Source organism: Pedobacter westerhofensis, assembly GCF_900182595.1.
GTDB classification, from domain to species: Bacteria; Bacteroidota; Bacteroidia; order Sphingobacteriales; family Sphingobacteriaceae; genus Pedobacter; species Pedobacter westerhofensis.
In genome coordinates this window covers 1-57,671 of sequence record NZ_FXTN01000015.1, presented here as the reverse complement: position 1 = coordinate 57,671, position 57,671 = coordinate 1, and the positions used below count along the sequence as shown (strand labels likewise).

The window sequence follows — 57,671 nt, the reverse complement described above, 5'->3', positions numbered from 1 at the left end:
CGATGAAACGCTCACATGGGTTTCCCAGCAGCATGCAAAAGACTTAAGCAAAAACAACAAAGCCGGCCATAACTCTAGCGATGGCAGAACGGTAAAGGACAGGATTTCTAAGTTTTATCCCCGCAGAGCAATGGGAGAATGTCTGGCATTTGGCTTCTCAAAAGGGCTGGCAAATGTATGTATGCTGCTGCTCGATAAAAATGTACCTGATTTGGGGCACAGAAAAACCATCCTGGGCACCAATTACCAACTGAGCCTCGTGGGTGTCAATATCAGGACACATCCGGGATACAGGTACTGTGCGGTGATCGACTTTATTTCGGCACCACCGGCGCGTTAATCATTTCTTAATTTCGGGAAATGATATTCTATCCCTAAATTGCGCCGCTTATTGAGTACCTTATTTAAATATGCGTAAAGCCCTCCTGCGATTTATTGATTTCTTTTACCCGCCGTTTTCACGCTGGCTGTCCCTGCATAATTTCAGGTACATTGTATCCGGGGGAACCAATACAGCAAGCGGGATCATTTTATATTTCCTGATCTATAACTATGTGCTGCACCAGCAGGATTTGGTTCTGCCTTTTCGTCCGGGGATGATTACGGCCCCTGTGGCCACACTGATCATTGAGGCACCGCTTACTTTTGCCATTGGTTTTACCCTCAACAAATACCTGGTATTTACAAAGTCTGAACTGAAGGGAAGGATCCAGATGTTCAGGTATGCCATTGTTGTTTGTACCAATCTGATGCTCAATTTTGCGATGATCAAAATCATGGTCGAAAGTTTTAACTTCTATCCTTCTGTCGCTAAATTCATTACTACCATTATATTGGCCGTAGCCAGCTATTTTATCCAAACGCACTTCTCTTTCAGAGTAAAAAAATAAATCACCATAAAGTAAAAGGGCACCTGTTTCCTTGATAAATCATTCACGCAGGCTTACCTTAGGGGTATCAAATATACATTGGTTATGAGCGATTTTAATGACTTTAACAACCCGCAGGTAGCAAAATTACCGCTGCATCTGAGGCAGTTTATTGTGGATCAGAACTATGATAAATATACCCCGGTAGACCAGGCAGTGTGGCGTTACGTAATGCGCCAGAATTACAGTTACCTGAAGGATGTGGCCTACTATCCTTATATCAAGGGCTTGCAGCGTGCCGGACTAAGCATTGAATATATTCCGGATTTGCAGACCATGAACGATAACCTGGGCAAACTGGGCTGGGGAGCAGTTACCGTTGACGGATTTATCCCGCCGGCTGCCTTTATGGAATATCAGGCGTACCGTGTATTGGTGATTGCTGCAGACATCCGCCAGATTAACCATATAGAATATACTCCGGCACCAGATATCATCCATGAGTCGGCCGGGCATGCACCCATCATTGCTGATGCCGATTATAACAGCTACCTGAGCTACATCGGATCAATCGGAGAAAAGGCGATGTTCTCTGCCAAAGATTTTGAGTTGTACGAAGCCATTCGCGCATTATCTATACTGAAAGAGGCAGTAGATGCCCCTGAATATGAAATTGCCAGGGCAGAGCAGCACCTGAAGGAGATTGCCGACAATATGGGCGAGCCTTCTGAAATGGCCCTGCTCAGCAGGCTGCACTGGTGGACGGTAGAATATGGGCTGATCGGCAGTCTGGATGATCCAAAAATATACGGTGCAGGATTGCTTTCTTCTATTGGGGAGAGCGCATCATGTATGCAGGAAACAGTCAAGAAGATTCCTTACACGATAGATACAATCAATTATCCTTACGATATCACCAAAACACAGCCACAGCTGTTTGTCACCGCAACTTTTCAAAACCTGATCGATGTGCTGGAACAGTTTGCGGATACCATGGCCTTTAGAAAAGGTGGCTCAGAAAGCATGATCAAAGCGATGGAGTCCCGGAACCCTAGCACAGCAATGTACAGTTCAGGCTTACAGGTTACCGGAGTGTTTATAGATATGGGCCTCAGTGTGGATGACCAGGTAACCTTTATTAAAACTACCGGCCCCTCGGCACTCTCTGTTGGGGATAAACAATTGGAGGGACATGGAAAAATATATCATAAAGATGGTTTTTCATCACCGGTGGGCAAACTGAAAAACACGGTAGCACCGCTGGAACATTTTAACCCGGAAGAGCTGAAAGCCATTGGTATTGAGGAGGGAAAAGCGGTCGACCTCCATTTCGAAAGCGGTATCAGGGTCTCCGGCAGGGTAAAGTCAGTTCTCCGCATTGCCGGTAAAACGGTCATCATCTCTTTTGAGGACTGCACGGTTAAAGAGGGCAATGGCAATGTGCTGTTTCAGCCCGAATGGGGAGTATATGACATGGCCGTGGGTGAAGAGATCATCTCAGTATTTAACGGTGCAGCGGATAAGGGAGCGTATGAAGAGATTACCCATATCAGCGATCAGCAAACTGTAAAAGTGAGCTATGATGCAGTAACAACCCAGCTGCATGAGATTTATAAAACCGTAAGGCTGATCAGGGAAGAGCGTTTAAATCATGACCTGCTGCCTGCCTTATTCGGACAGTTGAAAACCAGCCATCGCCAGGACTGGCTATGTGCAGTTGAAATCCTTGAAATATTACATTACACCGGTTCATATCCTGAGCTGGAAAAAGAACTGAGGATTTATCTGGAAATGAAAGCTTCCAATGAACCCGACCATAAAAAACTAATAAACGACGGCTTGCATGTGATTGCAAACCCGGTTACCCAACTGATTACAGAAGAAGACTAAACATGAATATTGTATTAACAGGAGCGAGCAGCGGAATAGGTTTTGAAACCGCATTGGAATTTACGTTAAAAACCAGCAACAAAGTGGTCTGCATTGCGAGATCTGCAGACAAATTAAGGAAGCTGCTGGAAATTGCAAGGGGTATCAATCCTGACTGCACACTGCTGCCTGTTGAGTTCGACATCGTTCATGATGATTACGCAGCCCTGGTGCCCTTTCTGCAGCAGCGCCTGGGAACGGTAGACATCCTGATCAACAATGCCGGTCAGCTGGTGAACAAATCCTTTGCTGAAACCACAGCTGAAGACATGAACAACATGTTCCAAAGCAATGTGATTGGTCATTTCAATATGATTAAAAATGTGCTGCCACTGATGGAAAGCGGCGGGCATATCGTCAATGTAAGCAGCATGGGCGGTTTTCAGGGCAGTGTTAAATTCCCCGGGCTTGCGGCCTACTCAACCAGCAAGGGCGCCCTGGCCACATTAACGGAATGCCTGGCCTATGAATATGCAGAAACAGGAATAAAGATCAACTGCCTGGCACTGGGATCAGCACAAACGGAAATGCTGGAACAGGCATTCCCGGGATATCAGTCGCCCGTTATGGCCTTTGAAATGGGCAAGTATATTGCAGATTTTGCTGCTACAGGCCATAAATTTTTCAATGGAAAGATCCTACCGGTGGCCGTAACCACCCCATAATTTTTTGGGCCGTTTGTCCTTTTGATATATTTTTTAATATCTTTAGGGCAGAGCATATGAAAAAAGTCCTCATGTTATTCTGTTTTATCTTGCTGTTTGCCACAGTTGGCAAAGCACAGACAGTTCCCGGCAGGTACAGGGAATTACTTGATAAGCTCAATCAACAATTTACAACAGAAACACCGGCCAGCAAGCTGATCAGCTTTGCCAAAACAATGATTGGCGTTCCCTACCGCTATGCCTGCAGCAATCCTTCAGTGGGCTTTGACTGCTCTGGTTTTGTCAGTTATGTATTCCACAATTTCGGCTTTGATGTTCCGCGTTCTTCTACGGAGTTCAATGTGGCAGGAAAGCCCATCAAGCTGGAAAATGCAAAGGTGGGAGACGTACTCGTATTTACGGGCACCAACCCAAGGAGACGGGTAGTTGGGCATGTTGGCATCATCGCAGATATAGAGGGTGATACGATACACTTTATCCATTCCACCTCGGGCAAGGCCCATGGCGTAACCATCACCACCCTCGACGCCTACTACCGCAGCAGGCTGATGAGAGCAGTGAGTATTCTCTAACTTTCCAGCAGAACAACTTTGAGTGCGGTAAGCACTTCGCCGTTTTGGAGCATCGCTTTTGCCAGTTCATGCAGTTCACGCTGACGGTTTACGCCATCCCCTATCGTAGCGTCGAGCACTTCTTTTACTTCATCAATATTCCTCACCAGATCGATCTCCTCTTCAGAAGGGATTTTTTCGATATTGCCGAGCATCCCAAGATCATTCCCGGTAAGCACATATGAATTTCGTACCTGTCTGGGCAGTGCATCTACCCCAATTCCAAGCGTGGTCAGCGGTTTTGCAACCTTAAACAGGCTTTCGGGCGTTACCCTGCAATACCAGTCGCCGCCCAAACGTGCTACCAAGTCTATTTTTTCCTGATCGATCCTTCCCTCCTTATCCAGGATATCTTCCCGGATGTGGATCAGCTTTACTTCTGCCAGGATCAGGTTTCCTGCACCGGGGTTCTCGCCCAGATGGATCACTTCCTTCACAATACATTCCATTTGTACAGGAGCTTCGGCTACCCTCGGCGGTTTAACAAGCTGCGAAGCCTGCATCGTAAAGCCGGCCTTCTCAAATTCATTGACCCCCTTCGCATAATCTGTACTTGACAGGCTCATCTGCTGCACCATCGGGTAGTTCACAATATTGATCACACATTCCTTTACCTCCAGGATATTTTCCAGCGTATGCTTTGTGGTATTATCTTTTACCCTTCTTGCGGGAGAAAAAATGCACAAAGGCGGGTTGGTACTGAACATATTGAAAAAGCTGAAGGGGCTCAGGTTTACGTTTCCGGCCTGATCAATGGTGGTAGCAAAACATATGGGCCGCGGTGCGACGGCGTAGTGCATATAGTTCTGCAGCTGCGCGGGACTTAAATCAGATACATCAAGCGTCAGCATTATTTTTTGAGGGCTAAGATTGAAAAATCTGTATCGGCCCTGCGGATGGTATTGCTTAAGCGGCCAAGACCGGTAATCTCCATTTCTACCACATCGCCATGCTGCAGCCATTGTGGCTGATAGTTTGGATCATTCAGTAAGCCGGTTCCATTGAGTTCCAGGAAACAGCCCGTGCCTACAGTGCCCGAACCGATCACATCTCCCGGCAAAATATCCGTACCGTATGCGCAGCGTTCAATTATCTCGGCGAAAGTCCAGTCCATATCTGCCATATTTCCTGCCGATACCTGTACACCATTTACTGTACAGGTCATGCTTAAATTATAGGTATTCCCTGTGTGGCCGTCTTTGGCATCAGTTCGGTATTCCTCAAGCTCATCAGGAGTAACCAGCCAGGGGCCAATTACCGTTGAAAAATCCTTTCCCTTTGCCGGCCCCAGGTTCAGCAGCATTTCTTCCATCTGCAGTGTTCTTGCGCTCATATCATTCATAATCATAAAACCTGCGATATAACTATCTGCTTCGGCAGCGGTAATATTTCTTCCTTGTTTACCGATCACAATGGCAACTTCAAGCTCAAAATCAAGCTTCTCAAAATGATCAGGCATACATTCTATCTCGCCCGGGCCGCTGATGGCATTATGGTTTGTAAAATAAAATATAGGGTACTGATCAAATTCTGCAATCATATCTACTTTGCGGTTTCTGCGTGCAGCAGCAACATGCTGGCGGAAAGCGTACCCGTCACGGCAGGAAGTTGGATGCGGGACAGGCGCAATTACTTCATAAAAAGCTTCTTCCTTAGGTTCTATTTCTCCTGATTTTATTTTTGCATTAATGGTCAGCGCACGTTCCATCAGCACTTCAGAATCCTTTAGAAAAGAACTCATATCGTTCGGAATTTGCTTATCACATGAATGCAGGTTGTAGATATGCCCGTTGACGAAAACCCCCAGGTGTTCCCTGTCTTCTGTTTTGTACGATACTAACTTCATCTTGTTTATGTTTGGTTAAGTATTTCTTGGTATAAACCAAAGCTAGAGATTTTCGATGGAATATGATTTAAATCTACAACAATTAGAATCTAAGGATAATTTTGATTACTGCTAATTTAATTCTTAAATTAGCCAGCGCATTATATGACAAATAGCAATCTAAAATATCAGGATCGTATCGCAAGCCAGGTTTTGGCTTCATTCAGATATGCTATGCTCTCCAAGCTCATATTTGCCCAGTATTCCATTTAAGCTTTTCCCGGCATTTTAATTTATTAAGCGTTTTCACGCTTTCTATACATCCCATATTTTAACCAATATATATTCCTATAGTTATGCCTATTTATCATACCTTAGGTACCATTCCGCCTAAAAGGCACACCGTTTTCCGTAAACCAAACGGCGAGCTTTATGCAGAGGAACTGGTATCCACAGAAGGTTTTTCAAGCCTGTATTCGCTTGTTTACCACTGCCATCCCCCAACCATCGTTAAATCACTTGGTGAGCCCTACTCCGTAGAGCCCAAAATCGCCCGGGAGAAACATCTGAAGCACACTTCGCTGATCGGCTTTAACATCGCCCCCGAAGATGATTACCTGCAAAGCAGAAAGCCTGTGCTGGTAAACAGCGACCTGCATATCTCGCTTGCCGCACCGCGGAAATCCATGACGGATTATTATTACAAGAACAGCCAGGCAGATGAAGTCATCTTTATCCACCAGGGTTCCGGCACGTTAAAAACCGGTTTCGGAAAGATCAGGTTTGGCTATGGCGATTATCTTGTGGTGCCAAGGGGCACGATCTACCAGCTTGAATTTGATGATGAGCAGAACCGCTTGTTTATTGTTGAAAGCTTTAGCCCCATCCGCACGCCTAAGCGCTACAGAAATGAATATGGCCAGCTGATGGAGCACTCCCCGTATTGCGAACGGGATATCAGAAAGCCGGCAGACCTGGAGACTTTTGATGAACTGGGCGATTTTAAAGTGCTGATCAAAAAACAGGGATTAATCTATCCCTATACCTATGGTACACACCCTTTCGATTTTGTTGGCTGGGATGGTTTTCACTATCCCTGGGCATTCTCTATCCACGACTTTGAACCGATCACCGGCCGGCTGCACCAGCCGCCTCCTGTGCACCAGACCTTTGAAGGCCATAATTTCGTGATCTGCTCTTTTGTGCCGCGCAAGTATGACTATCACCCTTTGTCTATCCCGGCGCCTTACAACCACAGTAATGTTGACAGCGATGAGGTCTTATATTATGTAGATGGCGACTTTATGAGCAGAAAGAGTGTAGTGAAGGGACAGATCACACTGCATCCCGGAGGTATCCCCCACGGGCCTCATCCCGGAACAGTGGAAAAATCCATCGGCAAAGAAAAAACTGAAGAACTGGCCGTGATGATTGATCCCTTCCGCCCGTTGATGCTGACAGAAGACGCCCTGAAAATTGAAGATGAGAGCTACCACAAAAGCTGGCAGATTAATGTGGAATAACGATAAACACTAACTAACCAAAAATATTAAATAAAAAACTATGCAAACTCAATTTGTAGAAAAAGAAACATTAACCCAGGATTTCCTCCCGCTCAACGGAACAGACCATGTGGAAATGTATGTAGGGAATGCCAAACAATCGGCACACTTTTATAAAACAGCCTTTGGATTTAACACTGTTGCCTATGCGGGCCCGGAAACAGGACTGAGAGACCGCGCATCCTATGTATTACAGCAGGGCAAGATCAGGCTGGTGCTAACCACCCCCCTTAAATCCGAAGGCCCGGTGATGGAACATATCAAAAAACATGGCGATGGTGTTAAAATCCTGGCACTATGGGTGGATGATGCCTATAAATCTTATGATGAAACCATCAAACGCGGTGCAAGGTCTTATCAGACACCTCAGACTTTAACAGACGAATTTGGGGAGATCCGCACGGCAGGGATCTATACTTACGGAGAAACGGTGCACCTTTTTGTAGAGCGCAAAAACTATAAGGGCGCTTTTATGCCTGGATATGTAGCTACAGAAGGCGGGTATCAGCCTGCAGGTACGGGACTGTTATATATTGACCACTGCGTAGGCAATGTAGGTTGGAACAGAATGAACGAGGCCGTGAAGTGGTATGAGGACGTAATGGGTTTCAGGAACATCCTTTCCTTTGATGATAAACAGATCAACACTGAGTATTCCGCTTTGATGAGCAAGGTGATGAGCAACAAAAATGGCTATGTGAAGTTTCCGATCAATGAGCCTGCAGAGGGAAAAAAGAAATCCCAGATTGAAGAGTACCTGGAATTCTATGAAGGAGAAGGTGTACAGCATATTGCAGTAGCTACACACGATATCATCTCCACAGTAAGAGAAATGAAGGTCAGAGGCGTGGAGTTTCTGAGTCCGCCGCCCCGGGCGTATTACGAAACACTGCTGGAAAGAGTAGGCAGCATTGACGAAGACATTGCGCCGCTGCAGGAACTGGGTATTCTTGTGGATCATGATGAAGAAGGTTACCTGCTGCAGATTTTCACAAAACCTGTGCAGGACAGGCCAACTTTATTCTTTGAGATCATCCAGCGTAAAGGTGCACAGTCATTTGGTGCAGGAAACTTTAAAGCATTGTTTGAATCACTTGAGCGTGAGCAGGAGCTGAGGGGAAATCTCTAGAAATCACAATGAAGAAAGCAGGGCCTCCCCTGCTTTCTTCATTCAATGGCAGCTGATTAAAAAAAATTGATTAATTTCGAAGCTTAGCTGTAATCAAAGACGAATGCCACATCATATTATCCAGAGAACCCAGTTATTTTGTGAGCACCTGAGATCAGCATTTAAACTGTTCCAGAAAAACGATCCGCTCAGGCTTGCTGGTGCAACGGCATTTTTCACCAACTTTGCATTACCGCCGATATTATTGATATTGATCAGGCTTTTTGGTTTTTTTGTAGACCGGAAGATATTGGTCACGCGGATCTTTGAACGGCTGTCGAGCATTCTGGATGAGAGCAGTACCAAACAGATACGGCAGACCCTCCGGAATATCCGGGGCATAGACCATAAATGGTACGCTACACTGGTGAGTTTTGTATTTTTCCTTTTTGTGGCTACTACCCTCTTCAGTGTGATCAAAAACTCAATGGACCAGATCTGGTCTATCGGAATAAAAGATCATTCCACCTTTCTTTTCAAGTTAAAGATCAGGGCAAGGGCATTCATCATCATTCTGGTTGCCGGGCTCTTGTTTTTTGTAGGTATACTTACTGATAGTATCCAGGCATTTATCGGTCCATATATCAACACCGCAGCGCCAACAGCGGGGAGGGTATTTTTGATGATACTAAATCAGATACTGTTTATTGTCATTGTAACTACCTGGTTCACTGTTTTATTCAGGTTCCTCACCAGCGGCAGGCCCACATGGAAATCTTCTGTCAGGGGAGGACTGCTAACCGGGATCTTATTCACCCTTGGTAAATACATACTCCGCTTTGCCTTGCCGCTCAGCAATATCGGCAATATATACGGAGCGTCGGGATCCATTGTACTGATCATGCTTTTTGTATTTTATTCTTCCTTTATATTTTACTTTGGGGCATGTTTTGTAAAAGTGCTCAGCGATGCCAAAGAAACTCCCATACGCCCCATTAAAGGAGCGTTTAATTATGAGATCAAAGAGGTGTTGAAAACAAATTAATTCATTTCCTGTGCGGCAGATTTCTCATAGCCCTGCATTTCAAACACTGCCAGTTTACTAAACAGGTTGTAATGTAACGTACCAAAGAAATTAATGATGCCTTCTTCATTTTTGCCCTCTATACAGATGCTCTCTTTGGACAACTGCGGGTGTTTGAAAAAGTTATCGGTTAACAGCTCCTCGTCTTTAATTTTGATATCTGCGATATCAATGGCATACTGTTTCATCAGTAATAAAAAGCTACTTCCGTTTAATAATAAATCTTTGATATTCATAGCGTTCAGGGATTTGGTTGGGGATAATAAACCAACAAATTTAGCGCCAAAAAAAGGGTAACCCAGTGTGGGAAACCCTTTTAATTTTGCTAATACGATATATCAGACTAAAAAAGACGCAATGCCAATCCGAGTGTAAACAGGTTTAGTTTTGTGTCATCATATCCCGATTTCCCAATTTTGGACAATCCTGCCTCATATCGCAGATCAAGTCCCAGTTTGCCGAAATCAAATCCCGCTCCAAACTGCCAGGCAACTGCCTGATTTTTGAAATTCCCTTTGAAAACACTGCCTGCAGCATTGCCAAAAGATTGCTTGTCGTCAAGGATAAAAGACACCACCGGTCCTGTATTCAAACGAAGGCCAACACCCGCAGCACCAATCTTGGTACCAATCAGCAATGGTACATCCAGGCTTGTAAATCTTACCTTGTTTTCAAATCCCGCATCATTTGTTAATGTAGTGTTTTTGCCTGCAAGGTACAGCTCCGGCTGAAAGTGGATACCGGCTGCGCCGATCCTGGCCCAAACCCCTGCATAATAGCCTGAACGGTTGTCACTTCCCAGCGTATTATCTGTTGTCAGTTTAGAAAGGTTGGTACCTCCCTTAATACCAAACTGGAAGCTTGGCAGTACCTGGCCGAATGCAATGACACTAAAGCAAATAAATAATGCCGATAGTAGTAATTTTTTCATGGTATGCTTGTTTTATTTTAATTTATATCGGGTAAATTTATAAATATATTTATTGTAAACTATATTACTCTCTACCTTATTAATCAACTCATTATTCATAGATTTGTTTTAGCTGCTCATATTTACAGCCAAAAAAAATTAATGGCTTTTGATTTTAACGTCTACGCACTCACTTTAGTTTTCCTGGGTAGCATTACCTTGCTATTGTCTCTCTATATCCTGAGTAATGAGACAGGCGCAGTACGCTGGGTGGGATTATTGATGTTATCAAACTCCATATGGTCTATCACCTATGGCCTTGAACTGGCAAGCAGTGTGCTGCTGCAGATGAAACTGCTGATCAACATTGAATATCTCGGTGTTGTGTCCCTGCCCTTTAACTGGTTCCTGTTCTGCCTGGTGCTGGCCGGCAAGGAGAAGTGGCTAAAAAAAAACAGCAATAAGGTACTGATCACCATCGTGCCGCTGTTTACCCTGTTGTTATTATGGACAAACAGCTTTCACCATCTGTACTATAAAAACCTGAGCATTGATAGCAGCGGCAGCTTTCCTATGTTAAAGATTGAACCCGGAATCGCCTATTACCTGTTTACCTTTTACTTTTATACTTTACTCGCTATAGGAAATTATCTGCTGATCAAAAAGTTCAGCAAGTCTGATGCAGTGTATCGCAAACAGAACAGGGCTGTACTTGCCGGAGCCCTTATTCCATGGATAGCGAACTTCGCCTATATGCTTGGCCTGCGCCCGATGAATAACCTGGATATGACTCCCTACGCATTCATGATCGCCAATACCATGATATTTATTGCCATATACAGGTTTGAGTTATTTGACACGCTCCCCGTAGCACGTGAAAAAGTGCTTGAACTGATGCGTGACGCATTTGTGGTGCTTGATCACCAAAACAGGATTATTGATTACAACTCTGCATTTAAAAAATACACCTGTGCAAGCCAGTCGGGCGAGCTGATTGGCAAAGCCTTCACCGAAATACTCCCTGACCAGCATAATCTGGTACTTTTTCTTGAAAAACATGAATCAGGGAAAACAGAATTAATGGTACAGACCTCAGAGGGGTTGTTTGACCTGGAAGTAGATATTACATTTTTGAACGAGAACAAACTCAACAGAAATGCAACAATTATCAAGTTCCAGGATCTGACCAACCTGCGCCAGCAGGCATTAAAGTCTCAGCAGCAGGCCGAAGAACTGCAAAAGCTAAACCAGCTGAAGGACCGCGTATTTTCAATTATGGCGCATGACCTGCGAGGGCCTCTCTTAAACGTAACCGAAGTGCTGAAGATGATGTCTGATGATATGATCAGCCCTGAAGAATTTAAGTTTCTCTCTCCAAAATTGACGAAAGACATTTCCTATACTGCAGACCTGCTGGAAAATATCCTGCACTGGTCCAGAAGCCAGCTGAAAGGATACAGTATTAACAGGGACTATTGCGACATGAAGGCTCTTGTATCGTCTGAGATCAGTTATCATATGAAATCTGCAACTGATAAGGACATCACCATTACCCATTCCCTGCAGGATGATCTTACTGCTTTTGCAGATCTGCTCATGATGCAGATGGTAGTAAGAAACTTACTGAGCAACGCGATCAAATTTTGTCATTCACACTGTTTCATTGATGTTTCAGCCGCCTGTCTTGATCATAATTTTATCTCCATATGTATTCAGGATACTGGTGTCGGCATTGCCGAAGAAAACATCAAACGGATATTCAGCGGCGAGAATGTGTCCAGCAGGGGAACAAAAAATGAAAAAGGCACAGGTATCGGCCTGATGGTTTGCTGGGATTTTATGGAAAGAAACGGAGGCAACATCACGATGGAAAGTGAAGTAGGTAAAGGCACCAGATTTGACCTGAAGATCCCCAGGGCTGCGCTGTAGACATCCTGCAAAACACAGAAACCCCTCAATGAGGGGTTTCTGACATATTTTAATGCTTTAAGGGTTAGTTTCCAAGGGCTTCGTCAATCACCTGTTGTTCTTTTAGGGCATCCACGTTATTTTTGTTACCAAAGTTTTGTGTTTTGTCTGCAAAGTACTCCAGGATTCCAACAATTGTGTCAAGGTTATCTGCTACCCTCTGGTGCATATCCGGCAGGTCTTTTTCAAGTCTTCCGTCGCTAAGTTCTATATTGTCTACTTCAATTTTACCTATCTTCTGAATAATTGCTTGTTGTGAGTGTTGTAAGTCTTCTAATTCCCTTACAATTTTCTCCATCAGTTCAAATTTCTTTAAAGTATCCATATTAATAATTTTTTAAGTTCGTATTTATGATAACTGCTAAATACTAACCAATTACCTTGCCAGTAATTGACTGAACCCGCCATTTATACAGATTAAGAGGTTTGAAGCAGTCTGGCAACATATTTGCCAATGATATCAAATTCCAGGTTGACCGTATCTCCGGTGTTCACTTCCTGAAGGTTGGTATGTTCAAATGTATAGGGAATAATAAATACAGAAAATTCGTCGGCCACCGAATTTACAACCGTGAGGCTAATCCCATTTACACATACCGATCCTTTTTCTACCGTTACATTGCCTTTGGAACCGTCATATTTAAAACGGTATTCCCAGCTGCCATCCAGTTCTTTTCTCAGTACACATACTGCGGTCTGGTCTACATGTCCCTGAACAATATGGCCGTCCAGCCGTCCGTTCATCTGCATACAGCGCTCAAGATTAACTTTCTTTCCTGCTGTCAGGTACTGCAGGTTTGTTTTTTCCAGGGTTTCCTGGATAGCCGTTACTGTATGGGTGGTGTCTGTAAGCGCCACTACCGTTAAACATACGCCATTGTGGGCAACACTCTGGTCGATTTTCAATTCGTTACTTAAGCCGGATTCAATGGTGTAATGGAGGTTTGTGCCTTCCTGTACTACCTTGCTCACTGTACCGGATGTTTCAATAATACCTGTAAACATAGATTTTCAATATTTAAGCCGGTTTTTAAGCCAGTTACTTTCTGTTCCGGTCGCAGGGGCCGCGGTACCGGACATTTTTTTATTTCTTAGTTCCCCCAGGGCTACGATGGCGGCAATCAGCGCTTCATCTTCATTTCCGCTGTTCAGACTGATCTGCGCCGGATCAAAGTATTTGGCAACAAAATGTGTGTCAAAATTACCGGAAGTAAATGCCTCGTGTTCCATCACAAATTTACCAAAGTTCAAAGTGGTTTGAATGCCAGTAATGTCATATTCTGAAATCGCCCTGATCATTCTGGAGATCGCCTCGCTGCGGTTTGCACCAAAAGTAATCAGTTTGGCGATCATCGGATCATAATACACGGGGATTTCCATTCCTTCTTCGAAGCCGTCATCCACTCTTACGCCATTGCCTTTTGGCGTCCGGTAGGTTTTTAACCTGCCTATATCCGGCATAAAATTCTCCATAGGATCTTCTGCATACACCCTGAGCTCAATGGCATGCCCATTGATCTTCAGGTCTTCCTGGCTAAAGGACAATGCCTCGCCCCTGGCAATTTTAATCTGTTCTTTCACCAGGTCGAGCCCCGTGATCAGCTCTGTCACCGGGTGCTCCACCTGCAAACGTGTGTTCATTTCGAGGAAAAAGAAATCGAGGTTCTCATCCAGGATAAATTCTACAGTGCCTGCACCGGTATAGTTTACGGACCTGGCCACATCAACGGCACATTTGCCCATTTGTGCCCTGATCTGTGGACTAAGCACACTCGAGGGCGCTTCTTCAATCACTTTCTGGTGCCTCCGCTGAATGGAACATTCCCTTTCAAAGAGGTGCACAATGTTTCCGTGTGTATCTCCAAGCACCTGGATTTCAATATGCCTCGGCGATGAAACATAGCGTTCAATAAAAACAGCGCCGTCTCCAAATGCAGACTGGGCTTCACTCACAGCCAACTGCATCTGTTCTTCAAAAACGGACAGCTCCTCTACGATCCGCATTCCTTTGCCGCCGCCGCCCGCAGCTGCTTTGATCAGGATTGGAAAGCCAACTTCTGCAGCTCTCTTCTTCGCTTCTCCGATATCTGTAATGGCTTCTTCGGTTCCGGGAACCATCGGGATATGATATTTTAAAGCAGCGGCCTTTGCAGAAAGTTTGTTGCCCATGATCGCCATTGCCTCGGGTGTTGGGCCGATGAGGATGAGCCCCGCCTCAGCTACCATTGTTGCAAAAGCCGGATTTTCGGATAAAAACCCATAACCAGGATGTATCGCTTCTGCTCCCGTCAGGCGACAGGCCTCAATGATCTTCTCCCCTACCAGGTACGACTGGTTTGCGGGAGCAGGGCCGATACAAACTGCTTCATCTGCATAGCGTACATGCAGCGCTTCCCTGTCGGCCTCTGAAAATACGGCGACAGTCAGTATGCCCATCTCCCTTGCCGATCGCATGATACGCAGGGCGATTTCACCTCTGTTTGCAATTAAGATTTTGTTCATACCCTTAAATTAGCTATTTCTAAACGGTTTCAAATTATTTATTGTCCGGACCGCATGTGCCACCATATCTTCGGTAATATTTAAGTGCGTGACAAACCTGATCGTATACGGACCAGTAGTACCGCATAATATACCATGATCATCTAAACTACTGATCACAGCCGCTGTGGAATATTCCTTTGCTACTTTAAATATAACAATGTTGCTTTCAACGGGCATTACATCTTCGACATAATCTGCCGCCTGCAGTGCATCTGCAAGCAAAACTGCATGCTGATGATCTTGCGCCAGCCGCTGCACATGGTGGTCCAGCGCATAAATCCCCGCAGCAGCAAGGAAGCCGGCCTGGCGCATGCCGCCGCCAAAAGCTTTACGAATCTTTCTTGCTTTCTGAATCGTTTCTTTTGAGCCCAATAAAACAGATCCTACCGGTGCTCCCAGCCCTTTTGACAGGCATACAGAAATTCCATCAAAATACTGACCGTAATTATGGGCCATATCTCCTGTTGCGGTCAGCGCATTAAAGATCCTTGCCCCATCAAGATGTAATTTTAAGCCATGGCGTTTGCACAATTCCCGGATTGGTGCAATCTGATCCAGGGTATAGCAGGCGCCACCGCCTTTATTTACGGTATTTTCTAAAACTACCAGGGTTGAACTGGGATAGTGGATATCATCTGCGTTAATTTCAGGTGCGATTAGTTCCGGGGTAAGAATACCTCTGGGGCCATGAAGCAGCCTTACTGAAGCCATTGAATGGTAAGCGATCCCGCCGCCTTCATACCGGTAAACGTGGGCTGTCTGGTCACAGATCACTTCATCCATCGGCTGGGTAAAACATTTGATGGCAATCTGATTGGTCATCGTTCCCGAAGGACAGAATAATCCCGCCTCCATATTGAAAGTCCTGGAAAGTTTAGCCTCCAGTTCTGCAACGGTTTCGTCCTCGCCATATACATCATCGCCTACCTTTGCGCTCATCATTGCAGCCAGCATACCCGGTGTAGGTACGGTAACTGTATCACTTCTAAAATCCGTTTTCATCTGTAAAATATCCTTTGGTGTAGAGTACAAATATTACAATTTTAAGTTCTCTTTCATGATTAGGGGCGAAATTATTACAAAACACAATATTAAATTCTTTAATACCTAAATATGAGGCATTTGAAAGCTAAGCAGTTGCTATTATTAAAGAATATAATGACATTTAGAAACTTTGTAAAAATATTAAAATTTGGATTTTAAAATAACTAATGTAATTTTAGCTTAGTGTTATTTTGACAATATGTATCAGGAAATGCTTTAAAATTCTGAATACCTGATACTTAATTCAAAAACAAGATTTAACATTTAACATATTTATCCCGGATCATCAGGAAATTACCTGAAAAAGAGCGGGCAGAAATAAAACTAACCAAATAAAAACGCAGGATCGGATAAAAACGTTAATGATCATGTGTAACTAATAATGATAAAAAGAAAATCAAATGGAAAAAAACAAATTTGAGTTGTCAGGATTATTTACTTTTACACCCCAAAAAACAAATTAAGATGATAGTTATTGCAGATGGTGGTTCAACCAAGACCAATTGGTGTTTACTTAATGAAGCTGGTAGGAAAATTCATTTTAATACCGAAGGTTACAATCCGTATTTCTCAGATACTGATTACATTATCGGATCTTTAAAGAAATCCCTTCCGGATCATTTGGAAGCCGATAAATTAACAGCAGTCTATTATTATGGAGCCGGATGCTCAACTGATGCTAAGAAAAAAATTGTGGCAGATGCAATGGCACAGGTATTTGTAAATGCGGAGATCAATATTGGTCACGATTTGCTGGCATCCTGCAGAGCCTTGCTGGGCGATGAGCCTGGGTTTGCAGCGATATTAGGCACAGGTACAAATTCATGCCTGTATGATGGTACTGATATTTCGCTGAACATTGATTCACTGGGTTATTTCCTGGGCGATGAAGGCAGCGGATGTTTTATCGGCAAACGCATTCTGAGTGACTATATGAAAGGTTATATGCCTAAAGGCCTGAGAGAAAGCTTTTATGACAATTTTGCACTGACCAACGAAGATATTTTTGACCAGATCTACAACAAACCACTTCCAAACCGTTTCTGTGCTGGTTTTAGTAAGTTCCTGTACGACTTCAAAGACAACTATGAAGATTATACCTTCTCTACTGTAGAATATGCTTTTACCGCATTCTTTGAAAACCTGGTTATTCACTATCCAAATTACAAAGAGTACAAACTAAACTGCGTAGGTTCAGTAGGATACAGTTTCAGGGATATCCTGAGCATTGTGGCAGACCGCTATGAAATGGGTGTAGGAAAGATCATTCGTTCTCCTATAGACGACCTGGTTGATTACCACATGCAGGCGGCAAAGAAGCTTGCCAAATAGAATAAAAAACAAGCCCCTTTATACCAATGCTGCCTGCTGCTGAATCGCATCAGAGGGCTTTGAATTAAAGGGGCTTATTTTTTTTAGAAAGAGATCTCTTTTCCAAATAACTTTCCGTATTTCCGTTTGTCAAAGCGGTAAAGGGTAGCAGCCCTGAAGGATACACCTTTCTGCTTTTCATTCAGATCCTTCAATACGTTAAAGCTGAGCATTTTCTTTCTGAAATTTCTTTTATCCAGCTTTTTGCCCAGGATCACTTCATAAACATTTTGTAATTGCGTAAGTGTGAACTTTTCCGGGAGCAGCTCAAAAGCGATAGGCTGGTGCTTGATCCTCCTTTTGATCTTCTCCAGTCCCTGGTCAAAGATTTTCTGGTGGTCAAATGCCAGTTTGGGCAGTTCCTTTACATTGATCCAGTGGGCCTGTTTGGCATAGTTGCTGATTGGCTTCAGGGCTTTATCGCCGCCCAGCCTGAGCATCGCATAATAGGCCACTGAGATGATCCTTCCCTGCGGGTGACGGCCAACGTCGCCGAAGGTATAAAACTGCTCCATGTAAACGTTTTCTATTCCTGTAAGTTCATGCAGGATTCTGGATGCCGATTGATCAAGGCTTTCGTTCTCACTTACCAGGTTTCCCGGTAAAGCCCACCAGTCTTTAAAAGGTTCTTCATTCCTTTCAATCAGCAGAACTTTCAATTCTCCTTCATCAAATCCGAACAAAATACAGTCAATTGAAAAGGTGGAATTAAATTGTGGTAAGACTTCTATCAAAACAATAAGTGTTAGTTTTACAATATCTGGTTAATTTATGCAGCTTCAATAAGGGCTTAAACCTGTTTAAAAAGCGGTTTTTAGCATTATTTATCACTACAAAAAATACTTTTTTCTCTGTTCAGAAACAGATCCCAAAGTATGAATTGTCGTAAATGTATTAAACTTTTTTTATAAATTTCACTATGTAACTAACATGTATTTCAGGATAATTCATGTAACATTCCGGTCACATGAATTCCTACATTAATTTCAAATGGAATAAGAGATATACCCGGCCCTGCTAAGGATATTGTAGTATATTTGAAGCTTCGCCCGCGGGACTTAAAAAGTAGTATGGGGGAGCGCAATCCTTCGCCAATAAAAATATTTAAACTTTTAAAAACTAAAGCAAATTAATATACTTGCCTGCGATTTATCTTGAAAAATCAAAATAAATTACTTAGTGTAGTATATACACGGTATATTCGTAACCTATAAGATGAGACCTAATATCAAAAATATAGCTGTTTTGACCTCAGGAGGTGATGCTCCCGGAATGAACGCATGCATTAGAGCAGTTGTACGCACCGGCATATACAATGGTATAAACATGTTTGGCGTATTACAGGGCTACCAGGGATTAATAACCAATAATATTATTCCGATGGATGCCCGTTCTGTGAGCAATATCATCCATATGGGTGGAACCATATTAAAAACAGCACGCTGTTTGGAATTTAAAACGGACGAAGGTCAGGACCTTGCGTTTGAGAACCTGAAGGCACACAATATAGATGCCCTGGTTGTAATTGGCGGAGACGGGACCTTTACCGGCGCGCGACGTTTTGCACAGCGGCATCAGATCAATGTAATCGGGGTACCCGGTACAATTGACAATGACCTTTACGGTTCTGACTTTACGCTGGGCTACGATACGGCGATGAACACTGTTGTTGAAGCGATCGATAAGATCAGGGATACGGCAGATGCACATGACAGGCTGTTCTTTGTTGAAGTGATGGGCCGGGATTCCGGGTGTATTGCTTTGAGAAGCGCAATCGCATGTGGCGCAGAAGCAGTGTTGCTGCCGGAGAAAGAAACCAGTATCGATGAACTGGTGAAACAGCTTGGAGCCGGTGCCGTCACCAAAAAGACTTCCAGTATCGTGATTGTATCAGAAGGCCACAAACAAGGTGGTGCCTATGACATTGCCAAACATGTAAAGGAAAGGTTTGACCATTATGATACCAAGGTAACCATCCTGGGCCACCTGCAGCGTGGCGGCAGCCCGAGCAGCTTTGACAGGATCCTGGCCAGCCGGCTGGGTTATGCCGCAGTAAACGAACTGCTCAAAGGCAGTACGCAGATGATGGTGGGGCTGAGGGGAAATGAAATTGCATTGACCAGCCTTGATGAAGCGCTGACAGAACATAATTTTAAACTGGAGAGCGATCTCCTGGAAATGACTCACGTTTTATCCATCTAATATGATAGCGGTAGTATACAGTGGTACAAAAACTGCAATCTGGAAAATAGCTAAAGACGGTAAGACGATAGCTGAATGCAGTATGCCGGGCATCAATCCCTTTTTTGTTGACCAGAAAGCACTGCTGCAGCAGCTCAACAAAAAAACGATCCTGATTAATCATGCAGAGCAGATTAAAAAGATTTACGTTTTTGCAGCCGGTGCAACCTGCACCGACAGAAGAAACGAACTGGCAGAATCCCTGTCGCTCTTTTTCAAATTCGCAAAGATCAGCGTTCATGATGATCTCCATGGCGCAGCAATAGCCGCATGTTTTAACAAAACGGGTATTGTAGGTATCCTGGGCAGTGGTGCCAACTGCGCATATTTCAATGGACAAAATCCGGAACCAAACAACTTTGGACTGGGCTTTATCCTGGGTGACGAAGGGTCAGCAAATTACCTCGGAAAGATCATTCTTAAACACTTTCTGCAGGAAAAACTGCCAGCTGAGCTCATCAGGAAATTCGGCACGAAATATGATATTAACAGATCAGAGATATTGGAAAGAGTTTACAAAAAGTCATTAGCTCAGCAATTTCTAAGTTCTTTCCTTGATTTTTATATAGAAAACAGAGAACATCCGTATATTCAGCAATTAATTGATGATGCCTTTCAACGTTATATAAATACATACCTGCTCCCTACCCTCAAAGAGCATCCCGAGAAGGAAGTTCATTTCGTAGGCATCGTGGCAGGAACTTTTCAGGACCGGCTGCGCCTGGTTGCAGAGAGAAATAACTTTGAAATTACTACGATTACAAAAGAACCAATATATAACTTACTTAATTACTATTCAAATTAATAATAATGACAAAGATTGGAATAAACGGTTTCGGCCGTATTGGCAGATTAGTTTTTAGAGCTGCTTTAAAAAGAGGTTTAGACATCGTTGCTATAAATGATCTGGTTGAGCCGGATTATATGGCTTATATGTTAAAATATGACTCTACTCACGGTCGTTTCGATGGAACGATTGAAGTAGTTGGCGGAAACTTGGTAGTAAACGGAAAAACTATCCGTATTACTGCAGAAAGAGATCCTGCAAACTTAAAATGGAATGAAGTAGGTGTTGAAACTGTAATTGAATCAACTGGTTTATTCTTAACCCAGGCTGATGCAGAAAAACACATTGCTGCAGGTGCAAAAAGAGTTGTTCTTTCAGCACCGGCTAAAGATGATTCTATCCCTACGTATGTAATGGGTGTAAATCATGATCAGTTAACGGCAGATCAAACTGTTGTTTCCAATGCTTCATGTACTACAAACTGCCTTGCACCAATTGCAAAGGTATTAAATGATAACTGGGGTATCGCTGAAGGCTTAATGAGTACTGTACACGCGGTTACTGCTACGCAGAAAACTGTTGATGGTCCTTCTCATAAAGACTGGAGAGGTGGCCGTGGTGGTTTTTCTAACATCATCCCTTCTGCTACAGGTGCTGCCAAAGCAGTAACTAAAGTAATCCCTGCATTGAAAGGTAAATTAACAGGTATGGCTTTCCGCGTACCGGTTGCTGACGTTTCAGTAGTAGATTTAACAGTACGTTTAGAAAAACCAGCAACTTACCAACAGATTAAAGATGCAATGAAAGCTGCTTCTGAAGGTGAATTGAAAGGTGTTCTTGGTTATACTGAAGATGAAGTTGTTTCTTCTGACTTTATCGGTGATGACCACGCGTCTATTTTTGATGCCAATGCAGGTATTGCATTGAATGATAACTTCGTAAAAGTAGTTTCATGGTATGATAACGAATGGGGCTATTCATCAGCTTTAGCAAAATTCGTTGAGTACTACGGAAACTTAAAGTAAAACCCGTTCATACAGGTTTATATTTGGTTAGAATAGGGATGATTCCGGATGGATCATCCCTTTCTTTTTAACCATTATTTTTTATTGTTTCAGGATCATCGCACCCAGCGGTGCGATATTGATCTCTACAGAATATTCCCTGCCATTTGCGCTTACATGCTCGGGTTTCAGGAACCCTGCATTGCGTTTACCGCTTCCAAAGAATGCTGCATCATCGCTATTAAAAATCTCTTTCCATTTGGCTTTAAATGGCAGCCCCATTCTATAGTTCTCCCGGTATACCGGTGTCATATTCAAAATTACGATCAGTGTATCCTCTGCCTTATGCCCTTTACGGATATAAGCAAAGATGGAATGATCAGCATCATCTGCACTCAGCCATTCAAAACCTTCAGGAGAGAAATTAAAGTTGTAGAGCGCAGGTTCAGAGCGGTACAGTTTATTAAGCGCCTTTACAAAGGTTTGCATTCCACGATGTGAAGGATACTGCAGCAGGTCCCAGTCCAGCGACCTGGTAAAGTTCCACTCTCCGTTCTGGGCAAATTCATTGCCCATAAAAAGCAGCTTGGTTCCGGGCTGTGTAAACATATAGGCATACAACAGGCGCAGATTGGCGTGCTTCCGCCATTCATCGCCCGGCATCTTATAGATCATCGAAGATTTACCGTGCACCACTTCATCATGTGAAAATGGCAGCATAAAATTCTCCGTAAAAGCATAGGTAATACTAAAGGTCAGCTGATGGTGGTGATGCTTTCTGGCCAGCGGATCAGTTTTAAAATACTTCAGCGTATCGTTCATCCAGCCCATCATCCATTTCATCCCAAATCCAAGTCCGCCATCGGCCACGGCTTTGGTCACGCCCGGATAGGTACTGCTTTCTTCGGCAATCGTTTGTACGCCCTTAAAGTTCGTGTAGATAGAATCGTTGAGGTCTTTCAGGAACTGTATAGCACCGAGGTTTTCTGAGCCCCCGTATTCATTCGTTGCCGCATCTCCCGCTTTTCTGGAGAAATCAAAATAAAGCATCGAGGCTACTGCGTCTACCCGCAGCCCGTCTGCATGAAACTGGTCCAGCCAGTACATCGCATTGCTGATCAGGAAAGATCTTACCTCATTCCTGTCGTAGTTAAAAATATAGGATTTCCAGTCGGGATGAAAGCCCTTGCGCATATCGGCATGTTCATAAAGGTGCGTACCATCAAACTGGAATAAGCCATGGGCATCACCCGGAAAATGCGAGGGCACCCAATCCAGGATTACTGCGATATCATTTGCATGCAGCTGCTCAATCAGGTACATCAGCTCCTGGGGTGTCCCATGTCTGGAACTCGCCGCAAAATAACCGGTGATCTGGTATCCCCATGAAGGGAAATATGGGTATTCCATAATCGGCATCAGTTCTACATGCGTAAAACCCATTTCAAGAACATATGGAATTAAGCTGTTCGCAATTTCTTTGTAAGTCAGTATCCTTTCCGGCTCCGAAGGATCACGCTGCCATGATCCCAGATGTACTTCATAAACAGACATCGGCTGGTCCAGTGCATTTAATTGCGGCCGTTTTTTTATCCAGCTTTTATCCTTCCATTTATAATCAGTATCCCATACAATCGAGGCCGTTTGCGGAGGATGTTCCCATCGCGTTGCAAAGGGGTCGCCCTTTTCAATTGCAGAACCATCAAAACCCCTGATAAAATATTTATAGATTGTTCCTTTGCCGGTGTGTGGGATAAAGCCTTCCCAGATACCAGATTCATCAAGCCTTTTATATAACCGGTGTGAAGTTTTGTTCCACTGGTTAAAGTCGCCCATTACATATACATCCTGCGCATTGGGCGCCCATACAGAAAAATAGGTGCCCTTTACCTGATCAGACTCAACCAGATGTGCGCCCATTTTCTCATACAGGCGAAAGTGCTTGCCCGAAATAAACAGGGCTACATCAAAATCTGTTAGCAGGCTAAAAATCCATACCGTTGCATCATCACGTTTAGCCACTATTTCATCTGCAGCTTTGCGCTGCTTAGCTTTAGCCATCATTTATGGGGTTATATTCGATTCTTAAATTCTTCCAGCCAGATACAGGGTGTTAATTAAACACCCTGTATCTGTATTTCAGAAAAGTTTTTGTTGGATTTAAAGCGTAGAGAATTACGGTCGTCAATAAAATAATCCTTAATTTCCATTCCATCCACGCTCACCTTCTTCACTCCAAAAGGAATGCCAATTAAATTATAATTATAGAATTCATAGTTGGGTGTGTACAGCCCTTCCAGTTTTTGCTCAATGATCAGGCTGCGCTCTGTGCCCTTTACAATGAATTTTTTCTCCGAATAGATATCCTGTTCATAAGCAAACGTATCCCCGTGGTCTTCAAAGAAAAATGAATTCACCTCATAGTTAGCATAATAGATATTCAGCAGTACTTCCTCTATATTTTTCTCGCCTGTATACTGCATTACCGGGTACTCAGGTATCACTGCCCCTGCCCTGATAAAGATCGGCATATCTTCCAGCGGGGCTTCAATATGGTGTTCGTTCTCACCGGCAAGCAGCTCATGTGTCCAGAAATTATACCACTGTCCTTTCGGTAAATAGACGGTCCTGGATACCGCATCCTTTTCCAGGATCGGGCATACCAGGATCTTATCACCATAGGCAAATTCATCCTGCCTGAAATGGTTGGCTACATTTTCCTGCTCCAGCATTACAAGAGGGCGCAGGATCGGGAAACCATAACGGTGATGTTCCCAGAATACCGAATAAAAATATGGCATTAGCCTGTACCTCAATTCAATAAACTTCCTGTTGATACTGGTGTAAGGCTCTCCGAAGCTCCATGGTTCCCGTTCCGCGGTATCCCCGGCAGAGTGTGCACGCATGAAGGGGGAGAATGTTCCCAGCTGTATCCAGCGGGTGAATAGTTCCCCATCGGGCTCGCCGCTGAACCCGCCGATATCGGTACCACAAAACGGAACGCCGGAGACCGACATCCGCTGGCACTGTATATTTCCAATTTTAAGATGCTCCCAGCTGGCCACGTTATCGCCCGTCCACACACAGCCATAGCGCTGCATGCCAGAATATCCCGCACGCGTAATCGTAAAGGGGCGTTTGTTGCGCATCAGTTTTTTCAGGCCGTCATATGTAGAGCGTACCATCTGCATCCCGTAAACATTGTGTGCCTTACGGTGCGAACCTCTGAATCCGTCGTAATTGTGACGTACGTCGTTTGGAAAAGTACCGGCCCCGAAAACTGCCGGCTCATTCATATCGTTCCATACACCGGCAACGCCCATATCCACCAGCTCCTTATAGAGCCCGCCCCACCACTCCCTTACCGTAGGGTTGGTGAAATCGGGAAACTGACATCTTCCCGGCCAAACATGGCCTTCCATAAAATAGTCGTCGCTCCTTCTGCAGAAATAGTTATTGTCTTTTCCTTCCTTAAATACCCAGTAGTTATCGTCTACTTTGATTCCCGGATCAATCATCACAACGGTTTTAAAACCATCATTGGCCAGTTCCTTGATCATCCTGCGGGGATCAGGAAAATGCTTTTTATTCCAGGTAAAACAACGGTAGCCGTCCATATAATCAATGTCAAAATAGATGGCATCGCAGGGGATCCTGTTAGAACGGAAGCCATTGGCTACCTCTTTCACCTTGGTTTCCGGATAATAGCTCCATCGGCACTGGTGATAACCCAAAGCCCATTTCGGCGGCATAGGGTGTGTGCCCGTCAGCGTCTGATAGCGCTTCAGCACGTCCATCATATGCGGGCCATGGATATAATAATACTGCAGCTCACCCCCATCGGCCCAGAAACTGGTCTTGTTGTTATCTTCCTTTCCAAAATCAAAATAAGAGCGGAAGGTATTGTCAAAAAAGATCCCGTAGGCCGACTGCTGATGCACACCCGTATAAAATGGGATGGTGCGGTACAGCGGGTCCTGGTCCCAGCCGAAAGAATACGCATCTGTATTCCAGTTCTGGAAATGGCGGCCACGCAGGTTCATGTTGCCCGACTTATCTCCCAGGCCAAAGAAATTCTCTTCGGGAAAGCATTTTTTAGTCGCAAAAACATAGTAACCGCCAAATTCTGCATTTTCTTCCCAGTGCATCGGCGAAGCATCCTCACTCATAATCAGCTGGGTCAGGTTTTCAGTAAATGACACGTGAAAATCGTTTTTCCTGATTTTGCAGGTAATTGTATTTGTAGCAATATGATAGGCCTCTTCCATTTCTACCATACTGAAAGTACTCACTTTCTGATCTACCACCGGAACAGCATAAGAGAAGTCATCGAGAAAAACTCCATGAGGAGCCAGCCTTACCCTGATAATCTCATCGCTCACAATCCTTACCTCAACAGTGGCCTCTCCATCTGAAAAGAAAAATCTGTTGCCCTGCTGGCGGACAGTGTGAACTTGAGTAAGATATTTCTTGACAATCGGCTTGAGATCAAGTACCGGATTGTTCAAATGCTGTATAGTTTCTTCTACTATTTCTTTAATGTTCTCGCTGTTCTTTATTTCGTTTCCTTGTTCTTCAAATTCTTCCATAAAAATGGTTTCTGTATTTTGCTCGTATAGTAATAAGGCCTGATTGGCATAGCTAAAGTGTTAATTATTATATCAAAAGACAAGGTTTGCAGAGATTATCTTCAATTTTCTGTAAATTGCCCTAATGGTATAAATTCACTTTTGTACCTCTGAAAAGGGGTTTTATCACAACTATGAAGAACAAGCTCAAAGCATTAATCTGCGTCACTATACCTGTATTACTGGCATTAGCCTTAAATACAAAATTTGGCAGCCTGCCGCCTTTGCTGAAATTCCTTAACCCCTTTACAGGATTCTGGCAGAATGCAGATAAGCTGCAAACGCCATTGCAGACCAATACTGCACTTTCAGGCACCAGAGAAGCGATAGAAATCGTTTACGATGACAGGATGATCCCCCATATCTTTGCGAAGAACGACCATGATGTATATTTTGCACAGGGTTATGTGACAGCAATGAACCGCCTGTTTCAGATGGATTTTCAAACAAGATATGCTGCCGGCAGGATATCGGAAGTTGTAGGCATCAAAGCGATAGAACTGGATAAATACCAGCGCAGAATGGGAATGGTATACGGCGCCGAAAATTCGCTGAAAGGTATGATGGCTGATGCAAAATCGCGCGACATGGTAAATGCCTACACCGAAGGCATCAATGCGTATATCCATTCGCTTTCCAATGCTCAGCTGCCCCTGGAATATAAACTGCTCGACTTTAAACCGGAAGACTGGACGCCATTAAAATGTGCGCTGCTGCTGAAACAGATGTCGGCCACCCTCGCTATGGGCTCTACCGAATTCTACATGACCAATATCCTGAAGAAATATGGCCCGGAGGTAACAGCGGATCTTTTTCCCGATTACCCACATAAAGAAGATCCGATCATTCCGGCAGGCACAGCCTGGAATTTTAAGCCACTGCAAATCCCTAAAGCCCCCGCTTCATTTACAGAAGCGACAACAGGAAAAGTAAAGCCAAACACCCTTGAAGATGGAATTGGCAGCAATAACTGGGCACTGGCAGGTGCAAAAACTGCATCAGGCTATCCTATCCTTGCAAATGACCCGCACTTAAACCTTACCCTTCCGTCCATCTGGTACCAGATCCAGCTCAATGCACCGGGACTCAATGCCTATGGCGTGTCTTTGCCCGGCGCTCCGGGAATTATCATTGGTTTTAACGAACATACGGCATGGGGCGTTACCAACGTAGATGCTGATATCCTCGATTATTACCAGATCAAATTTAAAGACAGTTCGCATCAGCAATATTGGTACAATAACCAGTGGAAGAACACTACCAAAAGAATGGAAGTGATTAAAATACGGGGCAGCAGGAACGAAACCGACACCGTATTTTATACCCACCACGGCCCTGTGGTATACTTTCAGAAACCAGCAAAGCTGAAGCTGGCAGACAATGTACCCACAGGAAATGCGCTCCGCTGGATTGCGCATGAGCGCTCTAACGAAATGATGGCTTTCTACTATCTCGACAGGGCTAAAAACTATACGGATTACCGGAAGGCGTTAACCTTTTATACTGCACCGGCACAAAACTTTATCTTCGTTTCATCGGATAATGATATCTCTATTACGGTAAACGGGAAATTCCCGCTCAAGTATAAAGACCAGGGCAAATTTATCCTTGACGGAACCGATCCAAAAGACAACTGGCAGGGCTGGATCCCCGCGGCAGAAAACCCAACAGTAAAAAATCCGGAGAGAAACTTTGTGAGCTCCGCGAACCAATCATCCACAGACCAGACCTACCCTTACTATATCAACTGGAAATTCAACAACTATGAAAGGGGAAAAAGGATCAACGACAGGCTGAAAGCAATGACAAAGGCTACGGCAGACAGCATTAGGATCATGCAGAGTGACAGTTACAGCATCCTGGCACAGGATGTGCTGCCGGCAATGCTTGCCGGAGTGGCAGCCGGTAAACTCAATGCCACACAGCAAGAAGCTTTTGACATCATCAGTAAATGGGACAAGTTTTACAGTCCAAACGCGATTGGGGCCAGCATATTTGAACTATGGACAACACGCCTGTTCAGCGATATCTGGGCTGACGAATTTACCGATGCCAGCAGTCCGATGCAGTTTCCGTCCAAAGACCGTACCGTACAGCTGATCCTGAAAGAGCCTGGCTCCAAATGGTTTGACAACGTAAATACACCTGCAAAAGAAACACTTAACGACCTCCTGAATGAATCCCTGAAATATACCTGCGACAGCCTTGAAAAAAGATTTGGCCCCATCGGCAGATCCTGGGAATGGGCAAACCTGAAACAAACACATGTGCCCCATTTGCTGAACCTCACAGGATTTGGTTCCAAAACACTGATGACCGGCGGGGCAAAGGGTACCATCAACGCACAGAATGAGAGCAACGGCCCCTCCTGGAGGATGGTAGTAGAGCTGGGGAAAAAACCTGCAGGACATGGCGTTTACCCCGGCGGGCAATCCGGAAACCCCGGAAGCCCTTTTTATGATAATATGATCGATACCTGGGCCGGCGGAAAGTTATATGATCTTTACCTGATGTCTTCTCCGGCCGATCACCGCGACAAGATGATCTCTCACCTGACAATCACAAAAAAATAACACATGGTTTTTCTCGTCATACTCATTGCCTCCTTTTTATTACAACTGGTTTTGCCCTGGTGGATCATTGTCATCATTTCTTTTGCTACCTGCGGGATTATTGGCAAAACGGGAAAGGTAGCATTATGGCATCCTTTTTTTGCCATTCTGATTTTATGGACCGCTATGGCCCTATTCAAAACTATTCCTAACCACAATTTGCTGGTTACCCGTATAGCTCAGCTGTTTGGCTTGCAGGCATGGTGGTGGATTCTCGTAGTTACAGCCATACTTGGCGCTTTTGTTGCCGGTGTAAGCGGTTTTTGTGGTTATCATTTTCGCAAAGCAGTGATTGCCACTCAATCGAATACTAAACTTTAATTGTATTTTTGCAGCGTGAAAATTTCAATTCCTTCAGTATTTTCTATTAGCAGCGAAAAAGAGTTTTGTGATGCGGCACTGGCCATATTCAGGCACCAGGCGGAGCATTGTGCTCCCTACCGTGAATTTATAGGACACCTCCACGTTGATCCGCTGCAGGTGAAAGACCTCGCCGCCATCCCCTATCTGCCTATTAGTTTCTTCAAAAGCCACAGGGTAGTCAGCGGAGATGGAAAAGAAGAAATTATCTTCAGCAGTTCGGGCACTACAGGACAAACGCAGAGCCGCCATTTTGTAACCGACCTGCAATTGTACGATGAAAGCTTTAACCGTGCTTTTGCACAGTTTTATGGCGGGGCCGAAGATACCTGTCTGCTTGCACTTCTGCCATCTTACCTGGAACGGGACGGATCTTCGCTGATCTACATGGTTGATGCGCTGCTCAAACAAAGCGTTCATCCGGAAAGCGGATATTTTCTGCACAACCATGGAGACCTTTACCAGAAGCTGGTCACACTAAAAGAAAAGGGACAGAAAACCATTCTTATTGGTGTTACCTATGCCCTGCTGGATTTTCTGGAAACCTACCAGCTGGATTTTCCTGAACTGATTGTTATGGAAACAGGCGGCATGAAGGGCAAAAGGAAAGAGATGGTAAGGGAAGAACTGCACGATATCCTGAAAAGCGGATTTGGCGTTAGCGCGATTCACAGTGAATACGGAATGACAGAACTTTTATCACAGGCCTACTCTAAAGGTGAGGGAGTATTCGAATGCCCTAACTGGATGAAAATTGTATTGAGGGATACAAATGATCCTCTGACACTTCTGAATTCCAGTCAGACCGGAGGAATCAACGTAATCGATCTTGCAAATATCAATTCCTGTTCGTTTATTGCCACGCAGGATTTGGGCAGGTTATCCTCTGATGGATCGTTTGAAGTATTGGGGCGTTTTGACAATGCCGATATCAGGGGCTGCAACCTACTTGTACAATAAGCGGGCTGCACAAAAGGACAGCCCGTTAAAAAAACCTATTCTGCGATCAGCAGGAAATAATTCTTCTTGCCTTTCTGAACAATAATATATTTATCACTGATCAGGTTGCCGGTAGTGTAAACTGCACTTGCCTCTGCTACCTTTTCCTTGTTGATGCTCAATCCACCGCCCTGCACGGTTTTCTTTACTTCTCCTTTTGATGGAAAAACTGTTGTTTTTTCTGCCAGCAGTGTAGCGGTATCAATTCCCGCAGCCAGTTCATCCCTGTTCACAGTAAACTGGGGCACGCCTTCAAAAATTTCCAGCACATGTGCCTGGCTCAACGTTTCAAGGAAAGAGAGGGCCCCATTGCCAAACAAAAATTCAGAAGTTTTTAAAGCCGTTTCCAACGCTGCTTCGGAGTGTGTCCTGATCGTGATATCAGTGGCCAGGGCTTTTTGTAAAATTCTTAAATGAGGTGCTGCATCATGTTCAACTTCCAGCTGCTCCAGTTCTTCCTGGCTTTTTAAAGTAAAGATGCGGATCCACATTTTTGCATCAGCATCTGTAGCATTCAGCCAGAACTGGTAAAATTTGTAGGGAGAAGTTTTCTCCGGGTTTAACCAGATCGCGCCGCTTTCTGTTTTACCAAACTTGGTGCCGTCAGATTTCTTGATCAGCTGCGTGGTCATCCCGTAAGCGGTACCACTTTCCTTTCTCCTGATCAGCTCTGTGCCGGTAACGATGTTTCCCCACTGGTCAGACCCGCCCATTTGTATGCTGCAGTTGTGATTTTTCCACAGGTAATAAAAATCGTATCCCTGTACAAGCTGGTAACTGAATTCTGTAAAAGACATTCCGGTATCACCTTCCAAACGCTTTTTCACGCTGTCCTTTGCCATCATGTAGTTTACCGTGATATGTTTGCCCACATCCCTGATAAAATCTAAAAAGCTGAAGTTTTTGAACCAGTCGGCATTGTTTACCATCACCGCACCATTGCCTTCATCACTAAAGGTCAGGAATTGCTTCAGTTGTTTTTTTATCCCTTCCAGGTTTACCGCAAGCGTCTCCTCATTCAAAAGGTTCCGTTCGTCTGATTTGCCTGAAGGATCTCCTACCATTCCGGTAGCTCCGCCCACCAGAGCATAGGGCTTATGGCCGGCGCGCTGGAAATGAATAAGCGTCATGATCTGTGTAAGGTGACCAACATGTAAGGAATCAGCTGTAGGATCAAAGCCGATATATCCCGAGCACATGCCCTCATTTAATTTATCTTCTGCATTGGGCATGATATCATGCAGCATGCCTCTCCATCTTAATTCGTCAACAAAATTGGTCATTATTCTATACTTTTTGGCAAAGATAAGAAAAGCCTTGTTAAAAAATTTCTACTTTTAAAGCGATGAACTTCCTTTCCCATTTTTACTTTGAGCGAAAAAACACGAACGATTATATCGTAATGGGCGTAGTGTTGCCCGATCTGATTAAGAATGCAGATAAAAACTGGAACCTTAACCCGCAGAAAGACGAATATTTGTTCAGGGACGTACCAGAATACGATGCCCTGCTTAAAGGATGGAAAAGACATCTTGAAGTGGACAGGATATTTCATTCCTCAAACTTCTTTAAAGAACAGACCGCCATACTCAAACAGATGATCCTTCCGGCTGTGGAAACCGGGCCGGTTAAAGCCTTTTTTCTGGCGCACATTGGCCTGGAGCTGATCCTGGACCATTTGCTGCTCACACAGGACATAGTGGATACGGATATCTTTTACAGTCAGCTGCAGGCTTCGCGCAGCGAAGGCCTGACTGGTTTTTTACGCCTTGCCGGGCTGCCGGACCAGCGTCGTTTTGACAAATTCCTGGATGAGTTCATCAAAAGCAGGTACCTTTTCAGTTATGCTAAAATTGAAAACATCACCTATTCCCTTAACCGGATCTGTATGCGCCTGTGGACAGAGCCCTTCCAGCAGGAACAACTGGATATTCTTACCAGCCAGCTGGAGGAATTTAAGCAGCAGCTGCAGAATAATTTCCTGACGATCTTCCACGAAGTAGGAAAAGAGCTGAACAAAAATAAATAACTTCGCGTCATGTCACAATCTTCTATTCAGGACACTATGGATGCCATGGTTAAGGAACTTAACCAGCACAGCTACAATTATTATGTTTTGGCGATGCCTACCATCGCCGACTATGAGTTTGATAAAAAACTGGAAGAACTCAGCAGGCTCGAAAAAGAACACCCTGAGTTTGCAGATCCGGATTCGCCTACACTTAAAGTGGGCGGTGATATCACTAAGAACTTTGTGACCGTCAAGCACAAATGGCCAATGCTGTCCCTGGGCAACACATATAATGAGCAGGACCTGCGCGACTTTGATGAGCGTATTAAAAAATCTATAGGTGAAAATTTCGAATACGTTTGTGAGCTCAAGTTTGACGGCTTATCCATCAGCCTCACCTATGAGAATAACAACCTTTCAAGGGCAGTTACACGCGGAGACGGAACCAAAGGTGATGATGTGACCTCCAATGTAAAAACAATCAGCAATATCCCGCATCACCTTAAAAAAGCAGATGCCCCTCCCCTGTTTGAAATACGCGGCGAGATCCTGATGCACAGGGCCGCATTTGAAAGACTGAACAAAGAGCGGGAAGAACTGGGCGAGCTTTCATATGCCAATCCCCGTAATTTTGCCTCGGGGACAATAAAAATGCAGGACCCGAAAGAGGTGGCAAAACGGCCGCTGGATGCTTTCTTCTATTCCTGGAATACAGAAAAAGAGTATTTTAAAACGCATTGGGAAAGCCTTGAAGCACTGAAAAAATGGGGCTTCCATGTATCGCAGGATACTAAATTGAGCAGCAACATTGAGGAAGTCCTGGAGTTTATCCACTACTGGGAACAGCAGCGCTTTAAGCTGACTTACGACATTGACGGAATTGTGATCAAGGTAAACAGTTTCTCGCAGCAGCAGGAACTTGGGTTTACGGCTAAATCACCCAGATGGGCAATTTCTTACAAATATAAAGCCGCAGAAGTAGAAACAGTACTGGAACGCGTGAGCTACCAGGTGGGCAGAACAGGTGCGGTTACGCCTGTAGCCAATTTAAAACCGGTACTGCTGGCAGGAACAACGGTAAAGCGGGCAACTCTGCACAATGCAAACGAGATAGAAAGGCTTGACCTGCATGTTGGTGATACCGTAATGGTGGAGAAAGGCGGAGAGATCATCCCCAAGATCATGAATGTGAACCTGGATAAACGTGCACCGGGCGCCAAAAGGGTAATCTATCCGACGGAATGCCCCGAGTGCGGCACTGCCCTCATCCGTAACGAAGGCGAAGTAGCATTTTACTGCCCTAACGATGAAGCCTGCCCTCCCCAGATTGTTGGAAAGATCCAGCATTTTATTTCGCGCAAAGCGATGAACATCGACGGACTGGGAGATGAAACAATAGAATCTTTTTATCAGCGGGGACTTGTAAAACATATCAGCGACCTGTATATCCTTAAGGATAAAGCCGAGGAGCTTAAAAATATCGAGAGGTTTGGTGAGCGCTCGATAGAGAATATGCTGAAAGGCATAGAACTCTCCAAAGAAATGCCTTTTGAAAAGGTGCTTTTTGGCCTGGGTATACGCTATGTTGGCGAAACTGTGGCCAGGAAACTTGCCATCGGGACAAAAAATATAGATAACCTGATTGCCGCTTCAGCGGAAGAGCTTACTGCGATTGACGAGATCGGACAGCGGATTGCAGAAAGCATCATCGAATACTTTAGTAATCCCGCCCACACTGATCAAATTAACCTGCTGAAATCCTATGGATTACAATTTGAAGCAATAAACACAGTGATTACTCTGCAAAGTGACAAATTAACTGGAAAAACATTCGTAATTTCGGGGGTTTTTGAAAATCACAGCAGAGAAGAGCTGAAGGAGATCATAGAAAGCAACGGCGGGAAGATATTGAGCAGCATCTCTGCGAAACTGAACTATCTGGTTGCCGGTGATAATATGGGGCCTTCTAAATTGGAGAAAGCCCAGAAACTGAATATTCCCCTGATTTCGGAGGAAGATTTATTAGAGCTATTGAAGTAAAAAGTTAAATAAAAATGAACAGATTCCATGGAACGGGTGTAGCACTGGTTACACCATTTAATGCAGATGGGTCGGTAGATTACGACGGTTTAGAGAAACTGATCAACTACCAGATCGACGGAAAGGTAGAATACCTGGTATCATTGGGTACCACAGGAGAGTCGGCAACACTCAGCAAGGAAGAGAAGAAGAAGATCTGGGCATATACAGCAGAAATAAATAACGGACGGGTACCTCTTGTAGCAGGTATCGGCGGAAATTATACAGCAGAAGTAATAGAATCGATCAAAGATTTTGACCGTAATGGTTATGACGCCATACTTTCTGCCAGCCCGTATTACAATAAACCAACACAGGAAGGAATTTATCAGCATTACAAAGCCATCAGTGAATCTACTGATATGGATGTGCTGTTATACAATGTACCCGGCCGCACGGCCAGTAATGTAAGTCCGGAGACAACATGCAGGCTGGCGCATGACTTTAAAAATATTATAGGCACGAAAGAAGCATCGGGAAGTTTTGACCAGTTTAACCAGATTATGAGAGATAAACCTGCAGATTTTCTGCTGATCTCTGGTGATGATCCTGTAGCACTGCCAATGATCGCCTTAGGCGGGGCAGGTCTGATTTCCGTAGTAGGGAATGCGCTGCCGTTTGAGCTGTCAGAAATGATCAGGCTTTCTCTTAAAGGCGATTTTAAAGCCGCTCAGCCATTGCATTTGCAATTGGTAGAGTTTACACGCCTGATGTTCGCAGAAGGCAATCCGGCAGGCGTTAAAGCTGCTTTAAAACAACTTGGTATCTGCGGTGACTACGTACGTTTACCACTTGTACCCGCTTCTGCTGGTTTAAACCAGGAGATTGCTGCCCAAATCGAAAAGATAAGGCCATAAGATGCTGCCCTTCCTGGGCGCAAACGAAAAACGCCCCGTTCATACCGGGGCGTTATCAAATCAAAAGAAATTGGTTAAGCTTCTTTATTTTTTGTTTCCTGGATCTCTAAACGTATAGCCTGAGCTATATTTTTAAGATCCTGCATTCCTTTACGGACACGCGTTCCGGCAGCACTGTTGGCCTTGTTGTAAAACTTGTCTGCATCGGTTTCCAATGAATCCACAAGTTTTTTTAAGTCATCAAATTTTTTCATTCTAATTACCTTTTGGTTTATATTTTAGGTTTGATTAATACTTAATTACTAATGTAAGCGGATTATTCTAATAAACGAAAAATTAGTTTAAGAAATAAAACGCCTTAAACCTCCTTTTTTTCCACAAAAACGCGGGTTATCCACAAAATTCGTATAAAATCGGAGTTATTGGGCTGGTAATTAAGCAAATGAAAAACAAGGACAATAAAAAACGCCCCTTAATCATGATTAAAGGGCGTTTTTATGCAGCGTACCTAAACTATTTCGAGATAAACTGATTATCATTATAGTGGCCACTATTTAACTTCTCCGCAATTGCACTGAATGCTTCAAGAGTACGGTTTACGTCCTCAATGGTGTGCATCGCTGTTGGGATCAAACGCAGCTCAATCAAACCTTTCGGGATTACAGGGTAGATTACTATAGAGCAGAAAATTCCATAATTTTCACGAAGATCCAGGGTAAGTGCTGTAGCCTGCTGCAGCTCGCCTTTCAAAAATACGGGCGTAACCATTGTATCGGTAATGCCCAGGTCAAATCCGCGGTCGCGCAATCCTTTTTGCAAAGTAGTAGCAATATGCCACAGGCGTTCTCTCAGTTCAGGATTGTTTTTAAGCAGCTCCAGGCGTTTGAGCAAGCCAATTACCATAGGCATAGGCAATGCCTTAGCAAAGGTCTGTGAACGCATGTTATACCGCAGGAAATTGGTGATCTCCTCTGTAGAGGCTACAAAGGCACCGATACCGGCCATCGACTTGGCGAAGGTTGCAAAATAAATGTCTACTCCCTCTATGCTGTCCTGTTCTTCATGCGTTCCGGCACCTGTTTTACCCATTGTACCAAAACCATGGGCATCGTCGATCAGCAGGCGGAAATTAAATTCCTTTTTAAGGTCGATGATCTCCTTGATCTTTCCCTGCGCACCAGACATCCCAAACACACCTTCAGTGATCACAAGGATACCTCCGCCGGTTTGTTCTACCAGTTTGGTAGCACGTTCAAGTTGTTTGCGGGCGCTATCAATATCATTATGTTTATACACAAAACGTTTGCCCAAATGAAGGCGAAGGCCGTCAATGATACAGGCATGGCTTTCGCCATCATATACAATAACATCGTTTCTGTCAACCAGGCAATCAATAATTGATACCATTCCCTGATATCCAAAGTTCAGCAGGAAAGCATCCGGTTTACCTACAAATGCGGCAAGTTCAGTTTCAAGCTGCTCATGGTATTTAGAATTCCCGGACATCATCCTGGCACCCATTGGATAGGCCATACCGAAATCAGCAGCACCATTCTTGTCTGCCTCTCTTACCTCGGGATGATTAGCTAAACCCAGATAATTATTTAAACTCCAGACCAGGTGTTCTTTACCCCGAAAATTCATATGCGGAGCAATTTCTCCCTCCAGTCTTGGGAAGGAAAAATATCCATGTGACCACTTTTGGTGTTGCCCAAGAGGGCCCATATGCTTTGCTATCTTTTCAAAAATATCCAATGTTACTGTATTTAAGTTTTCTTATTTGGTGCGAATTTAAGCTTTCTGCAGCTGATATACAAGGTCTACTAATTTAGTATACTTTATTATCTGCCACAACAGCATTTATAAATGCAAAAAAAGCCCTAACAAATAATTTGTTAAGGCTTCTGTTAAAAATTTAGAAAGGATTAATCAACATTATCGTGTAGGAATGAATTGTTAGGCCTGATCTCAGTACCTCCGTCTTCATCATTGCTTAATGTAAATCTTGATACCTGCGACTCTGAAGAATGCTGTACCTGCTGCAATTGCATTTGCTTGCGTTTATAAGCCGGTTCATTCTCCATTTCCTGCAAACCATTGGTGGTACGCAGTTTCATGCTCAGGTCTTTCAGACGCATAATCCTTTCTTTGGACTTCTGCAGCTGATCTGCTATCGATTCATCGCTTTTATCATCATCAAGTCCCGGTTCTGCAACTTCTTCTTCCTGTACCTGTGCAACAGGTTCAACATAGTTGGATTTAGGGGTTTCAAAAACAAAATCCGTTTCAGATACTTTCAGTTCAAAATCAATTCCAGCTTCCTGTTTTGCTTCGGCAGCCGGACTTTCTTCTTCAACCAGCGTATGCCTGATCATGGCACTTTCAGGCTCTTCAGCTTGTCTTCCTTTGTTATTGCTGTACATGTCGCCAAAAAGATCAGACTGCTTGATGTCTTCTTTCAGTTTCATTACCGGCTCAGCAGAAATACCTGCTTTAGGCTCGATAAAAGAATTTACGGGCTCCAGTGGTTTTACCAGTGGGGCTTCTTCCGGGGTCAGCAAAGATATTTTCTTTACATTCTGTTTGTCCTTCGCACGTTGTTCCGTAGTCTGGAATCCGGTAGCAATAATCGTCACCGATAATTTATCGCCCAGGTTTTCATCAATACAGTTACCCCAGATCAGATCAGCAGATAAACCTGCCTTGTCCTGTATGTAGTCTGTGATGATCGCCACCTCGTCCATTGTTACTTCACGTAAACCAGAACTGATGTTCAGCAATATATATCTTGCACCTTCAATTTCGTTATCTTTTAATAATGGTGATGCCAGGGCACCTTCAACAGCCATTAGCGCTCTGTTCTCGCCTTCGCAGGCAAAGCTGCCCATGATCGATACACCACTGTCTTTCATTACCGTACGCACATCCTTAAAATCCACGTTGATATATCCCGGAACAGTGATAATCTCTGCAATACCCTTTGCCGCGGTAGTTAAGATATCATCGGCCTGTGCAAAGGCAGAGCCCAGCGTCAGGTTTCCAAATATCTCACGCAACCTGTCGTTAGAGATTACAAGGTAAGAATCCACATATTTTTTGAGCTCATCCAAACCATCTTCGGCCTGCATCTTACGGCGCTTTCCTTCAAATGAGAAAGGCGTAGTAATGATCGCAACAGTCAGGATATCCAGTTCTTTCGCTGCCTGGGCAATGATCGGACTGGCACCTGTACCTGTTCCACCGCCCATTCCGGCAGTGATGAACAACATTTTTGTGGTACTGCCCAACATGCTTTTGATATCGTCTATATTTTCTATAGCCGAATTTTTTCCAACTTCGGGAATCGAGCCTGCGCCCATTCCTTCGGTCAAACTTGCACCTAGCTGTACTTTATTGGGTATAGGACTAAACTCCAATGCCTGCGCATCAGTGTTACAAATAATAAAGTCTACACCTGCAATTCCCTGACGGTACATATGGTTAACCGCATTACCACCACCGCCACCAACACCAATTACCTTGATGATTGATGACTTATCTTTTAACATTTCAAAATACATATATTTATGAATCAGTTACTTAAAAATTGGTTCTACCTGTTCATCTCTCAACGTAATATTAACACTTTTTCCACACTAGTTATCCACAATTGTGTGTAATGTGGAAAAGTCGCGCTTTGTTGATAAATATTACGGTTTTATATAGTCCTCATCGCTTACGTTCATGTCATCTTTGATAAAGTCCTTGGTCTTAGCCAGTAACTTATCAAACAATCCACCTCCCGGGCGTTTTACTTTTGCCTTATCAGCCGATGGTTTTTCCACATACACTCCCGGCTGCTTCAGTTCTTCCATCAGCTCTTCAGCTTTTTGGATCCCTTTGATCAGCAGGCCAACGCTCGTCGCATACATCGGGCTTTTCAGGTCGTCATATATGGTCTTTGGCATATCTTCATACTTGGACAGATGCTCGTTGGGATAACCTACACGGCAATCCAAACCAGTCACATATTCTACCAGCTGTGAAAGGTGTTTCAGCAATGCTCCACCACCTGTGATCACTACACCGCCAATCAGCTTCTTCTCATAACCAGAAGATTTGATCTCGTAATAAACATGCTCAATGATTTCTTCCATACGGGCCTGGATCACATACGCTAAGTTCTTTACAGAAATCTCTTTTGGCTCTCTGCCCCTTAAACCGGGTACACAGATAATTTCGTTTTCTTTATTTTCTTCTGCCAGTGCCGACCCGAAACGGGTTTTCAGCAGCTCGGCCTGATTTCGCATTACAGAACAACCTTCACGGATATCTTCAGTAACACTGTTTCCGCCAAAAGGAATCACAGCAGTATGACGGATAATACCTTCGTGGAAGATCGCAATATCAGTAGTACCACCACCGATATCTACCAGAGCAATCCCTGCTTCTTTCTCTTCTTCGCTCAATACAGATTCAGAAGAGGCAAGAGGCTCCAGTATCAGCTCCTGAGTTTGCAAGCCGGCATTGCTTACGCATCTCATGATGTTCTTTACTGCAGTAACCTGTCCGGAGATAATGTGGAAATTAGCTTCCAGTCGTACACCAGCCATTCCGATCGGGTCTTTTACGCCCGGCTCGTTATCAACAGTAAATTCCTGTGGCAGTACATGGATGATCTCTTCTCCCGGGGGCATAACCAGTTTGAACATATCATCAATTAACTTATCCAGGTCTTTTTTACTGATCTCGTTATTCAGCTCCCTCCTTGTCAGGATTCCACGGTGCTGCAAACTTTTGATATGCTGACCGGCAATACCAACGTTTACTACACGTACCTCCACGTTAGACTGGCCGCTTGCCAGTTCAACAGCCTGTGAAATACCCTGTACAGTTTTTTGTATATTCGAAACTACACCACGGGTTACTCCCGCAGATTCTGCTTTGCCTATACCCAAAACCTCAACTTTCCCATGCTGTGTTCTGCGACCAACTATCACACAGATTTTAGTGGTACCGATATCTAATCCCACTACTATCGGAGATTGAACGGTAGTTTTTTCTTTGCCCATAACTATATCTATTTGTCGAATTATATACTATTTGTTTTTCTTGGTATCTTTTTTATCCGCTGGTTTTGCTGCCTTTGTCACTGGTTTTATCCATCTGATTTCTGGCATGGCCGATGTATGCGCCTTTGCAGGTTTCTTCAGCTCAGCCGGCTTCACTGTCTTTTTCTCTTCAGCTGGTTTCACCGTCTTTTTTACTGCTGCTTTATCAGCTGCCGGTTTTGCCGAACTTTTAACTTCGGGTTTTGCAGCGGCCTTTTTTATTCCCGCTGGCTTTACTGTCTTTTTTTCTTCTGTTTTAGCCGCCGCTGGTTTGTCCGTCTTTTTCGCTTCAGGCTTCCAGGTACTCTTTACCTCGGGCTTTACAACAGCCTTTTTTACTTCAGTTTTTTTAGCTTCGGGTTTCCAGCTGCTTTTTGCTACCGGTTTTGCTACAGCCTTTTTCAGCTCAGGTGCTTTTGCCGCTGGTTTTTCCACCTTCTTCACTTCAGGTTTGTGCACAGCTGCAGCTACCACGGGAGCAAAATTTTCATCCGGGACAGTAGTCATGATCTCATTTTCATCCGGATTATTATGCAGTTCCGAAGCGATTTCCGCTTTCACAAGTGAATCCATTACCTTCTTTGCTGCTGCCATGGTTGGTTTAAATGCTGTAGCAGCTCCCATTGCACGGCGCAGTGAATCCGGATTGTTCTTTTCACAAACGATCTGATTTGAATACTTGATATTAATAGTTTTATAGGTATCCCAGCCAACCTGGGGCATTGCTTTTTTGTAGAAGGCAAGCAGGTTAGTCATCTTGGTATCCAGTGAATCTGCTGTGCCCAGGATAATGCGCTGGTCGCCCACTCTTGGCACCAGTTCAATATCATCCTTATCATTAACAAATATCTGTTCAATTTGTGCGTCCCATAATGTATCTTTTTTCAAAAATAATGCCGTTTTGTATAAGTCTGCCGCCATTTTGGTGATCAGCGTATCAACCTTGCCGCTAAAATGCTCCAGGATGTGCCCGTTTGCCACCAGTACGTTGGCGGTAAAGTTGGGAGAAACCGGCATTTTTAACCCGTTACGGTCGATATAATAGTCTTGTCCACCGGCATTAATGATCCGCAGGATGGGCTGTCGCTGACTGATTTCAATATGTATAACCCCATCCATATCAGCGTAAACCGTAGATAAGGCGATGTATGGATTAGCCTTGATTTTCTCTTCAATCGCATTCAGATTAATACCCTCCAGGCTGCGCCCGATCAGCTGGCCTTCACTCTGTTTTAATATGGCATCTATTTCTTCTCTTTCAATAAAATTATCTGCTCCGGGAATAAGAATCTTGATATTGGTACAAAGGACTGTATGTTTTTTTACCTCAACAAAGCTCATTAAGGTCACTATTCCGCCAAGGCATACCAGCCAGGCAAAACATTTAAAAACAAATTTCCAATTGACCCTATTAAACATGAGTTAAAATATTTTTTAACGGTTGAATCAATGTATCTATATCACCGGCACCTACAGTGAGGAGCAATTCCGGCTGCATCTCCGTTACGTAGCCAAGCACTTCATCTTTGGTATAAATTGCACACTCAGCCAGGCTCATCTGATCCAATAACCATGCAGAAGTTATTCCTTCCAGCGGCAGCTCACGTGCCGGGTAAATATCCAGCAGCAGCAGTTCATCCACGGTACTGAGCACCTTTGCAAATTCTGCTGCAAAATCTTTTGTACGGCTAAACAAATGCGGCTGAAAAACCACCGTCAGTTTTGTCTCCGGGTACAATTGCCTTACCGCATGAAAACAGGCACGCAATTCTTCAGGATGGTGCGCATAGTCATCTATATAAATATGTTTCTCATCTCTAACGATATATTCAAAACGTCTCTTCACACCTCTGAAACTGGCCACTGCGGCTTTCACCTTTTCAGGAGAGATCCCCAGCCTCAATGCAGCCGCAATTGCCACAGTGGTGTTCTCCACATTGTGTTTCCCCGGCAGCATCGATTTGATATCCGTAATGGTTACCCCGGCATCCGTATAATCAAATACAAAATCACCGTTCTCAACTCTGATATTACCTGATTGCACCATCGAGTTCATTCCTGCACTGTAGGTAATTCCTGCTGTCATTGGCAATCCCTGTTTAACAAACAGCGTCCCGCCTTCTTTCAACTGACCTGCAAAAAGGTAAAAGGACTCATGCAGCTGAGCTGCATCGCCATAAATATCCAGATGGTCTGCATCCATTGACGTGATCACTGCGATATCAGGATGCAGCGTCAGGAAAGACCGGTCATATTCATCCGCCTCCACTACAACCACATCATTGTCCCCGATCAGGAAATTACTGGCGTAGTTGGTAGCAATACCACCCAGAAAAGCAGTACATCCGTAACCCGTATCGGTCAGGATGTGTGCAATGATGGTGGAAGTAGTTGTTTTTCCATGTGTACCCGCCACTGCAATACAAAATTGTCCCTTGCTGATGATTCCCAGCACCTGCGATCTTTTCTGAAGATCAAATCCCTGGTCGCGGAAATAATTGAGCAGTATTGAATCCTTAGGAATAGCCGGCGTATAAACCACCAGGGTTTCTTCATTTTTAACAAGATATTCTTCCTGTAACGACGCCAAAGCATCCGTATAGGTGATCAGTATTCCTTCTTCCTCCAGCACTGAGGTTAAAACGGTGCGGGTTTTATCATAACCGCTGACCTGGCATCCGCGTTTTTTAAAGTAACGCGCAAGCGCACTCATCCCGATGCCACCGACACCAACAAAATAAACGCGTTTGATTAATTCCAGTTCCATTTTTATATTCCTCCTTTTCCTGCCAGTTTAAAAATTTCTGCAGCGATCAGTTCATCAGCTTCGGGCAATGACATCCTGCCAATGTTTTCACTTAACAATTCGCAGCCTTCTTCATCTTTCAGCAGATCCAGTGCTTCTTTAACCAATGTATCTTCGGCAGAGCGGTCATTGATCAGCATTGCTGCATTGTTCTTTACCAATGCCAAAGCATTTTTTGTCTGGTGGTCTTCGGCCACATTTGGCGAAGGCACCAGGATCACAGGTTTTTTAATCAGGCAAAGTTCAGCAATGGTGCCTGCTCCTGCCCTTGAAATGATCACATCAGCGGCAGCATAGGCTAAATCCATCTGGTTTAAAAATTCCAGGATACGCACATTCGGATGAAAATTTGGGCCGATGCGTTCCATAATTCCTGTGTAATAATATTTACCTGTCTGCCAGATCAGTTGAACATCCTGCTCAACAAAGTCCTGCAAATGTTTTTCTATGCTTTTATTCAGCGTTCCTGCGCCAAGGCTTCCGCCCGTTACCAGGATCGTTTTTTTCAGTGGGTCCAGCTTCAGCAATTCGGCCCCATGAAAGTGCTTGTTTTCAATATCCACCACATCCTTACGTACAGGGTTACCTGTCTTCAGGATATTGGCAGCAGGAAAAAATTCGTCCATCCCGTCAAAAGCCACACAAATCTTCGCAGCATTTTTTCCAAGCCTTTTATTGGTAATCCCTGCATAAGAATTTTGCTCCTGTATCAGGTAAGGCACATTTTTCCATGAAGCAGCAAACAGGACCGGCCCCGAGGCATATCCACCAACGCCTACTACTACATCCGGTTTAAAGTCCGAGATCAGTTTCATCGCCTTTTGTACACTGCCCATCAGCTTAAACGGCAGACCGAGGTTCTTCACAATAGAGCCCCGCTGTATGCCGGCTATATTTAAACCCACAATCCTGTATCCGGCGGCAGGAACTTTTTCCATTTCCATCCTTCCGGTTGCCCCAACAAATAATATTTCACAGCCGGGTTCTGTCCGCCTTAGCGCATTGGCTATAGCGATGGCCGGAAATATATGTCCGCCAGTACCTCCACCTGAAATAATTATCCTTGTTGCTCTCATTCTTTTTTATTTATGCAATTGCCGATAAATCACCGATAACTACTTTTCTACTGTTGCTTTCACTCTTGGTAACGATATCTTCCAGTGCTTTCTTACCATTTTCTTCCACATCCCTGCTTACACTCAAAATAATACCGAATGCAATACTGGTAAAGATCATCGATGTACCACCCATACTTACCAGCGGCAGCGGAACTCCCGTTACCGGGCCTAGACCTACCGCTACAGCCATATTGGCAAAGGCCTGTATAGTTAAACTAAAACTCAGTCCTGCGGCCAGCAGGGCCCCAAAAGCCTTGGGGCTTTGCGTGACGATCCTGACACAGCGGTACAGCAGTACCAGGTACAGCACAATAATGATCATGGCCCCAAAAATGCCATATTCCTCCACAATGATCGCGAAGATAAAGTCAGAATAAGGATGCGGCAGGAAGTTCCGCTGCGTACTGTTTCCCGGCCCTTTACCAAAGAAACCACCTGTTGCCAGTGCTATTTTAGACATATCGGCCTGGAAGGTCTTATCCGAATTCTGTAGTTCCGGGTGTAAAAATGAATTGATACGCGATTTGTAAGTTTCGCGCCTTGGGCCAAGGAAAACCACAAACATTAGCAGTACAAAACCGCCCGCACAAACAGTCAGTATCTGTTTGATACTGATCCTGCCAATGATCAGCAGTAAAATACTTACGCCAAACAGCATCAATGCAGTGGACAAGTTGGCCAGGGCAATCAAAATAAATACCACACATACAGAGCCCATGATCGGGATAAATGAAGTTTTTACATCTTTAATATTTTCCTGCTTTTTCGTCAGCATCCGAGCCAGGAACGTAATCAAGGCCAGTTTAGCTAAATCCGAGGTTTGAAAGGTAAGCCCGATAATCGGGATCTTCACCCAGCGCGAAGCATCATTCAGGCTCGCTCCAAAAATCAGTGTATAAAACAGCAGGGGTATCGTGATGATCATTAAGATCTTGGATATCCCGGCGTAATATTTATAATCCAGCAAGTGCGCAATATAGATCATACCGATCCCCATCACTACAAAAATCAGGTGTTTGGTGATCAGTATTTTTTCCACCGTCTTCCCTTGTTTATAGGCCAGCGTTCCTGTGGCACTGTAAACAGTAAGGATGGAAATCAGGGAAAGCAGGATTATGATCAGCCATATCCAGCGGTCGCCCTTCGTTTTCTCTAACAGCACTTGAAATGCACCCATTTTTATAATTCTTTTACAGCCATCTTAAATTGATTGCCACGGTCTTCATAGTTTCTGAATAAGTCAAAGCTTGCGCAGGCAGGAGATAATAATACAGTATTTCCTTTCGTAGCCAGATGGTAAGCCACCTGTACGGCTTCATGTGCAGAGAAAGTATTTACAATCACTTCCACATCATTTTCAAAAGCTTCATGAATCCGCTTATTATTTTTGCCCAGGCAAACGATCGCTTTCACTTTCTGCTTTACCAGGTCTTTCAACATATCGTAGTCATTCCCCTTATCCACACCGCCCATGATCAGGATCACCTCAGGATTTACACTTTCCAGCGCATACCAGGTAGAGTTTACATTGGTAGCTTTGGAATCATTGATATAATCCACACCCGATATTTTAGCCACATGTTCCAACCTGTGTTCGATATTTTTAATATCTCCCATACTCTCACGGATGGTTGCGTTGCGGATATCCAGTACTTTCGCAACTATGCCCGAAGCCATTGAGTTGTAGATATTGTGCTTGCCCTGCAGGGCTAACTCTGAGATTGACATGGTTAATGGATCTAATGGATTAATGTTGATATGTATATTATTGCCTTCGAGATATGCGCCGCCTTCCAGCTTTTTACGGATAGAGAACGGGCTCTGTGTTGCATTTACCTTCACATTTTTCAATGCTTTTAGTGTTTCTTCGTCATCGGCACAGTAGATAAAATGGTCTTCTGGCTTCTGGTTTCGCGTGATGCGCATCTTGGATGCAGCATAATTCGCCATCTTATAATCGTACCTGTCCAGATGGTCTGGCGTAATGTTCAGCAGTATGGCAATGTCGGCCTTAAAGTCAAACATGTCATCCAGCATAAAGCTTGATATCTCCAGGACATACCAGTCGAAATTCTCCGTGGCCACCTGCGCTGCAAAGCTATGCCCGATGTTTCCTGCCAGGCCAACGTTCAGGCCCGCTTTTTTCAGGATATGGTAAGTGAGCATCGTAGTAGTGGTCTTACCATTTGACCCCGTAATGCAGATCGTTTTTGCCGTGGTATATCTTTTGGCAAACTCAATTTCTGAGATTACCGGAATATTCTTTTTCTTCAGCCCCTTAATGATCGCTACCGTATCCGGGATCCCAGGACTTTTGATCACCTCATCCGCATTTAAGATCAGTGTTTCTGTATGTTGCTTTTCCTCAAATGCGATGTTCAGCTCAATCAGCGTAGCTTTATACCTGTCGGCAATTGCGCCAAAATCGGAAACAAAAACTTCAAAGCCCTGCTTCTGCGCCAGCATTGCCGCACCAATTCCGCTTTCACCGGCGCCGAGTATAACGATTCTTTTTCCTTCCATTACCTCAGTTTTAAAGTGATGATCGTGATAATAGCCAGCAGGATACAGATAATCCAAAACCGCGTAACGATCTTGGCCTCATGATATCCTTTCTTTTGATAATGGTGATGCAGGGGCGACATCAGGAACACCCTTCTGCCTTCTCCAAAGCGTCTCTTCGTATATTTAAACCAAAAAACCTGGATCATTACCGACAACAATTCAATTACGAAAACCCCGCACAGAATCGGGATTAACAATTCCTTCCTGATCATGATGGCAAAGGCAGCGATGATCCCACCGATAGCCAGACTTCCCGTATCGCCCATAAATACCTGGGCGGGATACGAATTGTACCATAAAAATCCTACACAGGCACCCACAAAAGCCCCTGCAAAAATCATCAGTTCACCCGAATTTGGAATATAGAGTATATTCAGATAATCGGCCATCATCGTATTACCTGATACATAAGCCAGTAATCCGAGCGTAATTCCTATAATTGCCGACGTACCTGTAGCCAGTCCGTCAATTCCATCCGTAATATTCGCCCCGTTAGAAACCGCAGTGATGATAAACACCACAAAAAATATGAATACCAGCAGGGTATATTTCTCAGATCCGGGAAGGAAATTGAGCACCTTGGCATAATCCAGCTCGTTGTTCTTATAGAAAGGGATGTTTGTAATCGTAGACTTCACGTCCTGCGTATAGTAGAACTTACCGCCTTTCTGTCTCAGTACCATCGGCGCATTGCTTTTGCTTGCCACCGTTTCATCCACTGTTTTCCTTACAACGATATTCGGGTTAAAGTACATCGTCCAGCCTATGATCAGCGCCAGGCCTACCTGTCCAACAATCTTAAACCTTCCGGCCAGCCCTTCTTTATTTTTTTTGAATACTTTGATATAATCATCCACAAAACCAACCGCCCCCATCCATATGGTAGTTACGATCAGCAGCAGTACATAAACGTTTGTAAGATTGGCCAGTAAAATTGTAGGCACAAGAATACCTGCCAGAATAATGAGCCCACCCATTGTTGGGGTACCCTGTTTCTGCATCTGTCCTTCAAGGCCCAAATTCCTCACCGTTTCCCCTACCTGCATTTTATGCAGGAAATTGATCAGCCTTCTGCCATATACAGTAGTGATGATCAGCGAGATAATGATAGCCAGCGATGTACGGAACGTAATGTACTGGAATAACCTTAACCCGGGAAATTCATAGTGTGCGTCTAAATATTCAAATAGATAATATAGCATCAGCTGATTAAGTTTAATTGTTCGGTTAATACTTCTTTATCATCAAAATGATGCTTCACGCCATTTATATCCTGGTATTTCTCATGTCCTTTGCCTGCGATCAGGATAATATCCCCCGGACGCGCAAGGTGACAAGCCGTTTTTATGGCCTCCCTGCGGTCGGCTATTGTTAATGTTTTACGTCTGTTTGTTGGTGATACCCCGGCTTCCATTTCTTTCAGGATTTCCAGCGGGTCTTCCGTTCTTGGATTGTCTGAGGTCAGGATCACCTTGTCGCTCCAGTCGCAGGCCACCTGTGCCATTACCGGGCGTTTGGTCTTATCCCTGTCGCCACCACAGCCAATCACCGTGATCACCTGCTCTGTGCCTTTCCTGATATCCTGAATTGTGCTCAGTACATTCTGTACAGCATCGGGCGTATGAGCATAATCTACAATTCCGATAATCTGTTTTGCATTGCTCACATAGTCAAAGCGTCCTTCAGCACCGCTCAGGTTGCTCAGAATCGTCAGCACCGCTACTTTATCCTGGTCCAGCAGCATGGCAGTGCCATATGCTGCAAGCAGGTTATACGCATTAAATGAACCTACAAGTTTAAAAAACACATCAACTTCATCAATTTCGAGGTTTAATCCGCTAAACCTGTTTTCGATAACGCGTCCTTTATAATCCGCAAGCTGTTTCAGCGCATATGTTTTTTTGGATGCTTTGGTATTCTGCAGCATCACCATTCCATTTTTATCATCGGCATTGGTTAATGCAAATCCCAATTTTGGGAGATCATCAAAAAAAGCCTTTTTGGCGCGGATATAATTGTCAAATGTCTTGTGGAAATCCAGATGGTCATGCGTGATATTAGAGAATACCCCACCTACAAAAGTTAAACCTTCTATCCTGTGCTGCACTACGGCATGTGAACTCACTTCCATAAAGCAGTGTGTACAGCCTGCAGTTACCATATCCCTCAGCAGCTTGTTCAGCGCCAATGGATTTGGTGTGGTATGTGTGGCCGCAATGATCTCATCATCAATCTGGTTCTGCACGGTAGAAATCATACCGGTATGAAAGCCCAGGCTTCTGAATAATTTGAATAAGATTGTGGCAATGGTTGTTTTTCCATTTGTGCCGGTAATTCCTACAAGCTTTAAGGCAGCAGATGGATTGCCAAAGTAGTTGGCCGCCATAATACCAAGTGCAACACTGGAGTCTTCTACCTCAATGTAAGTCACGCCGGCATCTTTCTGCTCCGGCATATCCTGGCAAATAATTACAGATGCACCGGCAGCAATAGTCTGGCTGATAAAAGCGTGCCCATCAGATAAAGTTCCTTTTACAGCAAAAAAGACAGCATCCTTCTGTACCTCGCGCGAGTCGAAAGTTAACATGCTGATCTCCCTGTTGGTTGAGCCCACCAGGTTTGTAATCGCTACTCCATATAAAACATCCTGCAATTGCATCTTTATCTTAAAGCTAATTGTACCAATAAACCTTTACCAATCTTAGTTCCCTGAGGAATAGACTGGGCCATTACTTTTCCGCTTCCGTTGATCCGTGTTTTTAATCCGGCATTGCCCAGCAGGTACAGGGCATCTTTCAATCCCATGCCCACTACGTTCGGCATCATGCCTTTCACAGAACTATATTCTTCATAAACAATCCCGTTGCTCGTATCCACACTGTTGAAATAGTCTGACTTTGCAGCATACAGTGTTTTTATTCCCAGGGCATTGTATACTTTTTTCACCGCCTTGCTTTGTCCCGCTTTCGCTTCCGGGCTTTTTGTGTTTCCTACCAGGTGCGTATCCGCTACGTTGTTATACATCTCGAGGTCGCTCGCATAAATCCGGTCTGCGATCTCCTTAAATACCGGCCCTGCAACCGTAGCACCATAATACCCGTGCTTAGGCCCGTTGATACATACAATAATCGAATATTTAGGCTTATCTGCCGGAAAGTATCCTGCAAATGATGCCTGATAACTTTTCTTGGCTTTGTATCCGTTTTTACCATCGGCCACCTGTGCCGTACCTGTTTTACCGGCAACCCTGTAAAAAGGCGAGCCCATCAGTTTTCCGGTACCTTCAGTAATTACACCTTCCAGCATGGCATGCATTTTACTCAGTGTTTTTTCTGAGCAGATCTGCGGATTGATTACCTTTGCTTTAAACTGCTCTACGGGATTACCCAAACGGCGTATTTCCTTCACAAAAATCGGCGAGATATATTTTCCGTTATTTGCTACCGCATTATAAAACGAAAGCACCTTTAAAGGTGTCAGCTGCATCTCGTATCCGTACGCCATCTGTGGCAGGGTTAAGTTTTTGTTCCAGCTCCTGTTCTTTGGGTTTTTCACTACCGGCTGTGCTTCTCCGGGAATTTGCAGGCCCATTTTTTCGTTCAGGTGCCATTCGTACAAATGATCCGTAAACTTAGACTGATCATCTTTATACCGTGTACTTACCAGTTCAGCAATTGCGGCATTGGAAGATTCTTCAAATGCCTTTTTCACTGTAACCACACCAATACTCCCGTGAGAATCCACGATCGTTTTACCCGGAACATGGTATGAACCAGTATTGACCATGGTATTGGTATCAACTTTTTCATCTTCAAGCAAAGCCATATAAGATGCTATTTTAAAAGTAGATCCCGGATCCTGGTTACCCGCTATTGCATAATTGAAAGTCTCTTTATATTCTCCCGGAGCCACCTGCGTATAGTTCGCTATCGCCCTGATCTCACCCGTAGTTACTTCCATCAGGATGACCGTCCCGTGGTCTGCATCGCTCAGTATCAGCTGTTTTTCCAGCGCGCTTTGTGCCAGGTCCTGCATGTTGATGTCAATCGTAGAGATGATATCCGCACCCTCTTTTGGTGCAATTTCAGCCTCGTCGTTCACGGGCATCCAGACACCGCCGGCAATGCGCTGTACCAGGCGTTTACCGCTTTCACCATTGATATATTTCCCGTAAGCACCTTCCAAACCTACACCATTGGCTACGTTTTCATTCTTGTAACCAATTGTCCTGGCAGCCAGGAACTGGAAAGGTTTAATTCTTTTATTTTGCTGGATTGCCATCAGGCCGCCACTGTACTTTCCTATATTGTATAGAGGAAAAGTTCGGATAGTCTTTAATTCCTGATAATTTACTTTACGCTTGATCAGCAGGTACCTCACACTGTCTGCCCTTGCACTGCGGAGCATGCGCGAATATTCCTTAGGTGTCTTGTCACCAAAAAACTGCGACAGCTTTATTCCCAGTGAATCTACCTTGCTGTAAAAAAGTTTATTGTCGCTGATGCCACCGGCAAACAGGTCCATGCGCAATTCATATTCAGGAACAGATGTGGCCAGGAGGCTACCGTCATTAGAGTAGATATTACCACGGGCAGCCTCCACATTGATATACTTTGTAGAGAGACTATCGGCCATGGCACGCCATTTATGCCCCTCTACAAATTGTACATCGCATAATCTGATCAATACTGCCACGGCAAGCAGTACAATCAGTCCGAAGGACAAATAAACACGTAATAATATGTTAGCTCTAATGTTCATCACTGCTTACAATAATTTTCTTTGGAGGCTCCGTGAGCTCCTTTATGCCTAACGTATCAACTTTTTTAGCTACTTCTGTCAACTTGCTTTTGAACATCAGGTCTGCCTTGAGCGACTTATATTCCCAGCTGAGTTCTTTTACTTCTTTATTTAGTTTATCAATATCCCTGATGTTTTTCACTGCCATATGACTGTTCGCGATATACAACATCGTGAGCAGCGACAGGAAAATCAGGAAAGGCATCATTGCTGTAGCAGATTCCTTTGATACAGCACCCTCAGTGAAAAGCTTTTTAAAGAAAAGGTTCGTACTCTCCGTGTCCCTTTCCTTTTTGGGTTTCAGTTTAATGACCGGTTCTTCCGGTAATTCATCTTCTTCCTCTATCTCTTCCCTGAACTGGTTATTCATAGCTTTTCTCCAATCCTTAGTTTGGCACTCCTTGCCCTGCTGTTTCTTTCGAGTTCTTCTTCGTCTGCCACAACAGCTTTACGGGTAACGGCCTTAAAGGGCTTTTCTTCGTTACCAAAGAAATCCTTGTCTGCTTCTCCCCTGATCTTACCTTTTGCAATAAAGTTTTTTACCGGCCTGTCTTCCAGTGAATGGTAAGACATCACTACTAACCTGCCACCAGTGCTCAGCACTTCTGCAGATTGCAGTAAAAAGCTTTCCAGCACATCGATCTCGGCATTTACTTCAATCCGTAAAGCCTGAAACACCTGTGCCATATATTTATTTTCTTTTCCTTTCGGGATGTGGGCCGCTGCTGCAAGTTTAAAATCTGCCAGTGTGTCAATCGGCTGGTTGGCACGGAAAGTCACGACCGATTTAGCCAGTGATTTTGCATTTTTCACTTCGCCATAGATACCGAAGATCCTGTGTAGCTTTTCTTCAGGATACGTATTGAGCACATCGGCAGCAGTAAGCTTGCCCTGTTTATCCATACGCATATCCAGCGAAGATTCAAACCTGGTAGAAAAACCACGTTCAGGCTCATTGAACTGATGAGATGAAACACCCAGATCAGCCAGTATGCCATCCACCTGTTTGTAGCCCAGCAAACGAAGGTTATTTTTTAAGAAAGCAAAATTCTGATCCACAAACAAAAACCTTGGATCATCTATCTTGTTGCGCTGTGCATCCGGGTCCTGATCAAAAGCAATCAGTATCCCATTTTTGCCCAGCTTGCTCAATATCTCTTTTGAATGGCCACCGCCACCAAAGGTAACGTCAACATATACCCCATCGGGTTTAATATTTAAGCCATCAATACATTCTTTGAGCAGTACCGGTACATGATAATTATTCTCCATCTTCCACCCTCCTTTTATTTCCCATCACCTCTTCGGCAAGATTTGCAAAATCTTCAGGCTCACTGTCCATGAAGTTATCATAGGCCGACTTAGACCAGAGTTCAATTTTATTGAACTGGCAGGCCAGCACAACTTCGGCATCAATGCCTGCATATTCGAGCAGCGACTTAGGTAAATTTACCCTGCCGGCAGAATCCATGGTCAGTTCTGTAGCACCTCTTGTAAAAAAACGAATAAATTCTCTTGTCTTTTTTTCAAACTGATTGAGTTTGCTCAGCTCTTCAACGATATCTTCCCATACTTTTTTGGGATAGATCACCAGGTGTTTTTCAAAACCCCTGTTTACCACAAGTCCCTCCTGGTCAACGTTTGGCAATTGTTTTTTCAGACCCGAAGGCACCATCATGCGGCCTTTGGCATCCAATTTACAATCAAATTCTCCTAACAATTGAACCATTATAGTATCTACACTTTTTATGTAGTGTAAAAATAGATACTTCTACCACTTTTTACCACATTCTACCACAAAAAAGTTATCAACATACTATTTTCCCCATTTTTCCCCACCACACACGCAAAAAGGCCAATTTTGAATTGGCCTTTAAGTTGGACGAGTGTCCGTATTCCGGTAAAATTGGAGGTTTAACTCATTGAATATCTGAGCTAAATTCTATTTTTCTGCTTATTTTAATCGTTAATTGCTTTTACGCCCGGTAGTTCTTTACCTTCCATATACTCCAGTAAAGCACCACCACCGGTAGAAACATAACTCACTTCGTCTTCAAGACCAAACTTTGCAATTGCAGCTGCAGAATCGCCGCCACCAATCAGTGAAAAAGCATCATTTTCTTTTGTTGCCGCCACTACAGCTTCAGCAATAGCGCGTGTGCCCTGCTCAAAATTAGCCATTTCAAAAACACCCATCGGGCCATTCCATAATAAAGTTTTTGAGTTTTTAATCACATCAGTAAACAGGTCTACAGATTTAGGGCCGATGTCTAATCCCATCCAGTCGGCCGGGATCTGACCAGAGTCTACATTTTTCTTTTGTGCCTCATTGTCAAATTTATCAGCGATCACGGTATCTACCGGAAGCAGGATGTTCACGCCTTTGGCTTTTGCTTTTTCCAGCAATTCCAAACACAATTCCATTCTGTCGGCTTCCAGTAAAGAAGTACCAATTTCACCGCCCTGAGCTTTAGCGAAAGTATAAGCCATACCCCCACCGATAATCAGGTTATCAACTTTATCCAGCAGGCTTTCGATCAAAAGAATCTTATCAGAAACTTTTGCGCCGCCCATGATTGCTGTAAAAGGTTTATCAGCGTTATTGTTGATTTTTTCAGCATTTTTTAATTCTTCCGCCATCAGGTAACCGAAATATTTTTCAGTTGGGAAGAATTCAGCGATGATCGATGTAGAAGCATGTGCACGGTGAGCTGTACCAAAAGCATCATTCACATATACATCACCAAGTTTAGCCAGTTTACCTGCAAATTCTTTATCACCTTTTTCTTCTTCTTTGTAGAAACGAAGGTTTTCAAGCAACAATACTTGTCCCGGCTCCAGATCTTTCGCTTTTTCGGCAGCATCAGCGCCGATGCAGTCATCTGCAAATTTCACCTCAAGATCAAGCATTCTAGACAAATCGCCCAGGATGTGCTTAAGGGAATATTTATCTTCCGGGCCACCTTTAGGGCGACCTAAATGCGACATTAAGATCACAGAACCACCATCATTCAAAATTTTGGTGATCGTAGGTAAAGCTGCGCGCATTCTTTTATCATCTGTGATATTGAAATCCTTATCCAGAGGGACGTTAAAATCTACCCTGATTAAAGCTTTCTTGTCTTTAAAATCACATTGGTCAACTGTTTTCATCTTATATATTTATTTATGTAAAATAGACTGAATTTATATCCTTCATATCTCTACAGATACCAAAGATCAGCCCTGTTCATACCGTTTACTTGTTCGTTGCACCAAATATAAGAAGCCTGAGCACATGTAAGCTTATTAAATGAAAAATTAATCAATGCCGCTTTAAATTCATTTTCTGCAAATTCAACTGCCCTGCTGATTTTTCTCCGCGATCTTCAGTACCAGATCCATGAGTCTTGCTGAATATCCTGACTCGTTGTCGTACCAGCCTACTACTTTCACGAGGTCTCCTACGATCGAAGTCAGCAGCGCATCAAAAATGCAGGAATGCGTATTATCCAGAATATCAACTGAAACAATCGGGTCTTCGGTATATTCCAATACGTTCTTCATTTCATTTTCAGCCGCATGTTTAAAGGCCGCATTGATCTCTTCAATGGTAGTCGGTTTCTTTAATATGCAGGTAAAGTCTGTTAGCGAACCATTCAGTACAGGAACACGTATTCCCGCTCCTCCAAGCTTGCCTTCCAGATGAGGAAATATGTTTGTCACTGCTTTCGCTGCACCTGTACTGGTAGGAATAATAGAAGCAGAGGCAGCTCTGGCCCTGCGCAAATCTTTATGCGGTGCATCATGCAGGTTCTGATCACCTGTCATCGAGTGCACAGTGGTGATATAGCCATCCAGGATCCCCCAGTTGTCATCCAGGATCTTCAGCATTGGTGCTACGTTATTTGTGGTACAGGATGCATTGGAAATGATTTCTGCAGTAAGATCAATATCCTGATCGTTCACACCCAGCAGGTACATAGGAATATCTTTGTCAGCTGGTGCTGAGATGATCACCTGCCTTGCCCCTGCTTCAAGATGCTGTGAAGCCCCTGCCCTTGTGGTAAACTTACCTGTAGATTCTAAAACCAGATCTATTTCCAAAGTAGCCCAGGGCAACTTTGATGGTTGCGATTCCCTAAAAACCAGGATCCTTTTCCCATTGATTACCAAAGCCTCTTCATCAAATGAAACTTCTCCCTTAAAACCCCTGTGCACGGTATCGTATTTAAATAAATGTGCAAGCGTAGCCGGATCACCAAGGTCATTGATGGCTACTACATTGATATCTTTCTCCAGCGCGGCACGTAAAAATACCCGGCCTATCCTACCAAAACCATTAATAGCTAATTTCATGATGGCATATTGTCTTTTAGTTGTATTAACGGCGGCAAAACTAGCTATATTCTTTTTAGTAAAGGGAGGATTTGTAATTGTTTTACATCAGGTTTATATACCTGCAACCATAAGAAAAAAGGCTGCTTCAAATTAATGAAGCAGCCTAATTAAGATCTGGCACCGACCTACTCTCCCACGTGTTACCGCAGTACCATCGGCTCTGGTGGGCTTAACTTCTCTGTTCGGAATGGGAAGAGGTGGACACCACCGATATAGACACCTGAATATTGTGACATTTGTTACGTTTGTATCAAATGTTTATGTCTTTATTGATGCCCAAAGATAGCCAAATTACCCATATATCAAGCTATAACATGAATATGTTTTTTTCAATATCCGGAAGCCTTTTAATATTCGTATATTCAATCAGGAATTCTAACCAAGTATCCTTCTAAACATTATTAGTTCACAGCGACATTCGGTAACAATGTATTTTTGTGAGCTGAATTGGGTAGAAAGCATATTCAATATCATGAACATGGGCTGGCCTTTAAATCAACTCAAGCGATTAAAGTCAATATTTCTCATTGTAGTGATTATTCTTGTGTCCATTCATCTCAGCACTTCCGCCAGTGCGCAATCCTTCAAACTGGATGGACAGCGAAAAAAGGATGTCATTGATTTTCTGAGAATCAAAAATCTGATTGTAATACCTGTCTACATCAACAACAAGGGCCCATATAATTTTCTTCTAGACACCGGCGTTGGACAAATGATTATAACCGATACTGCTTTTTTAAAGATTTTGAACGTTAAAAAGTTTCAGACCTATAAAATCCAGGGATACGGGCTGGGAAAAGATATAGAAGCAATATTAACCAGAAACATTACTGCAAGGGTTGGAAAATCAGAAATTAAAAACATTCCTGCTGCTATATTCAAAGAAGATATCTTTGATCTGTCATCTTACCTTGGTATTAAGATCCATGGAATACTTGGATATTACTTCTTTAAAAGTTTCGCGGTCCGGATCAATTACTCCTCCAATAAAATCACCTTTTATGCACCCAATACAAAGTTTAAAATAAAAGGCACAAAGATACCCTTGCGTATAATCAATGCGAAGCCTTATATACAAGCGGAGATCAGCGTAGATTCGCTCACTAAAACCGAGGTAACTTTGCTGGTGGACAACGGTTCCAGTCACCCTTTGATGCTGGAGGCGATGGGCGACCGCCCTTTTCCATTACCTGATCGTACGATACCGGCAAATTTAGGCGTAGGTATTAACGGGGAAATTACTGGCAATATGGGCAGGATCTATGCACTTAATTTACAGGAATTTACGTTTAAGAGCGTATTGGCAGGTTTCCCCTTATATGATTCACAAAGGATAGATCTTGAAGGCACACCAAGAAACGGGAGCCTGGGCGCCGAGGTGCTGAAACACTTTTTAGTGACGTTTGATTACGAAAATGATGCACTGTATTTAAAGAAAAGCAATGCTTATCAAAAGAAATTTGATCATGATATGTCTGGTATGGAAATTTATGTACTGAAATCGCCTAAAGACCACTATTATATCAGCAGAATAGAGCCAGGTTCACCGGCAGAAACAGCAGGGCTTTACCCGGGAGATGAAATCCTGACCGTTGATTTTAAAGGTATAGAGCATTATACGCTGAATGAACTTACTGAAATGTTCAGGGACAGGGACGGCAGGCAATTGCTGATGGAAGTAACCCGCAAAAATGAAAGAAAGATTGTACTGCTAAAATTAAAAAGAAGGATATAGTTTAAAAACCTTTAAAACAAGAAAAGCCTCTCAGTTTCCTGAAAGGCTTTCTTTAAGATTTGGCACCGACCTACTCTCCCACGTGTTACCGCAGTACCATCGGCTCTGG

At 43.9% G+C, this 57,671-nt stretch carries 49 protein-coding genes and 1 rRNA gene (1 of these 50 running past the window's edge); 20 read left to right on the top strand and 30 right to left on the bottom strand.

The window, feature by feature from the left end; translation table 11 throughout:
• The 5 genes from FN831_RS24535 to FN831_RS24515 all read left to right on the top strand — a co-directional run.
• Positions 1 to 340, top strand: the final stretch of a protein-coding gene (locus FN831_RS24535) for a CAP domain-containing protein (protein WP_142530861.1). Its footprint begins 356 nt before the window's first position; the window shows 340 of its 696 coding nt (coding positions 357–696); the start codon falls outside the window, past its left edge; it ends in the stop codon at positions 338 to 340.
• Positions 341 to 410: 70 nt separating this feature from the next.
• Positions 411 to 890: a GtrA family protein gene (locus FN831_RS24530; protein ID WP_142530860.1), complete on the top strand. Its 480-nt coding sequence runs from the start codon at positions 411 to 413 to the stop codon at positions 888 to 890.
• An 84-nt stretch (positions 891 to 974) separates the two neighbouring features.
• Positions 975 to 2,759, top strand: coding sequence for an aromatic amino acid hydroxylase (locus FN831_RS24525; RefSeq protein WP_142530859.1), 1,785 nt, complete (start codon positions 975 to 977; stop codon positions 2,757 to 2,759).
• Between the two features lie 2 nt (positions 2,760 to 2,761).
• Positions 2,762 to 3,463 (top strand): SDR family NAD(P)-dependent oxidoreductase, encoded by a 702-nt coding sequence (locus FN831_RS24520; RefSeq protein ID WP_142530858.1) that lies wholly within the window; start codon positions 2,762 to 2,764, stop codon positions 3,461 to 3,463.
• A 56-nt stretch (positions 3,464 to 3,519) separates the two neighbouring features.
• On the top strand, positions 3,520 to 4,035 hold the full coding sequence (locus tag FN831_RS24515; protein WP_142530857.1) for a C40 family peptidase: 516 nt from the start codon (positions 3,520 to 3,522) through the stop codon (positions 4,033 to 4,035).
• On the opposite strand, the gene FN831_RS24510 is transcribed toward FN831_RS24515, so the two are convergent.
• Positions 4,032 to 4,925 carry a flavin reductase family protein gene (locus FN831_RS24510; RefSeq protein ID WP_142530856.1) on the bottom strand — a complete coding sequence of 298 codons (894 nt, stop codon included), beginning with the start codon at positions 4,923 to 4,925 and terminating at the stop codon, positions 4,032 to 4,034. The two genes, FN831_RS24515 and FN831_RS24510, sit on opposite strands and share 4 nt — an antisense overlap.
• Positions 4,925 to 5,920, bottom strand: coding sequence for a fumarylacetoacetate hydrolase family protein (locus FN831_RS24505; protein ID WP_142530855.1), 996 nt, complete (start codon positions 5,918 to 5,920; stop codon positions 4,925 to 4,927). The genes FN831_RS24510 and FN831_RS24505 overlap by 1 nt, the downstream gene beginning before the upstream one ends.
• A gap of 335 nt (positions 5,921 to 6,255) precedes the next feature.
• On the opposite strand from FN831_RS24505, the gene FN831_RS24500 reads away from it, so the two are divergent.
• The 3 genes from FN831_RS24500 (at position 6,256) to FN831_RS24490 (ending at position 9,614) form a co-directional block, all read left to right on the top strand.
• Positions 6,256 to 7,422 (top strand): homogentisate 1,2-dioxygenase, encoded by a 1,167-nt coding sequence (locus FN831_RS24500; RefSeq protein ID WP_142530854.1) that lies wholly within the window; start codon positions 6,256 to 6,258, stop codon positions 7,420 to 7,422.
• A 40-nt stretch (positions 7,423 to 7,462) separates the two neighbouring features.
• Positions 7,463 to 8,590, top strand: a complete 1,128-nt coding sequence (gene hppD / locus FN831_RS24495; RefSeq protein WP_142530853.1) for a 4-hydroxyphenylpyruvate dioxygenase — start codon at positions 7,463 to 7,465, stop codon at positions 8,588 to 8,590.
• Between the two features lie 103 nt (positions 8,591 to 8,693).
• Positions 8,694 to 9,614: a YihY/virulence factor BrkB family protein gene (locus FN831_RS24490; protein WP_142530852.1), complete on the top strand. Its 921-nt coding sequence runs from the start codon at positions 8,694 to 8,696 to the stop codon at positions 9,612 to 9,614.
• Here the strand turns inward: FN831_RS24490 and FN831_RS24485 are convergent.
• Together FN831_RS24485 and FN831_RS24480 are read right to left on the bottom strand one after the other, a co-directional pair.
• The gene (locus FN831_RS24485) at positions 9,611 to 9,889 is read right to left on the bottom strand and encodes a hypothetical protein (protein WP_142530851.1); all 279 of its coding nucleotides are present in this window, start codon (positions 9,887 to 9,889) and stop codon (positions 9,611 to 9,613) included. The two genes, FN831_RS24490 and FN831_RS24485, sit on opposite strands and share 4 nt — an antisense overlap.
• Positions 9,890 to 9,996: 107 nt before the next feature.
• The gene (locus FN831_RS24480) at positions 9,997 to 10,584 is read right to left on the bottom strand and encodes a porin family protein (protein ID WP_142530850.1); all 588 of its coding nucleotides are present in this window, start codon (positions 10,582 to 10,584) and stop codon (positions 9,997 to 9,999) included.
• Positions 10,585 to 10,725: 141 nt separating this feature from the next.
• Here FN831_RS24480 and FN831_RS24475 point away from each other — a divergent pair, with 141 nt between their 5' ends.
• Positions 10,726 to 12,492 carry a sensor histidine kinase gene (locus FN831_RS24475; protein ID WP_142530849.1) on the top strand — a complete coding sequence of 589 codons (1,767 nt, stop codon included), beginning with the start codon at positions 10,726 to 10,728 and terminating at the stop codon, positions 12,490 to 12,492.
• A gap of 64 nt (positions 12,493 to 12,556) precedes the next feature.
• Here the strand turns inward: FN831_RS24475 and FN831_RS24470 are convergent, their stop codons facing one another.
• The 4 genes from FN831_RS24470 to FN831_RS24455 all read right to left on the bottom strand — a co-directional run bounded on the left by FN831_RS24470 (position 12,557) and on the right by FN831_RS24455 (position 16,077).
• Positions 12,557 to 12,856, bottom strand: coding sequence for a hypothetical protein (locus tag FN831_RS24470; RefSeq protein WP_142530848.1), 300 nt, complete (start codon positions 12,854 to 12,856; stop codon positions 12,557 to 12,559).
• Between the two features lie 92 nt (positions 12,857 to 12,948).
• Entirely contained in the window at positions 12,949 to 13,536 is a 588-nt protein-coding gene (locus FN831_RS24465; RefSeq protein WP_142530847.1) for a riboflavin synthase, read from the bottom strand.
• Between the two features lie 6 nt (positions 13,537 to 13,542).
• A complete protein-coding gene (gene accC / locus FN831_RS24460) occupies positions 13,543 to 15,033 on the bottom strand; it encodes an acetyl-CoA carboxylase biotin carboxylase subunit (protein WP_142530846.1) in 1,491 nt (496 codons plus the stop codon).
• A gap of 9 nt (positions 15,034 to 15,042) precedes the next feature.
• Positions 15,043 to 16,077, bottom strand: coding sequence for a threonine aldolase family protein (locus FN831_RS24455; RefSeq protein WP_142530845.1), 1,035 nt, complete (start codon positions 16,075 to 16,077; stop codon positions 15,043 to 15,045).
• Positions 16,078 to 16,584: 507 nt separating this feature from the next.
• Here FN831_RS24455 and FN831_RS24450 point away from each other — a divergent pair.
• Positions 16,585 to 17,451 (top strand): N-acetylglucosamine kinase, encoded by an 867-nt coding sequence (locus FN831_RS24450; protein WP_142530844.1) that lies wholly within the window; start codon positions 16,585 to 16,587, stop codon positions 17,449 to 17,451.
• 83 nt (positions 17,452 to 17,534) lie between these two features.
• Here FN831_RS24450 and FN831_RS24445 read toward each other — a convergent pair whose 3' ends face one another.
• Positions 17,535 to 18,176 carry an NUDIX hydrolase gene (locus FN831_RS24445; protein WP_246101749.1) on the bottom strand — a complete coding sequence of 214 codons (642 nt, stop codon included), beginning with the start codon at positions 18,174 to 18,176 and terminating at the stop codon, positions 17,535 to 17,537.
• A gap of 529 nt (positions 18,177 to 18,705) precedes the next feature.
• Between FN831_RS24445 and pfkA the strand changes: the two genes are divergently transcribed.
• Genes pfkA through gap (FN831_RS24430) form a run of 3 tightly spaced genes read left to right on the top strand, consistent with a single transcriptional unit; the run spans position 18,706 to position 21,543 of the window.
• Positions 18,706 to 19,692, top strand: coding sequence for a 6-phosphofructokinase (pfkA, locus tag FN831_RS24440; RefSeq protein WP_142530842.1), 987 nt, complete (start codon positions 18,706 to 18,708; stop codon positions 19,690 to 19,692).
• 1 nt (position 19,693) lies between these two features.
• On the top strand, positions 19,694 to 20,536 hold the full coding sequence (locus tag FN831_RS24435) for a hypothetical protein (protein ID WP_142530841.1): 843 nt from the start codon (positions 19,694 to 19,696) through the stop codon (positions 20,534 to 20,536).
• A gap of 5 nt (positions 20,537 to 20,541) precedes the next feature.
• Positions 20,542 to 21,543, top strand: coding sequence for a type I glyceraldehyde-3-phosphate dehydrogenase (gene gap, locus FN831_RS24430; RefSeq protein WP_142530840.1), 1,002 nt, complete (start codon positions 20,542 to 20,544; stop codon positions 21,541 to 21,543).
• A gap of 81 nt (positions 21,544 to 21,624) precedes the next feature.
• Here gap (FN831_RS24430) and glgB read toward each other — a convergent pair whose 3' ends face one another.
• Entirely contained in the window at positions 21,625 to 23,583 is a 1,959-nt protein-coding gene (gene glgB / locus FN831_RS24425; protein WP_142530944.1) for a 1,4-alpha-glucan branching protein GlgB, read from the bottom strand.
• Positions 23,584 to 23,639: 56 nt separating this feature from the next.
• Positions 23,640 to 26,111: a glycoside hydrolase family 31 protein gene (locus tag FN831_RS24420; protein ID WP_142530839.1), complete on the bottom strand. Its 2,472-nt coding sequence runs from the start codon at positions 26,109 to 26,111 to the stop codon at positions 23,640 to 23,642.
• Between the two features lie 173 nt (positions 26,112 to 26,284).
• On the opposite strand from FN831_RS24420, the gene FN831_RS24415 reads away from it, so the two are divergent.
• From FN831_RS24415 to FN831_RS24405, 3 genes are read left to right on the top strand one after another with little or no spacing between them, the layout of a single operon-like run.
• A complete protein-coding gene (locus FN831_RS24415; RefSeq protein WP_142530838.1) occupies positions 26,285 to 28,723 on the top strand; it encodes a penicillin acylase family protein in 2,439 nt (812 codons plus the stop codon).
• A 3-nt stretch (positions 28,724 to 28,726) separates the two neighbouring features.
• Positions 28,727 to 29,083, top strand: coding sequence for a hypothetical protein (locus FN831_RS24410; RefSeq protein WP_142530837.1), 357 nt, complete (start codon positions 28,727 to 28,729; stop codon positions 29,081 to 29,083).
• Positions 29,084 to 29,098: 15 nt separating this feature from the next.
• Positions 29,099 to 30,082: a LuxE/PaaK family acyltransferase gene (locus FN831_RS24405; RefSeq protein ID WP_246101745.1), complete on the top strand. Its 984-nt coding sequence runs from the start codon at positions 29,099 to 29,101 to the stop codon at positions 30,080 to 30,082.
• A 35-nt stretch (positions 30,083 to 30,117) separates the two neighbouring features.
• Here FN831_RS24405 and tyrS read toward each other — a convergent pair whose 3' ends face one another.
• The gene (tyrS, locus tag FN831_RS24400; protein WP_142530836.1) at positions 30,118 to 31,404 is read right to left on the bottom strand and encodes a tyrosine--tRNA ligase; all 1,287 of its coding nucleotides are present in this window, start codon (positions 31,402 to 31,404) and stop codon (positions 30,118 to 30,120) included.
• A gap of 62 nt (positions 31,405 to 31,466) precedes the next feature.
• On the opposite strand from tyrS, the gene FN831_RS24395 reads away from it, so the two are divergent.
• The 3 genes from FN831_RS24395 to dapA are packed head-to-tail and all read left to right on the top strand — an operon-like array spanning position 31,467 to position 35,068.
• Positions 31,467 to 32,150 (top strand): ACP phosphodiesterase, encoded by a 684-nt coding sequence (locus FN831_RS24395; RefSeq protein WP_142530835.1) that lies wholly within the window; start codon positions 31,467 to 31,469, stop codon positions 32,148 to 32,150.
• Positions 32,151 to 32,159: 9 nt separating this feature from the next.
• On the top strand, positions 32,160 to 34,172 hold the full coding sequence (gene ligA / locus FN831_RS24390) for an NAD-dependent DNA ligase LigA (protein ID WP_142530834.1): 2,013 nt from the start codon (positions 32,160 to 32,162) through the stop codon (positions 34,170 to 34,172).
• Between the two features lie 14 nt (positions 34,173 to 34,186).
• Positions 34,187 to 35,068 carry a 4-hydroxy-tetrahydrodipicolinate synthase gene (gene dapA, locus FN831_RS24385; RefSeq protein ID WP_142530833.1) on the top strand — a complete coding sequence of 294 codons (882 nt, stop codon included), beginning with the start codon at positions 34,187 to 34,189 and terminating at the stop codon, positions 35,066 to 35,068.
• A gap of 74 nt (positions 35,069 to 35,142) precedes the next feature.
• Here dapA and FN831_RS24380 read toward each other — a convergent pair whose 3' ends face one another.
• The 18 genes from FN831_RS24380 to rrf form a co-directional block, all read right to left on the bottom strand.
• Positions 35,143 to 35,322 carry a histone H1 gene (locus FN831_RS24380; protein WP_142530832.1) on the bottom strand — a complete coding sequence of 60 codons (180 nt, stop codon included), beginning with the start codon at positions 35,320 to 35,322 and terminating at the stop codon, positions 35,143 to 35,145.
• 259 nt (positions 35,323 to 35,581) lie between these two features.
• Positions 35,582 to 36,823, bottom strand: a complete 1,242-nt coding sequence (locus tag FN831_RS24375; protein ID WP_142530831.1) for an aminotransferase class I/II-fold pyridoxal phosphate-dependent enzyme — start codon at positions 36,821 to 36,823, stop codon at positions 35,582 to 35,584.
• A 170-nt stretch (positions 36,824 to 36,993) separates the two neighbouring features.
• Positions 36,994 to 38,628 (bottom strand): cell division protein FtsZ, encoded by a 1,635-nt coding sequence (gene ftsZ, locus FN831_RS24370; protein WP_142530830.1) that lies wholly within the window; start codon positions 38,626 to 38,628, stop codon positions 36,994 to 36,996.
• Positions 38,629 to 38,757: 129 nt separating this feature from the next.
• The gene (ftsA, locus tag FN831_RS24365; protein WP_142530829.1) at positions 38,758 to 40,119 is read right to left on the bottom strand and encodes a cell division protein FtsA; all 1,362 of its coding nucleotides are present in this window, start codon (positions 40,117 to 40,119) and stop codon (positions 38,758 to 38,760) included.
• Positions 40,120 to 40,146: 27 nt separating this feature from the next.
• Positions 40,147 to 41,577: a cell division protein FtsQ/DivIB gene (locus tag FN831_RS28305; RefSeq protein ID WP_262711902.1), complete on the bottom strand. Its 1,431-nt coding sequence runs from the start codon at positions 41,575 to 41,577 to the stop codon at positions 40,147 to 40,149.
• Complete coding sequence (gene murC / locus FN831_RS24355; protein WP_142530828.1) at positions 41,570 to 42,925, bottom strand: UDP-N-acetylmuramate--L-alanine ligase; 1,356 nt, start codon at positions 42,923 to 42,925, stop codon at positions 41,570 to 41,572. Before murC ends, FN831_RS28305 begins: the two co-directional genes overlap by 8 nt.
• Positions 42,926 to 42,927: 2 nt before the next feature.
• Positions 42,928 to 44,040, bottom strand: a complete 1,113-nt coding sequence (gene murG / locus FN831_RS24350) for an undecaprenyldiphospho-muramoylpentapeptide beta-N-acetylglucosaminyltransferase (protein WP_142530827.1) — start codon at positions 44,038 to 44,040, stop codon at positions 42,928 to 42,930.
• Positions 44,041 to 44,050: 10 nt separating this feature from the next.
• Positions 44,051 to 45,259 (bottom strand): FtsW/RodA/SpoVE family cell cycle protein, encoded by a 1,209-nt coding sequence (locus tag FN831_RS24345; RefSeq protein WP_142530826.1) that lies wholly within the window; start codon positions 45,257 to 45,259, stop codon positions 44,051 to 44,053.
• Between the two features lie 2 nt (positions 45,260 to 45,261).
• Positions 45,262 to 46,605 carry a UDP-N-acetylmuramoyl-L-alanine--D-glutamate ligase gene (gene murD, locus FN831_RS24340; RefSeq protein WP_142530825.1) on the bottom strand — a complete coding sequence of 448 codons (1,344 nt, stop codon included), beginning with the start codon at positions 46,603 to 46,605 and terminating at the stop codon, positions 45,262 to 45,264.
• Positions 46,605 to 47,849, bottom strand: coding sequence for a phospho-N-acetylmuramoyl-pentapeptide-transferase (gene mraY, locus FN831_RS24335; RefSeq protein ID WP_142530824.1), 1,245 nt, complete (start codon positions 47,847 to 47,849; stop codon positions 46,605 to 46,607). Before mraY ends, murD begins: the two co-directional genes overlap by 1 nt.
• The gene (locus tag FN831_RS24330) at positions 47,849 to 49,306 is read right to left on the bottom strand and encodes a UDP-N-acetylmuramoyl-L-alanyl-D-glutamate--2,6-diaminopimelate ligase (RefSeq protein WP_142530823.1); all 1,458 of its coding nucleotides are present in this window, start codon (positions 49,304 to 49,306) and stop codon (positions 47,849 to 47,851) included. The genes mraY and FN831_RS24330 overlap by 1 nt, the downstream gene beginning before the upstream one ends.
• 2 nt (positions 49,307 to 49,308) lie before the next feature.
• Positions 49,309 to 51,408, bottom strand: coding sequence for a penicillin-binding protein (locus FN831_RS24325; protein WP_142530822.1), 2,100 nt, complete (start codon positions 51,406 to 51,408; stop codon positions 49,309 to 49,311).
• The gene (locus tag FN831_RS24320; protein WP_142530821.1) at positions 51,398 to 51,817 is read right to left on the bottom strand and encodes an FtsL-like putative cell division protein; all 420 of its coding nucleotides are present in this window, start codon (positions 51,815 to 51,817) and stop codon (positions 51,398 to 51,400) included. The genes FN831_RS24325 and FN831_RS24320 overlap by 11 nt, the downstream gene beginning before the upstream one ends.
• Complete coding sequence (gene rsmH, locus FN831_RS24315) at positions 51,814 to 52,719, bottom strand: 16S rRNA (cytosine(1402)-N(4))-methyltransferase RsmH (protein ID WP_142530820.1); 906 nt, start codon at positions 52,717 to 52,719, stop codon at positions 51,814 to 51,816. Before rsmH ends, FN831_RS24320 begins: the two co-directional genes overlap by 4 nt.
• The gene (gene mraZ, locus FN831_RS24310) at positions 52,709 to 53,176 is read right to left on the bottom strand and encodes a division/cell wall cluster transcriptional repressor MraZ (RefSeq protein WP_142530819.1); all 468 of its coding nucleotides are present in this window, start codon (positions 53,174 to 53,176) and stop codon (positions 52,709 to 52,711) included. Before mraZ ends, rsmH begins: the two co-directional genes overlap by 11 nt.
• 230 nt (positions 53,177 to 53,406) lie before the next feature.
• Positions 53,407 to 54,600, bottom strand: coding sequence for a phosphoglycerate kinase (locus FN831_RS24305; protein ID WP_142530818.1), 1,194 nt, complete (start codon positions 54,598 to 54,600; stop codon positions 53,407 to 53,409).
• A gap of 183 nt (positions 54,601 to 54,783) precedes the next feature.
• Positions 54,784 to 55,785 carry a type I glyceraldehyde-3-phosphate dehydrogenase gene (gene gap / locus FN831_RS24300; protein WP_185960598.1) on the bottom strand — a complete coding sequence of 334 codons (1,002 nt, stop codon included), beginning with the start codon at positions 55,783 to 55,785 and terminating at the stop codon, positions 54,784 to 54,786.
• A gap of 154 nt (positions 55,786 to 55,939) precedes the next feature.
• Positions 55,940 to 56,051, bottom strand: a 5S ribosomal RNA gene (gene rrf / locus FN831_RS24295).
• Between the two features lie 254 nt (positions 56,052 to 56,305).
• Between rrf and FN831_RS24290 the strand changes: the two genes are divergently transcribed.
• Positions 56,306 to 57,562 (top strand): aspartyl protease family protein, encoded by a 1,257-nt coding sequence (locus FN831_RS24290; RefSeq protein WP_185960597.1) that lies wholly within the window; start codon positions 56,306 to 56,308, stop codon positions 57,560 to 57,562.
• The last annotated feature ends 109 nt before the right edge of the window (positions 57,563 to 57,671 follow it).

Coding starts and splice junctions, on each gene's coding strand:
- FN831_RS24530 (WP_142530860.1), top strand. CDS start 411: ATGCGTAAAGCCCTCCTGCGATTTATTGATTTCTTTTACCCGCCGTTT.
- FN831_RS24525 (WP_142530859.1), top strand. CDS start 975: ATGAGCGATTTTAATGACTTTAACAACCCGCAGGTAGCAAAATTACCG.
- FN831_RS24520 (WP_142530858.1), top strand. CDS start 2,762: ATGAATATTGTATTAACAGGAGCGAGCAGCGGAATAGGTTTTGAAACC.
- FN831_RS24515 (WP_142530857.1), top strand. CDS start 3,520: ATGAAAAAAGTCCTCATGTTATTCTGTTTTATCTTGCTGTTTGCCACA.
- FN831_RS24510 (WP_142530856.1), bottom strand. CDS start 4,925: ATGCTGACGCTTGATGTATCTGATTTAAGTCCCGCGCAGCTGCAGAAC.
- FN831_RS24505 (WP_142530855.1), bottom strand. CDS start 5,920: ATGAAGTTAGTATCGTACAAAACAGAAGACAGGGAACACCTGGGGGTT.
- FN831_RS24500 (WP_142530854.1), top strand. CDS start 6,256: ATGCCTATTTATCATACCTTAGGTACCATTCCGCCTAAAAGGCACACC.
- hppD (WP_142530853.1), top strand. CDS start 7,463: ATGCAAACTCAATTTGTAGAAAAAGAAACATTAACCCAGGATTTCCTC.
- FN831_RS24490 (WP_142530852.1), top strand. CDS start 8,694: ATGCCACATCATATTATCCAGAGAACCCAGTTATTTTGTGAGCACCTG.
- FN831_RS24485 (WP_142530851.1), bottom strand. CDS start 9,889: ATGAATATCAAAGATTTATTATTAAACGGAAGTAGCTTTTTATTACTG.
- FN831_RS24480 (WP_142530850.1), bottom strand. CDS start 10,584: ATGAAAAAATTACTACTATCGGCATTATTTATTTGCTTTAGTGTCATT.
- FN831_RS24475 (WP_142530849.1), top strand. CDS start 10,726: ATGGCTTTTGATTTTAACGTCTACGCACTCACTTTAGTTTTCCTGGGT.
- FN831_RS24470 (WP_142530848.1), bottom strand. CDS start 12,856: ATGGATACTTTAAAGAAATTTGAACTGATGGAGAAAATTGTAAGGGAA.
- FN831_RS24465 (WP_142530847.1), bottom strand. CDS start 13,536: ATGTTTACAGGTATTATTGAAACATCCGGTACAGTGAGCAAGGTAGTA.
- accC (WP_142530846.1), bottom strand. CDS start 15,033: ATGAACAAAATCTTAATTGCAAACAGAGGTGAAATCGCCCTGCGTATC.
- FN831_RS24455 (WP_142530845.1), bottom strand. CDS start 16,077: ATGAAAACGGATTTTAGAAGTGATACAGTTACCGTACCTACACCGGGT.
- FN831_RS24450 (WP_142530844.1), top strand. CDS start 16,585: ATGATAGTTATTGCAGATGGTGGTTCAACCAAGACCAATTGGTGTTTA.
- pfkA (WP_142530842.1), top strand. CDS start 18,706: ATGAGACCTAATATCAAAAATATAGCTGTTTTGACCTCAGGAGGTGAT.
- FN831_RS24435 (WP_142530841.1), top strand. CDS start 19,694: ATGATAGCGGTAGTATACAGTGGTACAAAAACTGCAATCTGGAAAATA.
- gap (WP_142530840.1), top strand. CDS start 20,542: ATGACAAAGATTGGAATAAACGGTTTCGGCCGTATTGGCAGATTAGTT.
- glgB (WP_142530944.1), bottom strand. CDS start 23,583: ATGGCTAAAGCTAAGCAGCGCAAAGCTGCAGATGAAATAGTGGCTAAA.
- FN831_RS24420 (WP_142530839.1), bottom strand. CDS start 26,111: ATGGAAGAATTTGAAGAACAAGGAAACGAAATAAAGAACAGCGAGAAC.
- FN831_RS24415 (WP_142530838.1), top strand. CDS start 26,285: ATGAAGAACAAGCTCAAAGCATTAATCTGCGTCACTATACCTGTATTA.
- FN831_RS24410 (WP_142530837.1), top strand. CDS start 28,727: ATGGTTTTTCTCGTCATACTCATTGCCTCCTTTTTATTACAACTGGTT.
- tyrS (WP_142530836.1), bottom strand. CDS start 31,404: ATGACCAATTTTGTTGACGAATTAAGATGGAGAGGCATGCTGCATGAT.
- FN831_RS24395 (WP_142530835.1), top strand. CDS start 31,467: ATGAACTTCCTTTCCCATTTTTACTTTGAGCGAAAAAACACGAACGAT.
- ligA (WP_142530834.1), top strand. CDS start 32,160: ATGTCACAATCTTCTATTCAGGACACTATGGATGCCATGGTTAAGGAA.
- dapA (WP_142530833.1), top strand. CDS start 34,187: ATGAACAGATTCCATGGAACGGGTGTAGCACTGGTTACACCATTTAAT.
- FN831_RS24380 (WP_142530832.1), bottom strand. CDS start 35,322: ATGAAAAAATTTGATGACTTAAAAAAACTTGTGGATTCATTGGAAACC.
- ftsZ (WP_142530830.1), bottom strand. CDS start 38,628: ATGTATTTTGAAATGTTAAAAGATAAGTCATCAATCATCAAGGTAATT.
- ftsA (WP_142530829.1), bottom strand. CDS start 40,119: ATGGGCAAAGAAAAAACTACCGTTCAATCTCCGATAGTAGTGGGATTA.
- FN831_RS28305 (WP_262711902.1), bottom strand. CDS start 41,577: ATGTTTAATAGGGTCAATTGGAAATTTGTTTTTAAATGTTTTGCCTGG.
- murC (WP_142530828.1), bottom strand. CDS start 42,925: ATGGAACTGGAATTAATCAAACGCGTTTATTTTGTTGGTGTCGGTGGC.
- murG (WP_142530827.1), bottom strand. CDS start 44,040: ATGAGAGCAACAAGGATAATTATTTCAGGTGGAGGTACTGGCGGACAT.
- FN831_RS24345 (WP_142530826.1), bottom strand. CDS start 45,259: ATGGGTGCATTTCAAGTGCTGTTAGAGAAAACGAAGGGCGACCGCTGG.
- murD (WP_142530825.1), bottom strand. CDS start 46,605: ATGGAAGGAAAAAGAATCGTTATACTCGGCGCCGGTGAAAGCGGAATT.
- mraY (WP_142530824.1), bottom strand. CDS start 47,849: ATGCTATATTATCTATTTGAATATTTAGACGCACACTATGAATTTCCC.
- FN831_RS24330 (WP_142530823.1), bottom strand. CDS start 49,306: ATGCAATTGCAGGATGTTTTATATGGAGTAGCGATTACAAACCTGGTG.
- FN831_RS24325 (WP_142530822.1), bottom strand. CDS start 51,408: ATGAACATTAGAGCTAACATATTATTACGTGTTTATTTGTCCTTCGGA.
- FN831_RS24320 (WP_142530821.1), bottom strand. CDS start 51,817: ATGAATAACCAGTTCAGGGAAGAGATAGAGGAAGAAGATGAATTACCG.
- rsmH (WP_142530820.1), bottom strand. CDS start 52,719: ATGGAGAATAATTATCATGTACCGGTACTGCTCAAAGAATGTATTGAT.
- mraZ (WP_142530819.1), bottom strand. CDS start 53,176: ATGGTTCAATTGTTAGGAGAATTTGATTGTAAATTGGATGCCAAAGGC.
- FN831_RS24305 (WP_142530818.1), bottom strand. CDS start 54,600: ATGAAAACAGTTGACCAATGTGATTTTAAAGACAAGAAAGCTTTAATC.
- gap (WP_185960598.1), bottom strand. CDS start 55,785: ATGAAATTAGCTATTAATGGTTTTGGTAGGATAGGCCGGGTATTTTTA.
- FN831_RS24290 (WP_185960597.1), top strand. CDS start 56,306: ATGGGCTGGCCTTTAAATCAACTCAAGCGATTAAAGTCAATATTTCTC.